Annotated in this window: 40 protein-coding genes and 1 pseudogene; 25 read left to right on the top strand and 16 right to left on the bottom strand. The window is 36.2% G+C overall.

Annotated elements, in window-relative coordinates; all coding sequences use genetic code 11:
- Nucleotides 1–441 precede the first annotated feature (441 nt).
- On the top strand, nt 442–1,563 hold the full coding sequence (locus tag GQR56_RS17210) for a DUF748 domain-containing protein (protein WP_166113764.1): 1,122 nt from the start codon (nt 442–444) through the stop codon (nt 1,561–1,563).
- Between the two features lie 95 nt (nt 1,564–1,658).
- On the opposite strand, the gene GQR56_RS17205 is transcribed toward GQR56_RS17210, so the two are convergent.
- Entirely contained in the window at nt 1,659–2,468 is an 810-nt protein-coding gene (locus GQR56_RS17205) for an ion transporter (protein WP_166113761.1), read from the bottom strand.
- A 99-nt stretch (nt 2,469–2,567) separates the two neighbouring features.
- On the opposite strand from GQR56_RS17205, the gene GQR56_RS17200 reads away from it, so the two are divergent.
- The 5 genes from GQR56_RS17200 to GQR56_RS17180 all read left to right on the top strand — a co-directional run bounded on the left by GQR56_RS17200 (nt 2,568) and on the right by GQR56_RS17180 (nt 4,514).
- The gene (locus GQR56_RS17200) at nt 2,568–2,780 is read left to right on the top strand and encodes a hypothetical protein (protein ID WP_024609918.1); all 213 of its coding nucleotides are present in this window, start codon (nt 2,568–2,570) and stop codon (nt 2,778–2,780) included.
- A 15-nt stretch (nt 2,781–2,795) separates the two neighbouring features.
- Complete coding sequence (locus tag GQR56_RS17195; RefSeq protein ID WP_166113758.1) at nt 2,796–3,077, top strand: hypothetical protein; 282 nt, start codon at nt 2,796–2,798, stop codon at nt 3,075–3,077.
- A 68-nt stretch (nt 3,078–3,145) separates the two neighbouring features.
- Nucleotides 3,146–3,337, top strand: a complete 192-nt coding sequence (locus GQR56_RS17190; RefSeq protein WP_007583223.1) for a YwbE family protein — start codon at nt 3,146–3,148, stop codon at nt 3,335–3,337.
- Entirely contained in the window at nt 3,337–3,855 is a 519-nt protein-coding gene (locus GQR56_RS17185; RefSeq protein WP_166113755.1) for a DUF4240 domain-containing protein, read from the top strand. The genes GQR56_RS17190 and GQR56_RS17185 overlap by 1 nt, the downstream gene beginning before the upstream one ends.
- Before the next feature lie 197 nt (nt 3,856–4,052).
- Entirely contained in the window at nt 4,053–4,514 is a 462-nt protein-coding gene (locus GQR56_RS17180; protein ID WP_166113752.1) for a hypothetical protein, read from the top strand.
- 75 nt (nt 4,515–4,589) lie between these two features.
- Here GQR56_RS17180 and GQR56_RS17175 read toward each other — a convergent pair whose 3' ends face one another.
- The 3 genes from GQR56_RS17175 to GQR56_RS17165 all read right to left on the bottom strand — a co-directional run bounded on the left by GQR56_RS17175 (nt 4,590) and on the right by GQR56_RS17165 (nt 6,752).
- Complete coding sequence (locus GQR56_RS17175; RefSeq protein WP_166113749.1) at nt 4,590–5,849, bottom strand: Y-family DNA polymerase; 1,260 nt, start codon at nt 5,847–5,849, stop codon at nt 4,590–4,592.
- Complete coding sequence (locus tag GQR56_RS17170; RefSeq protein WP_024609913.1) at nt 5,837–6,250, bottom strand: S24 family peptidase; 414 nt, start codon at nt 6,248–6,250, stop codon at nt 5,837–5,839. Before GQR56_RS17170 ends, GQR56_RS17175 begins: the two co-directional genes overlap by 13 nt.
- Nucleotides 6,251–6,332: 82 nt before the next feature.
- A complete protein-coding gene (locus GQR56_RS17165; protein ID WP_166113746.1) occupies nt 6,333–6,752 on the bottom strand; it encodes a MarR family winged helix-turn-helix transcriptional regulator in 420 nt (139 codons plus the stop codon).
- 131 nt (nt 6,753–6,883) lie between these two features.
- On the opposite strand from GQR56_RS17165, the gene GQR56_RS17160 reads away from it, so the two are divergent.
- The 5 genes and pseudogenes from GQR56_RS17160 to GQR56_RS17140 all read left to right on the top strand — a co-directional run bounded on the left by GQR56_RS17160 (nt 6,884) and on the right by GQR56_RS17140 (nt 13,029).
- Nucleotides 6,884–7,636, top strand: a complete 753-nt coding sequence (locus GQR56_RS17160; RefSeq protein WP_166113743.1) for a siderophore-interacting protein — start codon at nt 6,884–6,886, stop codon at nt 7,634–7,636.
- 126 nt (nt 7,637–7,762) lie between these two features.
- Nucleotides 7,763–8,752 (top strand): LLM class flavin-dependent oxidoreductase, encoded by a 990-nt coding sequence (locus tag GQR56_RS17155; RefSeq protein WP_166113740.1) that lies wholly within the window; start codon nt 7,763–7,765, stop codon nt 8,750–8,752.
- Between the two features lie 281 nt (nt 8,753–9,033).
- The gene (locus GQR56_RS17150; RefSeq protein ID WP_166113737.1) at nt 9,034–10,047 is read left to right on the top strand and encodes a patatin family protein; all 1,014 of its coding nucleotides are present in this window, start codon (nt 9,034–9,036) and stop codon (nt 10,045–10,047) included.
- Between the two features lie 415 nt (nt 10,048–10,462).
- Complete coding sequence (locus GQR56_RS17145; RefSeq protein WP_166113734.1) at nt 10,463–11,869, top strand: alanine/glycine:cation symporter family protein; 1,407 nt, start codon at nt 10,463–10,465, stop codon at nt 11,867–11,869.
- A 138-nt stretch (nt 11,870–12,007) separates the two neighbouring features.
- Nucleotides 12,008–13,029, top strand: a pseudogene (locus tag GQR56_RS17140) (patatin-like phospholipase family protein).
- A 1,396-nt stretch (nt 13,030–14,425) separates the two neighbouring features.
- Here GQR56_RS17140 and GQR56_RS17135 read toward each other — a convergent pair.
- Entirely contained in the window at nt 14,426–14,989 is a 564-nt protein-coding gene (locus tag GQR56_RS17135) for a YSC84-related protein (RefSeq protein ID WP_024612141.1), read from the bottom strand.
- A gap of 137 nt (nt 14,990–15,126) precedes the next feature.
- Between GQR56_RS17135 and GQR56_RS17130 the strand changes: the two genes are divergently transcribed.
- The gene (locus GQR56_RS17130; protein ID WP_166113731.1) at nt 15,127–16,338 is read left to right on the top strand and encodes a tyrosine-type recombinase/integrase; all 1,212 of its coding nucleotides are present in this window, start codon (nt 15,127–15,129) and stop codon (nt 16,336–16,338) included.
- Entirely contained in the window at nt 16,338–17,531 is a 1,194-nt protein-coding gene (locus GQR56_RS17125) for a cation:proton antiporter (RefSeq protein WP_166113728.1), read from the top strand. The genes GQR56_RS17130 and GQR56_RS17125 overlap by 1 nt, the downstream gene beginning before the upstream one ends.
- Before the next feature lie 215 nt (nt 17,532–17,746).
- On the opposite strand, the gene GQR56_RS17120 is transcribed toward GQR56_RS17125, so the two are convergent.
- The gene (locus GQR56_RS17120; protein WP_166113725.1) at nt 17,747–20,794 is read right to left on the bottom strand and encodes an FAD-binding and (Fe-S)-binding domain-containing protein; all 3,048 of its coding nucleotides are present in this window, start codon (nt 20,792–20,794) and stop codon (nt 17,747–17,749) included.
- Between the two features lie 145 nt (nt 20,795–20,939).
- Between GQR56_RS17120 and GQR56_RS17115 the strand changes: the two genes are divergently transcribed.
- Nucleotides 20,940–21,149: a hypothetical protein gene (locus tag GQR56_RS17115; protein WP_024612145.1), complete on the top strand. Its 210-nt coding sequence runs from the start codon at nt 20,940–20,942 to the stop codon at nt 21,147–21,149.
- A 70-nt stretch (nt 21,150–21,219) separates the two neighbouring features.
- Here GQR56_RS17115 and ppsA read toward each other — a convergent pair whose 3' ends face one another.
- Nucleotides 21,220–23,595, bottom strand: coding sequence for a phosphoenolpyruvate synthase (gene ppsA / locus GQR56_RS17110; RefSeq protein WP_166113722.1), 2,376 nt, complete (start codon nt 23,593–23,595; stop codon nt 21,220–21,222).
- A 157-nt stretch (nt 23,596–23,752) separates the two neighbouring features.
- Here ppsA and GQR56_RS17105 point away from each other — a divergent pair, with 157 nt between their 5' ends.
- Nucleotides 23,753–24,562, top strand: coding sequence for a pyruvate, water dikinase regulatory protein (locus GQR56_RS17105; protein WP_024612147.1), 810 nt, complete (start codon nt 23,753–23,755; stop codon nt 24,560–24,562).
- 247 nt (nt 24,563–24,809) lie between these two features.
- Here GQR56_RS17105 and GQR56_RS17100 read toward each other — a convergent pair whose 3' ends face one another.
- Nucleotides 24,810–26,159, bottom strand: coding sequence for a 3-deoxy-7-phosphoheptulonate synthase class II (locus tag GQR56_RS17100; RefSeq protein WP_024612148.1), 1,350 nt, complete (start codon nt 26,157–26,159; stop codon nt 24,810–24,812).
- A 1,176-nt stretch (nt 26,160–27,335) separates the two neighbouring features.
- Here GQR56_RS17100 and GQR56_RS17095 point away from each other — a divergent pair.
- The gene (locus tag GQR56_RS17095; RefSeq protein ID WP_166113719.1) at nt 27,336–28,211 is read left to right on the top strand and encodes a DNA replication terminus site-binding protein; all 876 of its coding nucleotides are present in this window, start codon (nt 27,336–27,338) and stop codon (nt 28,209–28,211) included.
- 71 nt (nt 28,212–28,282) lie between these two features.
- On the opposite strand, the gene GQR56_RS17090 is transcribed toward GQR56_RS17095, so the two are convergent.
- Nucleotides 28,283–29,497, bottom strand: a complete 1,215-nt coding sequence (locus GQR56_RS17090) for a hypothetical protein (protein WP_024612150.1) — start codon at nt 29,495–29,497, stop codon at nt 28,283–28,285.
- 774 nt (nt 29,498–30,271) lie between these two features.
- Here GQR56_RS17090 and GQR56_RS17085 point away from each other — a divergent pair.
- From GQR56_RS17085 to GQR56_RS17065, 5 genes are all read left to right on the top strand, one after another.
- Nucleotides 30,272–31,510 (top strand): AAA family ATPase, encoded by a 1,239-nt coding sequence (locus tag GQR56_RS17085; RefSeq protein WP_024612151.1) that lies wholly within the window; start codon nt 30,272–30,274, stop codon nt 31,508–31,510.
- Nucleotides 31,511–31,525: 15 nt separating this feature from the next.
- Nucleotides 31,526–32,488, top strand: coding sequence for a transcriptional regulator (locus tag GQR56_RS17080; protein ID WP_024612152.1), 963 nt, complete (start codon nt 31,526–31,528; stop codon nt 32,486–32,488).
- Nucleotides 32,489–32,912: 424 nt separating this feature from the next.
- Nucleotides 32,913–36,059 carry a DEAD/DEAH box helicase gene (locus tag GQR56_RS17075; protein WP_024612153.1) on the top strand — a complete coding sequence of 1,049 codons (3,147 nt, stop codon included), beginning with the start codon at nt 32,913–32,915 and terminating at the stop codon, nt 36,057–36,059.
- 1,261 nt (nt 36,060–37,320) lie between these two features.
- Entirely contained in the window at nt 37,321–38,787 is a 1,467-nt protein-coding gene (gene rmuC, locus GQR56_RS17070; protein WP_166113716.1) for a DNA recombination protein RmuC, read from the top strand.
- 50 nt (nt 38,788–38,837) lie between these two features.
- Nucleotides 38,838–39,029 (top strand): DUF3185 family protein, encoded by a 192-nt coding sequence (locus GQR56_RS17065; protein ID WP_166113713.1) that lies wholly within the window; start codon nt 38,838–38,840, stop codon nt 39,027–39,029.
- A gap of 6 nt (nt 39,030–39,035) precedes the next feature.
- Here the strand turns inward: GQR56_RS17065 and GQR56_RS17060 are convergent, their stop codons facing one another.
- Both GQR56_RS17060 and GQR56_RS17055 read right to left on the bottom strand, forming a co-directional pair.
- Complete coding sequence (locus GQR56_RS17060; protein ID WP_166113710.1) at nt 39,036–39,416, bottom strand: hypothetical protein; 381 nt, start codon at nt 39,414–39,416, stop codon at nt 39,036–39,038.
- Nucleotides 39,417–39,477: 61 nt separating this feature from the next.
- Nucleotides 39,478–39,882, bottom strand: coding sequence for a MerR family transcriptional regulator (locus GQR56_RS17055; RefSeq protein ID WP_024612157.1), 405 nt, complete (start codon nt 39,880–39,882; stop codon nt 39,478–39,480).
- 100 nt (nt 39,883–39,982) lie between these two features.
- On the opposite strand from GQR56_RS17055, the gene GQR56_RS17050 reads away from it, so the two are divergent.
- The 3 genes from GQR56_RS17050 (at nt 39,983) to GQR56_RS17040 (ending at nt 42,574) form a co-directional block, all read left to right on the top strand.
- Nucleotides 39,983–41,221, top strand: a complete 1,239-nt coding sequence (locus GQR56_RS17050) for an NADH:flavin oxidoreductase/NADH oxidase family protein (protein ID WP_166113707.1) — start codon at nt 39,983–39,985, stop codon at nt 41,219–41,221.
- A gap of 336 nt (nt 41,222–41,557) precedes the next feature.
- The gene (locus GQR56_RS17045) at nt 41,558–41,869 is read left to right on the top strand and encodes an EthD family reductase (RefSeq protein ID WP_166113704.1); all 312 of its coding nucleotides are present in this window, start codon (nt 41,558–41,560) and stop codon (nt 41,867–41,869) included.
- A gap of 27 nt (nt 41,870–41,896) precedes the next feature.
- The gene (locus GQR56_RS17040; RefSeq protein ID WP_166113701.1) at nt 41,897–42,574 is read left to right on the top strand and encodes a haloacid dehalogenase type II; all 678 of its coding nucleotides are present in this window, start codon (nt 41,897–41,899) and stop codon (nt 42,572–42,574) included.
- A 97-nt stretch (nt 42,575–42,671) separates the two neighbouring features.
- Here the strand turns inward: GQR56_RS17040 and GQR56_RS17035 are convergent, their stop codons facing one another.
- Nucleotides 42,672–43,547: a LysR family transcriptional regulator gene (locus GQR56_RS17035; RefSeq protein ID WP_166113698.1), complete on the bottom strand. Its 876-nt coding sequence runs from the start codon at nt 43,545–43,547 to the stop codon at nt 42,672–42,674.
- Between the two features lie 126 nt (nt 43,548–43,673).
- Here GQR56_RS17035 and GQR56_RS17030 point away from each other — a divergent pair, with 126 nt between their 5' ends.
- Entirely contained in the window at nt 43,674–44,174 is a 501-nt protein-coding gene (locus GQR56_RS17030; protein WP_024612161.1) for a lactoylglutathione lyase family protein, read from the top strand.
- Between the two features lie 94 nt (nt 44,175–44,268).
- Here the strand turns inward: GQR56_RS17030 and GQR56_RS21720 are convergent, their stop codons facing one another.
- The 4 genes from GQR56_RS21720 to GQR56_RS21545 form a co-directional block, all read right to left on the bottom strand.
- On the bottom strand, nt 44,269–45,333 hold the full coding sequence (locus tag GQR56_RS21720; RefSeq protein ID WP_346775775.1) for a DUF1566 domain-containing protein: 1,065 nt from the start codon (nt 45,331–45,333) through the stop codon (nt 44,269–44,271).
- A gap of 50 nt (nt 45,334–45,383) precedes the next feature.
- Nucleotides 45,384–46,568 carry an MBL fold metallo-hydrolase gene (locus tag GQR56_RS21375; RefSeq protein ID WP_206018195.1) on the bottom strand — a complete coding sequence of 395 codons (1,185 nt, stop codon included), beginning with the start codon at nt 46,566–46,568 and terminating at the stop codon, nt 45,384–45,386.
- Between the two features lie 175 nt (nt 46,569–46,743).
- On the bottom strand, nt 46,744–47,070 hold the full coding sequence (locus GQR56_RS17015; RefSeq protein ID WP_024612163.1) for a hypothetical protein: 327 nt from the start codon (nt 47,068–47,070) through the stop codon (nt 46,744–46,746).
- 437 nt (nt 47,071–47,507) lie between these two features.
- Complete coding sequence (locus GQR56_RS21545; protein ID WP_346775774.1) at nt 47,508–47,651, bottom strand: phage integrase N-terminal SAM-like domain-containing protein; 144 nt, start codon at nt 47,649–47,651, stop codon at nt 47,508–47,510.
- Nucleotides 47,652–48,061: the final 410 nt, after the last annotated feature.

Below are 48,061 nucleotides of genomic sequence, written 5' to 3'. Positions count from 1 at the left end.
CTCTGCTTTTGGGATAGATAGTGGTTTGGCGATTACTATCAGATCAAATTCAGAGCATGTTTTCAAGTTTTATTCCTTAAGATCCAACCTATGAAGCCTTGCTACATAGATTTGCTCTTGTAGTAAGGCTTTGTCGTTTAAGTCACTGTGCTTGTTAGAGTTGAATTGCCCGCCAGTGCTCATTATAAAAACGGTGCATTGTTTCGATTCGTATTATCCCACCAGCATAATCACACTGATATCAACTTTATCGTTTATTTATATTTACGTATTTATAAACTGGTACAGCCTTTGCTTTATTAGCTAAATTAGCCACTTTAATTACAACAGACTCAAATAACTGAGTATTTTAAACTCATGTACGCAGTTTAATTACAATTTTGCGTAGTTTTTACATGTTTAAAATACTCATTTGTAACGTCTCAGGTAAAGGAAATTACAATGAGCTCTTTTTCTAATGTATCACACAGTAAATGGTTTAATTCTATAGTGGTAATTATATTATTGCTTGTTATTGCCAGAATAGCGGCTCCTTACGGGGTACAACAGTATGTAAATTATCAGCTAAAACATACTCAAGGGATTACTGGGCATGTAGGTGACGTAGATTTATTTCTATATCGAGGGGCTTATGCCATTGATGATGTAGAAATTTATGCTGTTAATGCAACCTCATCCCCAAAACCATTACTTGCAGTACAAACACTCGATTTTTCACTTGCATGGTCGGCGCTTTTTAAAGGTAATTTAGTAACAAACATGGCGTTTACGCGTCCTGAAATAGTTATTTACGATAAAGACCCAAGTACAGTAGAGCAAAATAAACAAGTTAAAGACGAAACAACATGGGTAGGGCTTGCTAATAATTTAGTGTTGTTTTCTATCGATACACTAACTATAAAGCAAGGAAAGCTAACCTTAGTTAATTCAACTAACAGCGGTGAAAAACCAACTTTTATATCAAATATTAATGCCGAAATTAAAAATATTACCAATGCTCAAAACTTATCAAAAACACTTGTGACTACTTTAAATGTTGAGGGAGCATTAATGGGCGAGGCAGCCTTAAAACTTAATGGCAAACTTGATCCCTTTAGTAAACAGGCTAATTTTGACTTAAATGCAGAGGTGCAGCGTTTTTCAGTTAAAAACCTCGATACTGTATTTAAAGTGTATACACCGTTTGATATTGAAGCGGGTGGCATTGATGGCGCTATGGAATTGGTGGCTAAAAATAATAATTTAAATGGCTATGTAAAAGCGGGTGTTCAAAACTTGAGTGTTTTTTCTTGGCGAGAAGATATAGAAAAAGATGATGATGGGGTGTTTACAGCAATATTTGAAGGCAGCGTTGATTTGCTAAGTACCATACTAGAAAACGATGAATCTAAGCTTGTAGCTGCGCGCATCCCTATAAATGGGCAACTCGACAACGCAGATGTGTCGACTATTGAGGCTGTTACTTCAGTATTAAAAAATGCATTTTTTGATGCCTTTAAAATGAAAGTCGATAACGTCATATCTTTTGAAGATACGAATAACGAATCTACAAATGATGAGTGAAATGAAGGTGCTTTGTAATACTTATAAGTTAACGTTTAGCCCTAATTACACCCACTTTTAAATATAAGTGGGTGCTTTAATATTGGTTATGCACATTATTCTTTGCGGTTACTCAATAACTCTTTTAACTCTGCAATTTGAGCTTGTAGTTCGCTTACTTGGCCTTGTGTTGCAGGGAGTGACTCGTTATCTGCAAGTTCTTCTCGGGCATTACGATGCTCTTCGCTCATTACTTCAAGTATTGCGCCTACCATCATATTTAAAAATACAAATGCGGTTAAAAATATAAAGGTTAAATAGTAAATCCAACTTAAATCATATACCGCCATTGTTTCGTACATTATGTCGGTCCAATCTTCAAATGTGGCTATTCTAAATAATGTAAGCATTGATATAGATACATCTTGCCAAAGCACGGGGTTTATTTCAGCAAACATCATGCTACCCATTGCGGCGTAAATGTAAAAAATAACAAACATTAAAAGTGCTATATAACCCATTTGCGGAATTGCTTTAAACAATGAATTAACTAATAAGCGCAGCTCTGGGATCATAGACACCAATCGCAATACTCTAAATATGCGAAGTAATCGCGCAATTAACATGGTAGAGCCTGCCGCAGGGTATAAACTACCTAACACTATAATGGTGTCGAATATATTCCACCCTTTAGAAAAGAAATCTTTTATACCTTTACTTGCAACAAAGCGAATAGCTAATTCAATCAAAAAGAATGCCGTTATGCCTATATCCATCCAATTTAGAGCAAGTTCTACCGTTGGATGTAGTGAGTAGGTATGTGCGCCTACAGTCAAAGCAGAAACAATTATTACAGCTATAACAAATGATTGAAATATCTTGCTTTTGTCTATACGCTGAAACAACCTTTGCAACTGCGACATCATAATAGTGGGTCCTGTGAGGAATAAGATTTTATGGTGCTAATATACAATAACATTGTAATAATTTAACGTTTTTTCGATATAGAAAGTGTAAGGAAGTTAATGTTTATCAATAAACTAAAAAATAGTGCATTACTTATTGTTGGGTTGTGTGTTTTAGCCGCTTGTAGCTCTGAAACCCGCTTTCATGAAGTTCAATCGGCACGTCTTGATGAGTGCAATTATAAAGCAGACAAAGAATATTATGAATGTTTAGATAATCAAGATTCCAATTATGAAGAATTTAAAAAACAGCAACAAGCAGATACCAAATAAGTAGCATTATTATTTATGACTAAAACTCAAAAACTACGAGATAAACAAATTCGCTTAGCGCTAACTGTTGCGTGCGAAACAATAAAAGAAACAGTATTTGGCTTTGATTACCTAACGCATACGGTCGATTTAAATAATGAAGCCAGCACATTAAAAGTTATGTGCTACTTTAGCGACGAAATTGCGCTTGAAAATGCAAAACCACAACTCGGCGACTTAGCGGATATAATACTTAAGCAACTCGCAAGTATTAAATTGAATGTAAAACCAGCACACATCTCATTTTTAGCCAATTAACAGCGGTTTAGTTGGTATGACATCACATGGACGTTATAATTAGATAAATTATTTTTAGGGTTTAAATTATGGCTGTTCCTACGCGTTCGCAAATTTCACCAGGCACAACAGTAAATATTGTATTAAAAGAAGATCAACGCAGCGGTACATTGACCGAAGGTGTTGTTGAACGTCTTTTAACTAAATCGCCTAATCACCCACACGGTATTAAAGTTCGTTTAGAAGATGGTCAAGTTGGCCGAGTGAAAGAGATTTTATAATGGCAGCATTAACAGAGCATGCTTTTTGGGATTTAGTAACCGCTCCTGAGTTAGGACTCGATCCGCAAAGTGTAAGCGACAATTTAAAAAGTAAATTAACAGATTTAACCGACCAACAACTTATAGAGTTTGATAAGTATTTTGGTATAAGCATGCGTAAATGTTTTACGTGGGACTTATTTGGCGCAGCCTTTGTTATGGCTGGCTGTAACGATGATTATGGCTTTAGTGAATTTAGATGTTGGTTGATTTCGCGCGGTAAAACAGTGTTCGAAAACGCCTTACTCAATGCCGACTCAATTGCACAGTGTTCACCTGTTTATTTTTTAAATGAACAGCCTTATCCGTATATTGATGAATACGATTTAATCGCAGGCTTGTTATACGAAGAACGTAACGATGACGAACTGCCGTTTATTCCATCAGGAAGCGACGAGCCTCAAGGTAAGCGATTTAAAGACAAACCTAAGTTTTTAAAGTTAAGTTATCCTTTATTATTTGCAAAATATTGGCAGTAATTTGTATTTAATCGTTTTGTTGTTTAGGTACGTATTTAATAGCGCACTTAACAACAAAATGATTAGTTGTAGTATCTAATCGCTGTAGCACGACTTCTCTCCTTTTATAGTAAATCTCTGTTATAGTTGTAAAAAGTTAAGTAGCTAAGCATTTTTCGCTTGTCTAACACATTAACTCTCGAGGATACACACACGCAATGAAATATATAACATTTGCTTTGCTAGCAATTACATTTACAAGTGCCTACGCTTTTAGTGAGCCAAGTAATAAAACGCGTTTTATTCCTCTTTTAAAAACTAAATTAGGTGCTTATGAGGTTGTGTCGGCTAACTCGGCTTTGTGCGTTAATAGCCGTTTAAGCTTACAAGATGAAAAAAATGCTTCAGCGGGATTTAAATTAGGTAACGAAATTATTTTTGGACCTTTACATAACGGAACACAAACCACTAAAAAACCTAACTTTTGTTTTATTACGAGTTCATTAAAATATAAAAGTGATGGTCTTGAGAATAGTTTAAGAATGAGTCGTTGTGAAAATCTTGCCAACGAAAAAATAATAAATCAAAGTATTAAATTTTTACCTAATAATGTCATTACATACACGTTAAGTGAACCAAGTGTAGAGTGTACATTTAAGCAAACAGATATCGGTAAATAAACATTAGCCATTTAAGTTGCTCTATTAGCTAATTAAGCTAATAGACGTTACTAAGCTGGCTAATGGCTACTCACGTTACTCGCAGTGTATTTTGGGTATGTCGCGCCAGCGAGTTGTGTACTGAGGTGATAAAAAAGCTCTGTTCATATGCCAACGATCATTTAACTTACTGCTTGCTAAGCTAAGCATTCCTTTTCCATAACGTTTATTAACCGCATCTAGGCAGTTCATTAGTTGTGGATTGTCATTGCATTTATTAAACAAATCATCTTGTTGAAATTGCTGCGAAGTAAGCTCTAAAGCACCTACACCGCATTTGTAAAAGCGCACTGCCGGTTGGTATATTTGCCCAAACACTTCTGAAATTGCATTTGCCATAACGCAGGTATCGTTAGTAGGATTAGTAAATTTATACACAAACGATTTTTTATAAAAAATGTTCTCGTGAGAGGAGCTTGCAGCAAATATATAAAGCTGATTTGTTAAAGACTTTTGTGCCCTCAGTTTACTGCCTACAATTGTTACGTGATTAATAAGCGCTGTTTTGAGTGCCGTGAGCTCGCATATCCGTTCTCCAAAACTACGAGTCGAAAATATTTCACGTTTATCTTGTCTTACATCATCCCAGTTTAAGCATGTTTCGCCGTTAAGCTCTCTTACTGTACGCTCTACTACTACACTAAAAGTGCGGCGCATAGCACTAGGGTTTTGCTGTGCTAATTGCCATGCCGTATGTATGTTCATTATTTTAAGTTTTTTAGCTAAGCGTTTACCTATGCCCCATACATCTTGGCAACTCATTCTTTGTAAAATAGCTTGTCTAGATCCCTCTGTGTCTATAACAGCAACTCCATTAAAGCCAGACAACTTTTTAGCGGCATGATTAGCTGCTTTTGCAAGCGTTGGGGTAACCCCAAAACCCACGCCTACAGGTAGCTTGGTTTCTCGCCATACAGTACGCCTTATTGTATGACCGTAGTCGTACCAACTACTTATAAGTGGTGTATAACTATTAAAATGTAAAAACGATTCGTCAATACTATACACGTGTTGAGTATCGCAAAAGCGAGCAATTACGTTCATCATTCTATCGCTTAAATTGGCATATAGTTCGTAGTTACTAGAGCGAACAATTACGTTATTTTGCTCAAGCAAATGCTTCACTTTAAAGTAAGGACCAAATTTAGGAATATTTAAACGTTTTGCAATAGGGCATACCGCACATACACACCCATCGTTATTTGTAAGTACAACAACAGGTTTAGAACGAATAGCAGGATCAAAAACCTTTTCGGCGCTGGCATAAAAAGACACCGCATCAACTAAGGCATACATGAAAGTAACTCGGGGTTTTGTCTGTGTAATCTAATAGATAAACTAACCACGCCTTCAAGCTGAAACTCATCACTGGGTGTAAGTTGCACTGGTTTATATAAAGGGGATGCCGATAAAAGCCGTGCATTGGTTTTATCAAGTAACTTACATACAAATAAGCCATTTAAATTAGCAACAATTACATCACCATCTTTAGCTTGCTCTGCACGGTCTACTAATAATAAGTCACCCTGAAAAATCCCCACTTCTTGCATAGAGCTGCCAGAAGCAACCCCAATAAAGGTCGCATCAGGGTGCTTAATTAATAATTCATCAAGCGATACACCAAGCTCGCTATATTGTGCAGCGGGAGATTCAAATCCACATACACCGGCTTCTATATAAATAGGAATAACAAACATAAAGGTCAACCAAAACGCATATACTGTATAAGTGTACAGTATATGCGTTTTGTTTAACTTATGCCAAGTAATGCATTAAAGATCATTGCATGTTTTTGATCATTTTTTTTGCAGTGTCTAAAAAGTCATTGATTTGTTGAGGGTTTAAATTTTTACACATTTGCTCGTTAACACATTGCTCTGCATTTAGTAATTTATCAAAAAGTGCTGTGCCTTGAGAGGTGAACGATAAAATAAAACAGCGTTTGTCTTGCTCACTCGCGCATTTATTTATTAGATTTAAAGCTATTAACTCCTTAACCAAACGTGCTATTTGTGCTTTATCACGTTGAGTTTTGGTCACAATGTCGTTTGCTGTGCAGTTACTAGTAGCAGCAATAATATGCAAGCAACGTACATGCATTGCGTTTAGCTCAAGCTCACTGGCATTAATGGCTTCACGTATTGTTACACGGTAGTTTTGCATTAATACAAAAAGTGTATTGGCAAGAGAAGAGTTCATATTAAATCCATAATGGTTGACAATGTCAATTAAATTGCTATAGTTGATTTTATCAACCAATGGGGCGTTGTGCAATGTCTGCTTTTAGCAGCTTATTATTTAAATCCAAGTTTTGTAAAACGAGGTAATACATGAGCAAACAAATTCGCAAAGCTAACGTGTTAAGTACAAAGCAAATTACACCGCATTTACAGCGTATAGTGCTAGGCTCTGATGAGTTTAAAGGTTTATCAACAAGCTATATTGGAAACTACGTAAAAGTGTTGATCCCCAACGATCATAAAATAGATTTAGACATAAAAACGGCATGTATGCGTTCTTATACTATTAGAGACATAAACCTAAACAACGGCGCTATAACACTCGATTTTGTTATAAATATGCACCAAGGTCCTGCAACACAATGGGCGCAATCAGTAAAAGTAGGTGACGGGGTGGCTATAGCTGGTCCTGGACCTAAAAAACTTGATAACTATGACCACGGTCATTATGTACTATTGGGCGATTTAACCTCAGTAAATGCAATTAAAGCGTATTTACAACTACTGCCAAAAGCCGCCAACATTGATGCGTTTATACATGTACCCACAGCGAAAGATATTATAAGTTTAAACACAACGCGTAACGTAAATTGGTTAGTTACCAGCACTCCCGACAAAAGCATGCTAAATGCATTAAGTAACTTAGAAATAAGCGAACAACCTCCTATTGTATTTATGGCATTAGAAGCAGGGCTTGTACGTAAAGTTAAAACACAATTAGATGAACGCTTTTCTATACCGCGATGTAACATAGTTTCATCGGGATATTGGAAAAAAGGGCTTAACTCAGAACGCTACAAGCAACTACGCCAGCGCGATGCTGAACTGGCTCGAATATCTTAGAGCTAAATAACATATGCATATTTACTTTTATACACTCAAGTAACTTGAATTGATCTCATAGCAGTCCCATTTAAGTGTTTTATACTAATAACATATTATTAGTATGCATTTTTAGGAGCTGCTATTTTGTTAACTAATATTCCCTTTTCTTTATTAGAGCTTGCACCAATGCCTCAAGGGGCAACGGTATCCAATACCTTACATAAAACTACCAAATATGCACAAAGAGCCGACGAGTTAGGTTTTAATCGTTTTTGGCTTGCAGAACATCATAATATGCCAGGTATTATATGCGCCGCCACGTCTATCTTAGTTGGGCATATTGCCGGCAATACTGAAAAAATACGTGTTGGTTCGGGCGGTATTATGTTGCCAAACCATTCAACATTAGTTGTTGCTGAGCAATTTGGTACATTAGAGAGTTTATACCCAGGAAGAATTGATTTAGGACTTGGTCGTGCCCCTGGCAGTGACCAAGTAACAAGCCGTGCATTAAATAGTGACATGAGCCGCGCCGAACGCTTTCCTCAAGAAGTAAGCGAACTACAAACATTGTTAGGTCCTTATAATGGCACGCACCCAATACGCGCTATTCCTGGTGAGAACACAAACGTACCTATTTGGTTATTAGGTTCAAGTTTATTTAGCGCGCAACTTGCAGCGCAAAAAGGGTTACCGTATGTATTTGCAGGGCATTTTGCACCGCGCTTTGTACACGACGCAATAGCGCTGTATAAACGCGAGTTTAAAGCATCAAGCGTACTTGATAAGCCATACGTCATGCTTGCACTGCCTTTAGTGGCAGCAGACACTGACGATGAAGCGCAGCACTTATCTACAACGTCAAAGCAACGTGTTTTAGCTTTAATTAGAGGCAAAGAGCTGTGGTTAAAACCACCTGTAGATACAATGGATGGTTTATGGAGCGAGCAAGAACGCGCTCATGTAGAAAACTTTTTAAGCTTAAGTGTAACCGGCGGTCATGTAAGTATTAAACACAAGTTAGAAATGATCGTAAAACAACTCGAAGTTGATGAGTTTATATTTACTAACGACTTATTTGATGAAGAAAAACGCCATCGTGCCCTCGAAATATTAATGGAAATAAAGCATTAGCATATAGTTAGTTAAGCAAGCGTACACCTTGTCTTTGTTAAGGTTGCAGGCATCAATAAAGAACATTCATTTTATACATTGAATTGATTTATGTGATGTCTGTAAAATTGAAAAACCAGTCTTTTGAAAGAGTAATTAACTTATATTAAGTCAATTTATCGACCATATAGCGTTCTATTTTATCAATCGAACTGATTTAAACAATCAATTTTAAGATATTACTTTTATTTATTACACTGTATGTATTAAACCAAACATCATTAAATAAAGGTAGGTTCACCGTGAAGTCTCTAAACACCGCAACAGCTAATTCAGTTAATCAAACAGCGCAGCCAAAAGTTGCTCTGATTGCTGAAGGTGGCGGGCAACGAGGAATCTTCACGGCAGGCGTACTTGATGCTTGGTTAGAGCAAGAATACGACCCATTCGACTTATTTATTGGCACCTCTGCCGGTTCTCAAAATTTAACCAGCTATTTAGCGCGTCAAAAAGGCTATGCAAAGCGTCTAATTAGAGGGTTGTCTCGTAATAAACGATTTTTTCAATTAGGTCGTGGTTTGGTGGGTAAACACATAGTCGACTTAGATTGGTACTTTGACAAAACCACCGAAGTAAACAGAGCTATTGATTTCAAAACGGCTAAAACCAGTTTAGGTGATCGTGAATTACTTATTACGGCTACTAATGCACGAGACAGAAAAGCGTACTTTTTATCGCCAACAGGCGAAAGCCAGCAATGGCGTGAGCTGCTAAAAGCGTCAAGTGCACTGCCATTTTTGTATAAACAAGGCGTAAAATTAACACCTTGGTTAGATGCAAAAGCAGCTAACGAAACACACCTAGCTGAAGATCAAAATCAAAGCGATTTTTATCTCGATGGTGGTTTAGCTGCACCTTTACCCGTTCGTGAAGCGTACAACCGTGGCGCACGAAAAATTGTTGTAATAAGAACGGTAGATGCTAATTTTCAGGCGCAGTCTGCATGGGTTCAAAAGCTAAGAACCTTTGCTATTGCATCAGGTTATTGCCCAAAAACATTAGACTACCTAATACAACACGAACAAGCTTATTTAGACGAGCTTAACTTTATTGCTAATCCTCCTGATGATGTAGAAATAATACAAATATTTGCAGACGAAAAGCTGCACAGTAAATTATTAGGCAGTTCGAATGACGACTTACGTTTTGATCATAAACTAGGGTTAGATGCAGGGCGCTCATACTTAGCAATCCAAAATTTACAGGTTAACAGTAATAACCACTACGGTGCTACTACACAATACAGCTATAACTAAGCTGTAAATCAACAGCCAAATTTTAAATATAATTAATAAATAGCGCATACCCTTATGCGCTATTTTTTTGTTATTAATTACTCTTATTACGCCTAACCGCATTAAAATAAAAAGCGGTTACACCCCTCATACACAAAACAAAAATACTGAATCTTAAAAGATATTATTGATTTTTTAACTAATCAATATAAAGTGTAATTATGATTTATTATTCACATTTAAAGAAATAAAATTCATAGTTAAAGTGGGTTTTATCACTGATCAATAAACACCCAAGCACGCTTCACTATAAGGCAAAGTCAATTTTAAAAGCGATTATGGCTTAATGTTTATCGACTTGCTAAATAGCGCGATATGGCACAGTTTAAATGGGTGCTTATATAGAGAAAAAGTATAAAAATAAAAGGGATTAGTAATGTTCGATATCGTAGTGAAAAGTGTAAATGACCTCTTGTGGGGAAAGGGTCAGGTACTTATTTATATTTTACTCTTTACCGGTATTTGGTTTTCTGTGCGTTTAAAAGGCATCCAAATATTTAAATTTAAGCATATGTTTAGCTTACTTAAAGGCAGTAGCAAATGTAAAAAAGACGACATTTCATCATTCCAAGCCCTTTGCACAGGGTTATGCGCCCGTGTAGGTACCGGTAATTTAGCTGGTGTAGCGGTTGCAATTTCTCTTGGTGGTAGCGGCGCAATATTTTGGATGTGGGTTATTGCTATACTGGGAATGGCAACAGGCTTTGCCGAAAGCGTACTTGGGCAAGTATACAAAGTGCGCGATAGCAACGGCGATTTTAGAGGCGGCCCCGCGTATTATATTCAACAAGGTTTAGGTAGTCGCGCCTTTGCTATTGTATTTGCCGCGTGTTTGTTTTTAGGTTACGGCTTTACCTTTAGCGCCATGCAAACTAACACAATTACAGACGCGCTAAACTATGCGTTTAAAGTCCCTACACTTTACTCAGGGCTGGTTATTACCGTACTAGCGGGCTCAATTATACTCGGTGGCTTTAAAGCAATTGCCCGATTTGCAGAGCGCGTAGTGCCTATAATGGGCATTGTATTTGTACTCGCTGCTGTCATTATTACCCTTATAAATTACACGCAAGTACCTGCTATGCTTAAAGATATATTTTTATCAGCATTTGGGTTACAAGAAGCGGGTGCCGGTGCAATGGGCGCGGCTATTAAAAATGGTATTCAACGTGGTTTATATTCAAACGAGGCGGGTGCGGGTAGTGTGCCGCATGCATCAGCAAGTGCCAGCCCTATTCCTAATCACCCTGTAACGCAAGGCTACATACAAATGCTAGGCGTATTTTTCGATACGATTGTACTGTGTAGCTGTACAGCAGTTATTATTTTATTAGCCGATGTAGATATAAGCGGCGAAATGGAAGGCATCCGCTTAACGCAAAGCGCCATGACCGCTCACTTAGCACAAGGTGGTGTTTACTTTGTAGCAGCTGCAATTACCTTATTTGCGTTTACCTCGGTAGTGGCAAATTACGCCTATGCAGAGAGTAACTTGCACCTCTTTAAGCTCGACAACAAAGTAGGGCGCGGCATTTACACTTTGCTTTATTTATCAATGATGTTGTGGGGCGCATCAGCCACGTTAAAAGAAGTGTGGGATTTAGCCGATATTGCCTTAGGGTTAATGACAGTGGTTAACGTTATCGCTATTATACTGTTAACGCCGACTATTTTGTCTGTTACCAGCGATTACCACGCACAAAGAGACAAAGGTTTAGAGCCCGAATTTAAAGTAAAAGATGTAAAAGTACAGGGTAAATGCGAAGACGGCATTTGGGATTAATTAACGTACTTTAAGCACCTTTAATGATAAAAAGCGGTTTTATGGCAACATAAAATCGCTTTTTGTTTTGAATAATTATTCACTTTAAGTTTTAAATAAACAACTAAAATAACCAATAATAAAGGCACTATTTTTTAGATGATCGAGATCCACGCAGGTAAAACCGCAGCAAAAATAATAAACGAACAAGGCTTTAAACCAGAACTTTTCACCTCTTTTTTAGGCGCAAGTGGTGGCCCAAAATGGTTTACGTTATTTGGTTTAGATAAATACATTTTTGGTGAATTTTTTAAAACCGAACTCAGCCACTTAATTTAATTGGATCATCAGCTGGCGCTTTTCGCTCTGCGTGTTTTGCACAAAAAGATCCCGTTGCAGCTATTGAGCGCTTAGCAAAATCGTATTCGCAAACCCGATATTCGAGTAATAAACCAACGCCCGCTGAAATTACAATAAAAGCGCGCGCATTACTTGAAGATGTTTTTGGCGATAACGGCGTAACCGAAATTATAAATAACCCCGTATTTAAAGCGCACTTTATCGTGGCTAAATCGAATGGATTCATAGCCAGCGAAAATAAATTAGTACAGCTACTGGGTTTATCAAAAAGTTATATGCTCAATCGCGTTAACCGAAAATTATTGGGCTCGCAGTATGAGCGTTTTATATTTGGTCCAGCAACAAGCGACTTATCAATTACCGACAGCTACAATTTTAAAACACAAAACATAGCACTCACACAAACAAACTTAAAAGATGCATTACTTGCATCAGGCTCTATACCGCTTGTTATGCAAGGTATAAAAAACATTGCAGGCTCACCACCTGGAATATACCGGGACGGCGGAATTATTGACTATCACTTTGATTTAAAAATTAATAACCCAGGCTTAATTTTATATCCGCATTTTAATTCAGAGCCAAAAGCAGGGTGGTTCGATAAAAATTTAAAACGCAAAGTGTCACCTCTCAATTACGATAATGTAGTGATGATCACCCCATCAAAAGAATTTATAGCAAGCTTACCTTACGGAAAAATTCCAGACAGGAATGACTTTACCGATCTCGATGCCGATACACGCATAAAATATTGGAATACCGTTTTTAGTGAAACTGAAAAATTGGCGGAGGCGTTTGATAAAAAATTAAATCCAGGATAAATTTTTAAGCATATACTATTTAGGACGATATAAAATTATAAATCTCGGTATATAGTCAAAAAAGAAAAGGGCAGAAAAGCCCTTTTATTAATGCTTTATAATTGCTTTTAATAGTGACTGCTTGGCACTTAGTTACTATATTTTAAATTAATAATAGTAGCTCTTCAGTATTCGTTTTTTGATGCCCTTTCTCAAGCACCTTGCTTTATTTCTATCTGTACTGGGTAGCATGTAATCATTAGAGGAATAACTAAATTTTTTCTTGATATTGTCAGATCTCCCACCAAAAAAAAGACCACTTAGTTAAGCAAATCGGTATGTAAGGTGTTTTTGGTTAGTTCTAATTTGATAGAATATATACAAAGTCAAACAGGGGATTATAATTTTATCAAAAATTATTGACATGTTATTATTTGAAAAATGAAAATGAAAAGGATTAATGATTATAAGAAATATACTAAGAAAATAACCGTTTGCTAGGATAGGTAAACGGCACCTACAGATAAAAACAAGTTATCAAATTTGACTCTTTTGTGATAATTAGATGTTAACGCGATAAATTGACTTTGTCAATGATGCCCAGCTTCCTAGCTTATAAATTCATAATTTATTAGGAGCAGTAACATGCTATCAACTATAGTAAGCTATATTCTTGAAGTAATTCAAGATGCTACAATTCCATTATTAATGAGAATTTTAAATCCACTGAAACATTCAACCGATTACTATAAAATGAAAACAGCAAGGATTGAATTAAAGATAAAGGAAGAAGAACTTAAGAAACTTAGGTAGCTAATAGTTTAGAGCCGGGTAATCGGCTCTTATTTACTAAATTAGCTACCAGATCTTTGAGCTATTTCACTAATAATATTTAGCAATTTATCTTATCGATCTGATAAATATAAATCCTATGCTTTATATACAGATGCTAACGTCCATGCAAAATATTTATACCGCTGTACTAGCTGAATATCAGAGAGTTTAATCTTCCATCGAGATTTAAGATCAGTGTAAGTATTATTCGGATAAATCTTCCAATAAATTATAGCGAGCAGTTTTTCTGCAGATAGTCTTGCTTTTCCATAGCCGTAACCAAATAGAGATCAATATATTTTATCGCTAATGTAATAGGGACAGATTTAAGAGAATTACCTTTAAATCGGGCTATCGAAAAATAGTAAAACAAAGATGAGGATAAAATCGATCAGATATTATAAAAATTTATCTCTCAACGTGTGACGGTAACACTAGTTCCACGTTTAGCAAGTGACACAACAGAGGGCGCATTTGCTTAATAGTAACTGCCCATAAATTACGTTATGTTAAATAGGCTTGGTTTTAATAAAGCGAGCGTGATTATACAAACCAGCTCGCTTTTAGGAGAGTAATTTAGGGGCTAATTAAGCTCTGAATCGACCCAAAACTTAGTTCCTTTTAAAACGGCTTGCAATGCAAGTCCATTTTCGGTTAAAGAATATACAGTAACTTGATCTGCAATAGCTTCGGCAACTACAGCGCCACCTTTATCACCATATTTAGCAGCAGCATCTGCATTGCCACCAAATGTCCAACCGTTTTCAATAAATCTATTTAATGCTGCTTGGTTATGAAAAACCATTACAACATTAAAATCTTTTACGCCTAAACCAAGCCCTAAACCAGCTTCGCCCATATTCATGTATGTCGATTTACCCGTAAGGTTATTTCTAATAACACCATAGCCACCACCAAAACTAGCAAGCACTACATTTACATTCGCGTTATCGAATACAGCATAACCAGCCGAGTTAGCAATTTGTTTTTTAACATCAGGTTTTTCAGCGTATAATTTATCTAATGTGTTTGCTTTCATACTTTGTACAAGTGAACGTTTTTCGCTTGGTGAAGCACTGCCAGTTGTAGCGCAGCCCGACAATGTAACACTTAAAGCTAATACGCTTAAAATAATAAATTTTTTCATAATTTTTTCCTTAATAAAACATAGCAACTAATAGGCATAAATTTAAAATAATAAAGCTATACTATGTCCAATACTAGACAGTATCGGACTTTACAAGTAAACTGTAAGTCTATTATTTAATTGAATATTTATATATTATGCTTGTCGCTTTAGTTGATACGTTAAAACAATTAAGATATCAAATTGCTCATCTTGATGATGATACTCTAAATTCAGAATACCCAGAACTTGCGTCCTTTATACAGGAAATCGGCTTGACTGTAACTGAATCAAAAGCCGATCTGGTATTCTTGTATCAGTTTTTATATGTTTATGGTCGAAAATCTGAAGCAACCTATAGTCGTTTTCGAAATGAGCTTGAACGCTTTCATTTATGGTCTTGGTTAGTGGCAGAAAAATCAGTTTTTAATTTAAAACGCGAAGATATCGAAGCTTACGTAGATTTTATGGTTGAACCAGATAAAGCATGGACAGCAACTTCAGTGCAATGGCGCTATAAAGATGAGCAAGGAATTCGTCGACTTAATAAAAGTTGGCGCCCTTTTATGCTTAAAGAATCCATTGCAAGCCAACAAACATTATCGTCTATGTTTACAGCATTAAATGTTTTTTATAAGTTTGCCTTACTAGAAGAAAAAACGTTTGCTAACTTTGTCCCTGTTGTTAAAAAAAATAGTCCTTACTTAGTCGTACAATCACAAATTCAAATTCCAGACACATTAAGCGATATACAATGGGAATATGTTTTTGGTGTTACGCGTGATATGTGCGAACAAAAACCAGAGTTAGAGCGAAATTTATTTACGCTCGCATGTTTAAAAGGATTATATTTACGAATATCAGAATTATCTGAACGACCACAATGGTCTCCAGTTATGTCTCATTTTTGGCAAGATAATGATGGATTTTGGTTTTTACGTATTATGGGTAAAGGAAATAAATTACGTGATGTGACGTTAAGCGATGATTTTGTTGAATATTTAAAACGTTATAGATTATACCGTGGTTTACCCGCCCTTCCTCGCGTTGATGAATCAGATCCATTGGTTCATAAAATTCGAGGCCAAGGTGGTATGACCGTAAGACAAATTAGGCGTTTGGTTCAACAAAGTTTTGATTTTGCACAGCAATCATTACTCGATGACGGTTTTAAAGATGATGCTGAACAACTTGGTGCGGCAACTGCGCACTGGCTTCGTCATACGGGTGCTACACATGACGCACAAACCAGACCGCTTAAACATTTATCAGAAGATTTAGGTCATTCTAAAATTGCGACTACTGATCAAATTTATATTCAAACAAATATTAAAGAGCGAGCAAAGTCAGGGCTAAAAAGGAAAATTTAATGGAGTACTTAGTAATAGCATTTATTGGCGGACTATTTTTAATTTATTCTCTAACACTTCGCCAGCTAGAAAAAACAGAAGTAACAGGTCCAATGTTTTTTGTTGTTGGCGGAATATGTTTAGCAATGTTACTACCCAATGAAGAGCAAAAAATAAAAGAAGGTGTAGATCTTCTATTGCCGTTTATAGAACTAACGCTAAGTATATTTTTATTTTCTGATGCTGCTAAATCAAAATTAAGTGTATTAAGACATAGTTTTCAGTATCCAAGTTTATTATTGTTTGTAGCCCTGCCCTTAACTTTGTTACTTGGTATTGCTGTTGCGTTATTTTTATTTGCTGAACTTTCACTTATTCAAGCGGCGTTACTTGCTATTATATTAACACCTACCGATGCAGCATTGAGTAAAGGATTATTAGCTAGTACGCAAGTGCCCGAAAAAATACGCGAAGGAATAAATACTGAAAGTGGATTAAACGACGGTTTATGCGTGCCCGTATTTTTGATATTTATATTACTCGCAAAAAATCCTGAATCAGCTATTACTGCAACGCAAACATTAAGTGTATTTGGTCGAGAGCTTGGACTTGCTTTATTAGTAGCAATTACAAGTATTGTTATTTTTATACCGTGTTTAAATTTTGCAATGAAACGACATTACTTTGCACAAAATACAAGCCCATTTTTATTACTTGGTTTTGCTATGGCTGTGTTTTCTGTTACGCAATATTTTCATGGTAGTGGGTTTATTGCGGTATTTGTTGCAGGTTTATTATTTGATAAATTTTCGACTGAAGAAGTAAGAACAGAATTAATTGAAGACTCAGAGCATATTGCAGATTTTACATCTCTTATGATTTGGTGCTTGTTCGGGTTTGTTTGCGCTTACTTAGTCATTCCTAAATTAAATACTGAGATTATAATTTACGCTTTATTAAGTACAACATTAATTAGAATAATTCCAGTTATGTTGTCACTGCAGTTTACGGCACTGAGTGTTAAAGAGCGTTTTACATTTGCGTGGTTTGGACCAAGAGGATTAGCATCAATTGTTTTTACTTTGATGGTAATAGACACACAAATAGAAAATAAATATCAAATTGCGACGATAGCTATGACAACTATTTTATTTAGTGTATTTATACATGGTATTAGCACTAAGCCTATTGCAGATAGCTTTGCTAAAAAATAATTTTTAAAACAGTTATTTAAATTAGATAATTAAAAATAATTAATTTAAAAAAGGCGTAACGATTAACTTCATCAATGATGAAAATAACCGTTACGCCTTTTGTATTTTATAAATAATTTATTAAATTGTGATTTAGGTAAAGTAATTTAAGCACTTTTATTTAAGTTCACATATTTATTTAAGTGCACTTATCTAAGTACTCTTATTTTATAAAGTTATTTAAGAACCAGTGCTAGTAATTCAATTGGGTGTTTTGGTTTAAATTGTTCAAAACGTTTCACTTGGCTACGACAAGAAAATCCAGTCGATAAAAGTTGCTCTGGTTTATTTTTATCAACAATTGGTTTCCAACTCATTTCGTAAAGTGCACGTGAGTTATCTTGATTTTGTGCTTCGTGTCCATAAGTCCCCGCCATTCCACAGCAACCTGTATTTGTTGTTTTTAATGATAAACCAATATCATTAAAAATTGTTTGCCATACATTTGCCGCTTTTGGTAATGCAGTTGTTTCAGTACAGTGACTCAGTAATGTAAATTCGGTATCAGTATTTTTATTTGCACTTAACTTTTTAAACGATTGTGTTTCTAACCATTCATGCGCAAGTTGCACGTTAAATTCACCACGGTTACTTTCTAAAATTGTATTATATTCATCGCGATAACACATAACGAGTGAAGCATCTAAACCGACTAACGGCGCATTTATATCATTTAATTTATTTAAAAACTCAGCAGCATTTTTAGCTGTAACTTTAAATTCATGCAAAAAACCTTTTACGTGTTGCGGTTTACCATTTGGTTTAAAAGGTAACAGCATTGGTCTTTTACCAAGTTGTGTTATTAAAGTAATAAAGCTTTCTACTAATTCGGCTTCGTAAAAACTCGTAAATGGGTCTTGTACTATTAATACATAGTCACTTTGTTGTTCTGCGTTTAATTTATTTAGTAAATCAAAATCGAATTTTTGTGCTTTAGTAATACGTTTTGAAAGTGCAGGAATACTTAACTGTGGTGTATCAACATAACCAACTGTTTTTTTAATAACATTGCTTACTAATGATGTTTTAACAATTGGATTTATAACTTTAGCGAACTTTGCCATTAATGGCGCGCTGTTTTCTATATTGCCAACAAGGTAATCTTTTAGCGGGCGTGCATAGTAACTATGATAATAATTTAAAAAGCGCGAACGAAAAGTGGGTACATCAACTTTAATTGGGCATGCAGTTGTACATGCTTTACACGCTAAACATTCATCCATTGACGCTTTTACTTCGTGAGAAAAATCGTAAATACCTTTTCGTTTTTCGCGGCTATGAACAAAACGTTCCCACCAGGTAATTACTTCACCTTTGTTTAGTTGCTTTTCTACTTCGAGTAAATCTATATCTTTTGACTCTTGTAGTCGCAGCCATTCACGCATTAAACTTGCGCGACCTTTTGGTGAGTTTCGTCGGTCGCCGGTCACTTTATACGATGGGCACATTGGCGAGTTTTCATCGTAATTAAAGCATATGCCATTACCATTACAGGTCATTGCGTTGTTAAAACTGGTTTTAACTTCTATTGATATTTGCTTGTCGAAGTGCGCTCTCTTTTGTCCATCCACACTAACTAGTGAGTCTTCACTATCAATAGGAGTGCATATTTTACCGGGGTTAATACGATTATTAGGATCGAAAGCTGTTTTTATTTTTCGAAGTTGCGTATATAAATGCTCACCAAAAAACTCAGGGCTATATTCACTACGGTAACCTTTACCGTGTTCGCCCCACATTAAACCACCGTACTTAGCGGTTAGTTTTACGACCTGATCTGAAATAGTTCGCAGTAGTTTTTCTTGTTCTGGGTCGCACATATCAAGTGCCGGTCGCACATGTAAAACGCCCGCATCAACATGACCAAACATACCATACTGTAAATTATGGCTGTCGAGTAATGCTCTAAATTCGACAATATAATCTGCTAAGTTTTCAGGCGGTACAGCGGTGTCTTCTGCAAAGGCGAGTGGTTTTTGACTGCCTTTTACATTACCTAATAAACCCACTGACTTTTTACGCATTGCGTAAATTTTTAGTATATCGCTTTTATCACTGGTTAACTGATAACCAATAACGCCATTAGTTTGATTTGCTACGCATTCGTCTAGAAGCTTACAAAGCGTGTCTACTTTGTCTTTTATTTCATCGTTTGATACTGCATTAAACTCGACCATGTTAAGGCCTTGCATATCTTTATTTGGCACGTCGGTTATTAAGTCCGATACTAAATTCCAAATGATATCTTCACGCGCTAAGTTTAAAACTTTGCTATCAACGGTTTCTACCGATGTTGCGCGTGCATCGACTAAAAATGGTGAATGACGAAGTGCGGAATCAAAACTATCATACTTAATATTAATAAGTGTTTTAAATTCGGCAATAGGCGTTAGGTTTAATTTAGCTTCAGTTACTATACCTAATGACCCTTCTGAGCCAGTTATTAAGCGGCTCATATCAAAAGTAAGTAAGTCATCACTTAGCACGTGCTCTAGGTCGTAGCCGGTTAAAAAACGATTTAACCGAGGAAACTTAGCTAAAATAGCATCACGTTCATTAACTGAAATATCTAAAACTGTTTTATATAAACTACCAATTAATGAGTCTTGATTAGCTATAATTTGCGCTTTGTCGATGTCTATTGGGGAGGTACACATAGGTGTGCCATCAACTAAATAAGTTGTTAGCCCTAAAACATGATTGCTTGTTTTACCATAAACTAACGAGCCTTGCCCCGATGCGTCAGTACTTATCATGCCACCAATAGTTGCCCTGTTACTGGTAGATAAATCGGGTGAGAAGAAAAACCCATAAGGCTTTAAAAAATCATTAAGCTGATCTTTTATTACGCCGGTTTGAACACGTACCCAGCCTTCTTCTACATTTATTTCGAGGATTTCGCGCATATAGCGAGACAAATCTACAACAATACCAGGCGTTAACGATTGACCGTTAGTGCCTGTTCCACCGCCACGAGGACCAAAAGTTAATGATAAAAACGGGTCGCGAGATGCAGTTTGCAGTGCGAGCTGAATATCTTTTTCATTTTTTGGAAAAATAACACCTTGCGGTATTTGTTGGTACACACTGTTATCGGTTGAAGCAGTAATACGCGTCGCATAACTTGCGTCGGTATCTCCGGTAAAACCTTGGTTTGCAATGGTATTTAGGTAGTTAGCGACAAGTTCTGTCGCGGCATCTTGCTGTGTAATTGTTGCTATCATGACGGCGATATTTTAGGGCATTTGCCTAATTATATCATGGTGATGGCGAATAGAAATTGAAGATTTTACAGTTTGTAACACTCTTTTAGTCGATTTTAATGCAGCTTAAATTATACTCATACTAACGAGTAATGAGGTGTGTTATATGAAAAAATTACTATTACAGATCAGTGGCGTGTTATTTATTTTGCTAGGATTATTTTTTGCGATTGTACCTGGCCCTTCACTTATATTTTTTATGGCGGGTTTATTGTGTTTTTCGTTTTACTACCCTAAAGCGCGACTTTATTTATCACTTTGTCAAAAGGCGTTAACTAAATCATGTGCTTATTTAGATAAAAAATTAGCCCGTTAATTTACTTTTAATTGAGCATAAAAAAATGCCAGCAATAAATTGCTGGCATTTTTTATAGCTTACCTATTTATTACTTTGCTAATTTTTTAGCTAGGTATAACCATGTTTCTATTACAGTATCTGGGTTTAATGAAACAGAGTCAATGCCCTGCTCTACTAACCATGCTGCAAAGTCTTCGTGATCTGAAGGACCTTGACCACAAATGCCTACGTACTTTCCTTTTGCTTTAGCTGTTTTAATTGCCATAGAAAGTAGCTTTTTAATTGCAGGGTCACGCTCATCAAATAAATGTGCGATTAAACCAGAATCACGATCAAGACCAAGCGTTAACTGTGTTAAATCGTTAGAGCCGATAGAAAAACCATCAAACATTTCTAAAAATTCATCAGCAAGTAATGCATTTGAAGGTAGCTCACACATCATGATTACTTTAAGACCATTATCGCCGCGTTTAAGGCCATGCTCTTCTAGTAATTCAATTACGCGCTTACCTTCTTCAAGGGTACGTACGAATGGGATCATGATTTCGATATTAGCCATATCCATGTCGTTTCTTACGCGTTTTATAGCTTCACATTCTAGTGCAAAACAATCGCGGAAGTCTTCAGAGATATAACGGGCTGCACCACGAAAACCAATCATTGGGTTTTCTTCTTCTGGCTCGTATTGCTGACCGCCAACTAGGTTTGCGTATTCGTTTGATTTAAAATCAGACATACGAACAATTACACGCTCTGGTGCAAATGCACACCCTAGAGTAGAAATACCTTCAACCAGTTTTGTTATGTAAAACTCTACTGGTGATTCGTAACCGGCAATCATGTCAGTAATTTCTGCTTTTAATGCATCTGTTTGAGCATCAAAATTTAATAACGCTTTAGGATGAACGCCAATCATACGGTTGATTATAAATTCAACTCGCGCAAGGCCAACACCTGCATGCGGTAAGCGTGCAAAGTCAAAAGCACGATCGGGGTTACCCACGTTCATCATAACTTTCATTGGTAGTTCTGGCATTTTATCAACGCGTGACGTTAGTATTTCAAAATCTAAAATACCTTCGTAAATAAAGCCGGTATCGCCTTCGGCGCACGATACAGTTACTTCTTGTCCCGCTTTAATTAAATCAGTTGCGTTACCACAACCTACAACTGCCGGAATACCAAGTTCACGTGCAATGATTGCCGCGTGACACGTACGTCCACCACGATTTGTAACAATCGCTGCAGCACGTTTCATGATTGGTTCCCAATCAGGGTCGGTCATATCGGTTACTAAAATGTCGCCTACTTGTACCTGATCCATTTCTTTGATTGAATCAAGAACACGAACAACACCGCTACCAATTTTATGACCAATTGCACGGCCTTCAACAACAACGTTGCTTGTACCGTTTAATTGAAAGCGTTCCATTACGTTAGAGTCTTCGTTTGAGCGAACAGTTTCTGGACGTGCTTGAACTATATATAGTTTGCCGTCGTTACCGTCTTTTGCCCATTCGATGTCCATAGGACGACCGTAATGTTTTTCGATGATTACAGCTTGCTTGGCAAGTTCTTGCACTTCTTCATCTGTAATCGAAAACTTATTTGAAAGCTCAGGGGCAACATCAACGATGTCAACTTGCTTACCGTGCGCTTTATCTTCTGAGTAAATCATTTGAATGGCTTTAGAGCCAATGTTACGACGTACTACTGAAGGTTTATTTTTAAGGAGTGTTGGTTTATGAACATAAAACTCATCAGGGTTAACTGCGCCCTGTACAACCATTTCACCTAAGCCGTAGCTTGATGTAATAAATACAACGTCTTCAAAACCAGACTCTGTATCAATGCTAAACATTACGCCAGATGCTGATTTATCTGAACGTACCATGCGCTGAATACCAGCCGATAACGCCACACCACGGTGATCGTAACCTTGGTGAACACGATAAGAAATTGCACGGTCATTAAATAATGAAGCAAATACGTGTTTAATAGCGACCATTACTGAGTCAATACCAACTACGTTAAGGAAAGTTTCTTGCTGACCTGCAAATGATGCATCAGGCATGTCTTCAGCGGTAGCTGATGAACGCACTGCAAATGAAACATCTGCTGTTGTATCGCCGTGGAGTTGGCTATATGCGTCCCGAATGGCTTGGTCTAAGTTTGGTTGGAATGGTGTGTCGATTATCCATTGGCGGATATCGGCACCGACTTTAGCGAGTGTATTTACATCATCAACATCGAGTGTATCTAAAATGTTGTGAATTTTTGCTGTGAGTCCTGATTGATCTAAAAACTCATTAAAAGCATCTGCGGTAGTTGCGAAACCACCCGGTACTTGCACACCAGCGTTTGCTAGGTTTGAAATCATTTCGCCAAGTGAAGCGTTTTTGCCGCCAACTCGAGGAACATCTTGCATACCAAGCTCTTGATACCAGAGAACGTATTCTTGCACGGATCTTTCTCCAAAAAAAACAAATTGTAGGTCTAACTGTGAGAGTTAAGAAAGAAAACCTTTTATAAAGGTCACCATCATTCTACACTGGCAACAGTCCTCACGTAAACCGTGAGAAACCCATTTTAGGGATTTAAATAAAATAAAAAGGTTAATTATGAGAACTGCTTTTTATATATCAGATGGAACGGCTATTACTTCAGAGGTATTTGGTCATGCAACATTGTCGTTGTTCCCTATTGATTTTAATCATAAAACGATTCCTTTTGTAGAAACCGAAGAAAAAGCACAAGAAGTTAAAGCATTAATTAATGCTACTGCTGCGAGAACAGGAGAAAAGCCTTTTGTATTTTTTACTTTTGTTAATCACAATTTGAGTGAAATTATTAATTCGGCTGATGCGGTTACATATGATTTTTTAACAACATACAGCGAAAAAATTCAAAAAGAGTTAGATGTAGCACCTGTTCCAAAAATGCACCGTACGCATTCTATTCACGAAAAAAGCTATGACTTTAGAATTGATGCTGTTAACTATGCACTTATGAACGATGATGGCGGAAATATTAAAAACTTTTCCGAAGCTGATATTATTTTAATAGGTGTTAGCCGAAGTGGTAAAACACCAACAAGCTTATATTTAGCACTGCAGTACGGGATTAAAGCTGCTAACTACCCTATTACTGAAGACGATTTGGATAATGAAGGATTGCCAAAATGTTTAGTGCCTTATAAGCATAAATTATTTGGTTTAACAATTGACCCTGAAAGGTTAGCTGCCATTAGACACAGGCGTATGGCTAACTCTAAATATGCTTCTATAAAGCAATGTCGTATTGAGGTGCGTGAAGTTGAAATGCTTTATAAACGCCATAAAATTGCATGTTTTAACTCTACCCACCATTCGGTTGAAGAAATATCGGCAAAAATAATGATTGAAGCCGATTTAGAGCGTCGTAAGTATTGATTACAACTTTATTGAAACATGATTATTGAATTAAATAACTCATTAATAGTGTAAAAATTATTTATATACAACTCGATGTATGCAGAAGATAGAGCAATGCAGGGAGTAATTGCCGAGAACAGCCTTGTTAATGCGCTATTTTATTGTTGTTTTAATAACTCATTAATTTAATGTGATTTGTATAAACTGCTCATTTAATCTAAAACAAAAAAGCCGTAATTAAACGGCTTTTTTAATGTTTTAAATACTATTTACGTGCGTTTTTTAGTAAATCAGCAACTAAAAATCCTAGTTCTAATACTTGGTCTGCATTAAGACGTGGGTCACACTGCGTTTTGTAACGCTGTGCTAAGTCATCGTCAGATAATCCATAAGCACCACCAGTACATTCAGTTACGTGTTGACCTGTCATTTCAAGGTGAACACCACCGGCGTAAGAGCCTTCTGCTTTGTGTACTGCGAAAAACTGACTGATTTCGCGCATAATGTTATCGAAGTTACGCGTTTTGTAACCTGATGTCGCTTTTTCAGTATTGCCGTGCATTGGATCCGAGCTCCAAATTACCTTACGACCTTCTTGTTGAACTTTACGAACGAGTGCTGGAAGCTTTTCTGGCAGCACATCTGCACCCATACGTGTAATTAACGTTAAACGACCAGGAATGTTATCTGGGTTTAGCGCGTCAATTAAACGAATTAAATCGTCAGGTTCCATACCTGGACCCACTTTTACACCAATTGGGTTTTTAATACCTTTGAAAAACTCAATATGTGCATGGTCTAGCTGGCGCGTACGCTCACCAATCCATACAAAATGGGCAGAACAATCGTACCAATCACCAGATAAGTGATCACGACGAGTTAGTGCTTCTTCGTAGCCAAGTAATAAGGCTTCGTGAGAGGTATATAAATCGGTTTCTTTTAAGCTTGGTGCAATTGTAGAATTTATTCCACACACTTCCATAAATTCTAAGGCGTCTTGAATTTTATCAGCAAGTTGTTGGTATTTTTCTTTAAGTGGATTGGCTGCAACAAAGCCCATGTTCCAACGATTAACTTGGTGAAGATCGGCAAGACCACCTTGTGCAAATGCACGTAGTAAATTTAGCGTAGCTGCACTTTGATGATATGCGGTCATTAAACGTTGTGGATCTGGTATTCGCGCTTCTTCAGTAAACTCAATGTTATTGATGATGTCGCCACGGTATGATGGTAAAGAAACACCATTAATTGTTTCTAAGTCTGCCGAGCGAGGTTTAGCATACTGACCTGCCATACGTGCAATTTTAACTACTGGGCATTTGCCACCGTAGGTTAGTACAACAGCCATTTGCAAAATTGTTTTAAATGTATCGCGAATATTAGCGGCATTAAAATCACTAAATGATTCGGCACAGTCACCACCTTGAAGTAAGAATGCGCGACCCTCACATACATCTTCAAGTTGTTTAAATAAGCTTCTTGTTTCTTCAGCAAAAACTAAAGGCGGAGCTGTCTTTAATTGGCTTTCTACTGACTTTAGTATGTCTTGATCTGGGTATTGTGGTTGCTGCAGTATTGGCAGCTCTCTCCAGCTATTTGGGTTCCACGATTTCATGTTCTTTCCTCATTCCTACTTTACCTGATATAAAGAAATTAACGTATGGAGCCCCCTTTGTTCAAGGACTAAATTCACTATTTACTAATTATTTAGTTATGAGATAAGTATAAGTGTGAAACTATGAAAGTAAGATGTTCGTTTTACATACGATTAACTGCAACTAATAAAGTTACAAAGCATTTAAATACAGTGAGTTAGGGGTACTTACTTATAGTTTTGAAGCGTTAAAGACTATATATCTACAAGGCTAGATTATACATGGCTTACTTAAGAACACATCATACATTAATTAAGGCCAATGTAATCTTAACTTTACAGTGGTTTGTAAGTAAAAGTAAGCAAGGGCTATGTGCTATTAAAAATTTGTGCTATGGCGCATATAAATAGAAATATTGTGGACTACTGTCAGCGCCGATAAATTGTTTATAAACAGGGGTTACCTCCTATTTCAGTTTCAATATGCAAAATTGAATTTGGTAAATACTGTTAAAAATGATGGCATTATTTTAACAGTAGACCTTTCTGGAGTAAGTTAACTTAATTAGTTGCGGCGTTTGTACAAGAGGTATTTACACTTTATCTGACCTCGCTCTATAAATAGTTTCTATACATCACTCATAGTTTACCAGTTCCCTATGGTGAAAGAGGCTATGAGCATTAGTAGGATGTATTGGCTTGCTTTACATTAGCCAATTAAAGTTAGTATGACTGATGTAAAATAAGCTTTAGTTGTTAGTTATTTTAATCAATTTACTTTGTGTATATTTAAGCACATAACTTTAAAAACATTCATACTTTGATTAGGTAGGCATAAATATACGACATGATAACGAAGTTGCTCCCTCTTTACTTAAGACGTAACACCTATATTTTATATTAGTATTCCCTACTCTATTTTAATCGCAAATACTCTCCGATATGGTCATTCGTATATTCAATATGTTGTTTAGTAAAGGTAAACAATCTCCTTTAGCTACTAATTAATTATCGGACTTTTCTAGATCAGTATATTGATATTTCAGATTTTAGTTCATTTTACGCATACAAAGAACACATCATACTTAAACTGGTTATAGTACTAACTTAGCGCTGAGTAAATGTTCATATTAAAATAGCCAAAGCAAAGCGCGTGGATTATAATTGAATCTGTAAGATGTGTTCTTTAGGATTGTAATGGTAACCAAAGTACAAATTAGAAGTCAGTTTGATTTAATGAACGAATTAACCATAAGGTTAATTGAGGAACTAAAAGAATGTGAATTATCCAAAGCCGAATATTATCAGTTACCTGATGTAAGTAGCTTAGATGAAAAAAAAGTCCCTGAAACCATATCAGTTTCAAAAATATCTGGTGAGCTAGCTCAAAAATCTATACTTAATTCTTTCTCAGATATCTATACTAAATCAGGACTAAGTAGCCGTGTTTTAAAAAGACACCCTGGTATATTAGTTATTAAAAATGCAGATAAACAAGCTCTAAATAACCGCATAGCCCAAGTAAATAAAGCTAAAGCAGCATTTAAAGAGTGTATTTTAGCCATAGATAACAACGATGCCAGATTTGAAGCTGTTCATAATGCAATACCAAATTTAATAACCCTTGCCGCATATCGGAAAATCCATAGCGAGAGTGAATCTCCATTTTCAGTTAGATTCACATGGATGCATAAACATGCAACTAAAACACTGACAAAAAAAATGGCATTGGAAATGTTAGAAAAATCGGCAGGTTATCGAAATCCTAGAATGATAGATCAACAAAAGTGGCAAACACTTGTAGCACAAGAACAATTACGGGTATCGAGTTTAGCCGAAAAAGAAAAATTAAGAATTAGGCGCCCTACTCGCGTAAGTCCGCAAGTAAACGTCAGATACACAGCTCAAAATAGGTATCATGTTAGTGCAGCTTTACCATTTATTTTGATTAACCCAGAACCCGATGTAAAACTAGGTATATTGCCTAACTACGAAAAACCGTTAAGTCATCCACGAAAACGAGATTATGATTTTTTAGTTGATAGGCTTTACTTAGAACAAGTTGATAAGTAATTATGTTAAAAAGACCACAATATGTGGTCTTTTTGGTTTAGGTGCTTAATTAATTTAAAATAGAGTGTGTATTACTTCTTTACAATCTCATCTAATTTATCTTCATCAATTAATACTGCATTTTCTACAATGCGTTTACCACCTTGAATTTCAATACGCTTGTTATGCTTATTCAATGTGAGTATTTCATCGCAAAACTGATCAGATGGATGCATCTCATAGGTGTAATCAATAATATTACCGGTTTTATCATCTTTTACGTTTGTTATGCTGTATTCTGAGATAGCACCTTTCTCAATTAGATCTTTCATTGTCGTTGTCATATCACGACGTAAAGCTTTTAGCTTATTTTCTGTAATATTGTCGGTTGAATATATCGAACCATATTTTTCCATTATAGAAAGTAATCTAAAGTGATATGTTTTACCTGGTGCCGCATAACGCCAAAGATGATACAAACGTAGCATCATCCAACGCGACAATCCGCGTTTTAATTCTTGCGCACTATTAAAGTAATATCCTTTGTATTCAAGGTTGTCGATCATATTATGCACAAAAGCATTTAAACATGCTACGCACTTAACATTGCCACCTTGACCTTTTTTACCACTAAAATGTAATGATGATAGAAAATTCATATTTGACTCATAAAACGAGTCATCAATATCAGAATTTTTAGTGTCCGTTGCAGAATACTTGAAAGAAAGCTTAGAACCTTGAAGAGCTTCAAGCGATTCTTTAATTGCTGGGTAAGGCATTGACTGCCCTACTGCTTTTAGTTCTTGAGCTAATTCGTTCATCGAAAAAACCACGGCATATTGAATACCGGACTTAAAATTAATTTTTACTATTTTGCCTTTAGAGGCTAAACGAATAAGCGCGCGCTCTACTTTTTCTTCTCTATCTGATGGCCAAACTAAGTATTCAACGTCTTCACCATCTTTTCGGGTACTTACTACTGCAGGTGTTATTTTTATTTCACCATCATATAAAATACCATCTACTTTTTCTGATATTCTTCGCGTTATGATTGTTTTTTTAGGAGCTTCTTCCAAAGGCAATTTTTTATGACCTGAACGAACAAAGCGTCCCCATAAATCATAATGGTTAAACGTGTTTGAATAAGCACGTAGACCATGAGCTGCATTTTCGATTGAAATTCGCACATCTTTATTGTCTGTAAATAGCGCTAAACTTTCATTATCGATTGCACTTTCCACCCCGTGGATTTGGCCCCTAAGTGTATCGGGCAAGTTATCTACCGAGATGTTGACCTTTCGGCTCATTGTTCTTATTTCCATTTTTATTGCGACAGCTAATAACAACACATTAAACAACAAAAGTTAAATGTTTAAGTTAGTATAAAATTGATCTGACTTTAAATAAAATGCTCAGATCAATATTTTACTAAGTGTTGTCTGTTTATCGTTATTTCAGATCAATATTTTACTAACAAGCAGTGTATAAATCTAATTTTTACTAACTCATCAATTATTTTGTCCATTGTAATCGTTATTTTATAAAATTAAACACGACAATTATTAAATAAAAGCATATGCCCTGTGGATAAACACATATTGAGTTGGAATAGATCTGATCTGTACTTACTACAGATCAGATCTATACTAATTAAACGCGCTATCTTAGACAAACAACAGTGCATAACTTTATAATTTACTTAGTAAAAAACTGATCTACACGTGTGATTTTGTTTATAACTAACTGCGTAAGTTGTGCATAACTCTACATTTAAAATAGATGTTAGTAAAAAGGTGATCTGAGTGTTAATAAAGATCTGATCTTAACCAAGTATAAAGGTGATCTGCTTTTTTATATATTATTCATACTTATCATAATGTTATGAGCTAATTATACACCCTTAACCTTTATTACCTTATATATTTAACTAACTTTAAACTTCTTTATTTATACTAAGCAATCTTAAAGGTGTAAAAATATTATTAGATGTCTTCTTTTTAAAAAGCATGTCGTCTTAAATAGTTGTTTACAGCTAATTGAATGGACATTATACTAACTGCCTAACTTTGAGGAAGGAAAGTATGTCTATCAACAATAATGCGCTAAATACCTATCGGCTTTTAAAAGCTACTGCCGAGGTCGCTGAAAAATCATTAGAAGGACGTATTCAACACTATCGCGCTCATCTTAAATCAGAAGAAAAAGAATTACGAACTTACACCCAAAAAGCAGCAGCTGATTTATTAGGTTGTAATAATCGTACATTAAAAAGACGCCATGATAATGGTGATTTTGATGGTTTAAACATAAAACGTGGTGCAAATGGTCATTATGCTTACACATTGGTAAATATTTTTGCCATGGCTGATATCATGGATATCAAAGCAGATCACCGCTCTGATGACGATAAACTACAAGTTATTGTTATCAACTCCCTCAAAGGCGGTTGTGGCAAAACGACCAGTATGGTTAACATTGCTGCAGCCCTTGCTACAACAAATATTAAACGTTACCGCATTGGTATTATTGACTTAGATCCTCAAGGTTCTTCTTCAAGTTTTTTCCCTTCAAGTGAACACGATCCAATTACGGTCGGTGACTTAATGCGTGACTGTATAGATTTAGATGAAGGTGAAACCTGGTCTGAATTTGTATCTAATTCTTTTTTACCAACTCATATTCCTAATATTCGTGTTTTACCATCAGGCATGGATGATTTTTACTTTGAGCACGAAACAGCTACTTTACTCAAAGACACGTCAAATTATGAGCAAACTCGCCATTATCATAAGTTACTTGAAAAAGTTATAGAACCAGTAAAAGATCAATTTGATATTTTACTGATAGACACAGCTCCAACTCTTAACTTTATGTTTTACAATGCTTTAATGGCTTCAACAGCCATGTTAATTCCTGTTCATCCAGAAGCTGTTGATTTTGATGCAAACAATAAATACTTAAAACGTTTAGGTGAAATTTATCATACCGTTGCGGCTCTTGGTCATGAAGGCTGGGACTTTATGCAATTTTTAGTTACCAATTATGTAAAAGGTAATCATTCACAACGCGATATTGTTAAAGATGTTCGTAGTGCCTTTGGTCGTCAAGTAATGAGCTATCCAATCAATCACAGCTCAGCAATTACGGCTAGTTCTTCATCTTTTAATACCATATTTGATCAAAAAGCATCTGATAGCTTAGCAAGTCGAGAATCGCTTATGCGAGCACAAGAAAACATAAAAGATGTGGTCGATGAACTCGAAATGCTAATTAGATCAAACTGGAAATCTACACAATCAAAAATAAACACGCCTAAGTAAGGATGTTAAATAAAAATGGCTAAAAAACGTAAAAACGACACCCGCTTAGATCCCTTTGCTACAGCCGTAGGCAGTAGCAGCCTAGATGCCCTCTTAGAACAAGCCAATGCTGGCGATGTAATAAGAATGCCAGCACCAAGCGATCAATCTCGCGAAATAACACTTGTGTGTAAAGTTATATCGCATAAAGACATAGAATCAACTACCGGTGTTTATGGTAAAAACCGTCGTGTACAGGCACTTTTAAATGAGAAGTCTGTATCTGATATATTGCCCGCAATCGCCCATGATGGTCGTAATCAGCATCCCGCTCTACTTTGGGACCAAGGTGATACAAGCCTAGTTTTAGCTGGTTCTCGTCGTCGTATGGCATGTATTTTAGGTAACGCTGATTATTTGGTACTTAGCTCTAGTGATTTTACAGATCAAGACGCTAAAATTTTAGCAGTCTCGTCAGATCAATACATTGCTCCAAGCTTATGGGAGCTAGGACAAGCTTATCAGCAAACTAAAAATGATCTGATTGAACAAGGAAAAAAAGGTTCATACAGAGAAATTGCTTCAATAGAAGGGGTTTCACATACCGCAGTTGCCGACGCGATAAAAGCGTATGAGCAAATTCCTGCCAATGTAATAGCACTTTACCCAACCGCTAATCACGTAGGCAGAGAAGTCGCTAAAAAGCTTGTGAGTGCAAAGGAGCGCGATCCTAAGAGCTTTAATCAACTCGTAGCTGACCTAGCCAGTAATGTTGAGATAAATGCTATTGAAGCTGACGACAAGCGCGCAATGGCTATTACTAAATGTTTAACGGCTGAACCTCAAACAGCCTCAAAACGAGAAGCTGTACTAGAAAATAACTTTGTTTCAGTTCAACGTAACCTTAAAAGCGGTGATGTTTCGGTTAAAATAGACAATAAAGTTATGACAGACAAGCGCTTAGAGCAACTTACTAAGTTATTAAGTGCATTTAATTAGTTAGTATAATAATGATCTATTTAACTCCCTGTGTTAGTTAAATACTGATCTTATTAAGTTTTAAGTTAGTAAAAACTTGATCTTTAACGCCGTATATTTCGCTAAATTGGCCAAATTAATACCAAAGGATCATGTTTTTACTAACTGACCTCTCTTTTTTAATCATATATCTTCATTTTTAATATTTGTTAGTAAAAATCTGATCTGTAAAGTTTTTAGTAATGCTAATAACCCTTCTGTTAATTTACCTTTATTATTTTAGTCGAACTTAACTTAGTAAAATTTTGGTTTACATTGCCATAAACCGCTTTTTTACTAACCTATCAGCTCCAACCAGTTTATATAGTGTTAATATTGCTTTAGCTCAGAGCACATAAGGCATATACTGGCAGAATTATTTTTAAAAACTAATCCTTAGAGTGACATGTCTGCTAACTTATCAAAAAATGATTTACTCGCTATTTTTGAAGAAATTAAAAATGAGCAGGCTACCCAGTTTCCTCTTTCTGAACGTTTTATTAAAAAGCTATTTAGGCCCAATGTTCTTGCTAAAGCCAAAGAGTATTATAAAAACGGTAAAATCACTTGGTTAGAACATACTCCCAATTTTTCGGTGGTCGACTCAACGGTTTTAGGTGATAACGGCACCCCGTTTAACCAACGTATTGAGATCATAAAATTACCAACTGGTTATTCGGTTGATACACACTGTACGTGTAATATAAAAACTAAATGTCGCCACTTAGCTGCTATTTTATTAAAATTAAAAATAGAACACTCAGGTGAATACGGTGAAGACTACTTTATTAATGACTGGTTTAGTGAATTAAGCGCTCTTAAAAGCGCAGAAGAAAACGTACCATCTCAAGTATTATTGTTTGTATTAGATATTGAAAATAATAAAGTATTTTTATCTCCTAAATTAGCCAACCACGACAAAAATCAAAATTACACGTTAGGTCGCAACCTTACAGATCAACAACTCAACAGCTTTATAACGCCAAGCGATTTACTCGAAAGCGATTTTAGGCTGTACAGTTGGATCCGTTCTCAAAATGCTGTGGGTAGTCTCGAACTTAAAGGTCAGTGGGGCTTTAATGCTTTACAGCAATTAATAGCCACAGAGCGACTATTTTTGCAACGTTCTCGTGTCGCAATTAAACCACAAAGTGGTCAGGCTCTGAGTTTTAACTGGAAGCAAGAAAAAGACGTGACCCAGTTAGGTATTAATCTTGATCAAAGTAAAAATTGGGCGTTAATAAAAACAACCCCACCTACTTACCTAGACCTAGATCACTTAAAAATTGGTCGTATACGTACACCATTAAGTGCAGACGAAATATCGCATTTACAAACCATGCCTGCTTTACACGATACTAATTTTGATCGAATTTATAAACAGCTTGCTGATAACTTTGGTGCGGGAGTTATTCCTCACCCTACCAACTCTAAAACAACGTTACCAAAAGCAGCAAGTAATGCAGTTTTAAAAGTAACGATGGAAGAACGTGGTTTAACACTGTCGTTATTATTTAAGTATAAAAATAAAAATTATTTAGCTGGTTCTGCACCTGAAAATCTAATTAATAATGCGTTCGAGAATACCGTTACGAATGAGTTAGTAAATTTAGGTTTTGAGTTTTGTAAAGGGGGTTTACAAAGTGAGTTTATATTTACTAAGCAATCGCCTATTCATTTACATTGGTTAATTTACGAGTTATTCCCAAGCTTTAAAGAACGTGGCTGGAAAGTCAGTGTAACCAAAGTAAATGTTGCTAACCCACAAAGTGAAGTAACACTAAATGTTAACAGAGCTATTGGGCACCAAATGCACTGTAAAGTGCTACTGCATGATGCCAAAGCAGCGTTACTGTTTAACAATGACGACTTAGCTTATCAATCGTTAAACCGTCAAAGTGAGTTGTTTCACTATTACCCAGTTGGTCGCCAATTTGGTGTTATTAATAAATCGGCTATAAATTTACTTAACGAATTTAAGCAACGTTTTGAATTTGTAAAAACCCGAGATGAATTTAATATTCCACTCTCGTATTTACCTCAATTAGTTAAACATACTGAAATTAATGTAGAGTTGCATGACGACACACTAGAGAGTTATTTAGAAGAATTAAATAATTCAGATAGTACAATGCCCACTGTATCGCTACATGGCTTGAATGACTCAGTTGTACTGCGTGAATACCAACAACAAGGCGTAGATTGGTTAAGCTTTTTAAAGCGCCATAAATTAGGTGGTATTTTAGCGGACGACATGGGGTTAGGTAAAACACTGCAAGTTATTGCATTTTTAACTAGCACGTATAATCGCCCTCAAGCGGGTCCTACACTTATTGTATGCCCTACAAGTTTGGTTAGTAATTGGGAAAACGAAATTACTAAATTTGCGAAAGGTTTAAAAGTAACGACTATTTTTGGATCGAATCGTAACGAACCGCTGCAGCATTTAGCACAATCGCAATGTATATTAACAACCTATCCATTACTAAAACGTGATATTGCTTATTATTCGCCGCTGTATTTCGAAAATATAATTTTGGATGAAGCGCAATATATTAAAAACGATACAGCACAAGTATCGCGTTTAGTTAAACGCCTTAATGCCGACTTTAAATTATGCTTAAGTGGTACGCCAATCGAGAATAATTTATTTGAGCTTAAGTCGTTACTTGATTTTGCAATGCCATCGTTACTTGGTTCTCAGGCGCATTTTAAACAGCATTTTCAAACTCCTATTGAACGTGATGCAGACATGGAACGCGCTGAGCAACTAAAAGCGCTAATAATGCCGTTTATATTACGCCGTACTAAAGCACAAGTAGCGCAAGAACTGCCTGAAAAAACCGAGCTAACTAAAGAGTTTGAGTTTGAGCCTAAACAAAAAGAGATGTACGAAGGGATCACGCGCTCACTAGAAGAAAAATTGACTGATTTGTTTGCTGAACAAGGTGTGCAAAAAAGTAAGCTTGCTTTTCTTGAGGCGTTATTAAAGTTAAGGCAGATTTGTTGTCATCCAAAATTAATTGAACCAGATACGCATGCTGGATCTGCAAAGCTTGAATGGCTCGCAACTCATTTACCACTTATGTTAAGTCTGGGTCGTAAAGTTATTATATTCAGTCAGTTTACATCGGCGCTTGATTTAATAGCCCAACGCCTTGCTGAAATAAATATAGACTTTAGTTTGCTTACAGGGCAAACACGTCATCGCGATAAAGTAATTGACGAATTTACTAGCGGTAAAACATCGGTATTTTTAATTAGCTTAAAGGCGGGCGGCACTGGTCTTAACCTTACGCAAGCCGACACTGTTATACATTTTGATCCGTGGTGGAACCCTGCTGTAGAAAAACAAGCTACTGATAGAGCTTATCGTATCGGGCAAACAAACCCCGTATTTGTATATAAGCTAATCATGAGTAATTCAATAGAGCAAAAAGTGTTTAAAATGCAAGAGGACAAACAAGCACTCGTAGATGCATTATTTACCGATAAATCAATGAGCTTTACTAAATTTGACGAACAACAAATGCTTTCGCTCATTAAAAATTAAATTAGTTTAAAAAAGTTTTTATTTTTTTGAACTTAATTAAAAATAGGTCGTCTACTATTATGCTTGTTGATTAATTGCAGTTAATTCAAGCATCATGTTGATTTCCCCATTTAGTTACTAATTTTAGTAATGATTAAGCCAGTTTATTTTAAACTGGCTTTTTTTATGCCTAAAATTTAGCACTAAAATATTATTTAAATAGTTTCGAATTTATTATGAACTTAATTAGAAAGAGACCGTCTACTATTATGCTTGTTGATTAATTGCAGTTAATTCAAGCTTCATGTTGATTTCCCCATTTAGTTACTAATTTTAGTAATGATTAAGCCAGTTTATTTTAAACTGGCTTTTTTTATGCCTAAAATTTAGCACTAAAATATTATTTAAATAGTTTCGAATTTATTATGAACTTAATCAAAAATAGGTCGTCTACTATTATGCTTGTTGATTAATTGCAGTTAATTCAAGCTTCATGTTGATTTCCCCATTTAGTTACTAATTTTAGTAATGATTAAGCCAGTTTATTTTAAACTGGCTTTTTTTATGCCTAAAATTTAGCACTAAAATATTATTTAAATAGTTTCGAATTTATTATGAACTTAATTGAAAAGAGACCGTCTACTATTATGCTTGTTGATTAATTGCAGTTAATTCAAGTTTCATGTTGATTTCCCCCATTTGGTTACTAATTTTAGTAATGATTGAGCCAGTTTATTTTAAACTGGCTTTTTTTATGTCTAAAATTTACCGCTAAAATATTATTTAAATAATTTCGAATTTATTATGAACTTAATTGAAAAGAGACCGTCTACTATTATGCTTGTGATTAATTGCAGTTAATTCAAGTTTCATATTGATTTCCCCCCAATTTGATTACTATTTTTAGTAATAATTAAGCCAGTTTATTTTAAACTGGCTTTTTTTATGCACAAAATTTATATCCATATCAAACACAATCCAAGTAAATTTACTTTATTTAACGTTATAAAATTATTTTGAATTAATTATCTCGTTTGCCGGTCTACTGTAGTGCCTGTTGTATACAACTTCGCATAATAATTTAATTTATTTTGTGAACGGGTATTTAAGTTGCAGCTTACTCAGGCACATGTTGATTTTCCCTTTGATTACTTAATTTAGTAATATTTAACCAGCTTATTTTGAGCTGGTTTTTTTATGCCTGTAATTTCTGTGCTCCCCTACTTCTATTAGTTGTTATTGGTTATGATGTCATGTCTCTAAATTTTATAAGTTTATTTTTATGTTCACTCAAATACTCACTAATATAGATTGGTTAAGCGCAGGCTCTGGTATTGCTCTAGGCGTTGTATTTTATGGTGTTGTATCATCGCAGCTTCGCAAAAAATTAAATCAACAAATAAGCGATCAACAACAGCAGCTTTCACTATTAAAAAATCAGTTCGATAATAAACAATCGCAATACAACACGTTGCTTGAAGATCACGAATTACTTGAACATACCCATCAAGAGCAGCGCGATGAAGCGCAGCATTTTAAAACGCGTGTTAGTGAACAAGAAAAACAAAGTATTCAATACAATCAATTTTGGCGTAAGGCCGAAAGTGAACTTACTGCCCTGCGTGAGCAATACAATCAACGCGATGTTGAACTAAATAATATGCGCACCATGCTTGAGCAAAAACAGCAAAACTTTACTGAGCAACTTGCACAAATTGAGCAAAGTAAAAATATGCTCAAAAAAGAATTCGAAAACTTAGCCAACAAAATTTTAGAAGAAAAATCGCAAAGCTTTAAAACGTTAAATCAAGAAAGTATTGAGCAATTATTAAAACCAGTTCAAGGCGAGCTAAAAGGCTTTAGAGAAAAAATGGAGTCGATACACGTTGAAGATATAAAACAACGTACGGCACTTAAAACAGAGTTACTGCATTTACAGGCTAAAAGCCAAGCTATTACCGATCAAGCCGATAAGCTCAGTAATGCGCTACAAGGGCAAAAGAAAACCCAAGGCAATTGGGGAGAGCTAATGCTCGAAAACGTGTTAGATAGCGCAGGCTTACGTGCTGGCGTTGATTACAAACGCGAAGTGTCGTTTAACACCGAAGAGGGTCGTCTGCGCCCTGATGTAGTTGTGTACTTACCACAAGGTCGCCATTTAGTTATTGACGCTAAAACATCGCTAAACGCTTATACTCGCTACGTAAATGCGGAAAACGAGTTAGATGCTAACCAAGCAATCAAAGAGCATGTAAACGCTGTTACAGCTCGTATAAATGAGCTAGCAAGCAAATCGTACGACCGCTTACCTGGTCTTAACTCGCCAGAGGTTGTGGTTATGTTTGTACCAATAGAGTCGGCTTTTGTTGAGGCGCTTAAATATCAAAGTGATATTTATCAACAAGCAATTGAAAAAAATATACTCGTTGCTACTCCAACTACGCTGCTTACTAGTTTAAATATTGTTAAACAACTTTGGCGATTTGAAGAGCAAACCAAATACTCAAAAGAGTTGGCAAACCGTGCCGAGCGTTTTTATAACAAACTTAATGGCTTTTTATTAAGTATGGAAGGCGTAGGTAAGCAGCTTGATAAAGCAAAAGAAAGTTACGACAAAGCGTTTTCACAGTTATATCGTGGTAAAGGGAACTTGATTAAACAAGCGTCTGAGTTTAAAGAGTTAGGTGTATCGGTACAAAAAGAGTTACCCAGCGAAAGTGTTGAGCGTGCTCAATTAGAATTAGATTAATCCTGATTTATTTTTATTTCGTTTATACAAATTAAACCTTAAGGGTATTTATGAATAATAAGATTATAGGAATTGTTTTAATCGTTATAGGTATTGCACTCATAGTGTGGGGCTATGATGTTTATAGCGCAGCAACGTCGCAATTAAGCCGTGCGTTTAGTGGTGACACGCCAATAGAAGCATGGGCTGGTATTATTGGCGGCGCTATATGTGTACTAGTTGGTATTAAAAAGTTTAAGTGATCAACATTACATGCACATGGTTATTTTATTTGAACTCATTTTTTGACGCTCTTCTGAAATAGGAGAGCTGTTATAACAGTTGTATTGAACAATTATTTCGTTAGTTTCAATCTTAAAGTGCTTATTTAAATCAAGCGATGCTAAATAAGTTTGCCCTGCTTCAAGTTTTAGGTAATCGTCAGGGAATTTAGGTGCGCGCAGCCTTAAATGTTTTAATCTTGATATTTTTTTTCCCGCCAGATCATAAATATCGAGACATGCGACAGTGTACCTTTCATTTTTAAATATACGCATATGATCTATAAAACATACTTTGTTATATTTATTCGTAAAACTTATCAATAATTCATTTGTTTTAGCATCTTGATCAAGTATTACTTCAATCATTTTATTACCTCTATGTATTTATAAATCATTAGGTTTAATTTGCTCTATAATTTTATGATGATCAAGAATCTGATTGAGCTAATAATTGATGTAAAGTAGTGCTTGGCAGGCATTGTCCTTTTGACCAATGGCTATTAAGTAATGTAATTAAAGAGCTTAGGCGTTCTGATTTACGTTTAACTTGCACAATGAGCTCATCGGCTTCTTTTTGTTTTTGCTCTAAGCGTTTAATTATTACGGTGTGGTCTAACTCGTCGTTTTCGTTACGTAACATAGGAATTTCGTCTAGAGAAAACCCTAAGCTTTGTGAGAACTTAATTAGCTGAAGCTTTTCTAGGTTTTGTTGTGAGTATTGTCTATAGCCGTTTGCACTGCGAGTGCTCGGTTTTAATAAGCCCTTGCTTTCGTAAAAGCGAATTGTACTGGTGGGGGTGTTGGTAAGTTTAGCAAGTTCGCCTATTTTCATAACTAATAATTACTCCACTTTACATAAACTTAGTGTATTGACCTTAAAGCTAACTTTAAGGTTATAGTTACTTTAATGTCAATTTAATTAGCTAATAATTATGCATAACCCTGTGTTTACCTCGTTTACCCTACCTAGTGGTTTAGTATTGAAAAATCGTATTGCCAAAGCCGCCATGGAAGAAAACCTAGCACAAGAGGATCAAACGCCTTCTCAAACACTTAAAAATATTTATAGTGCGTGGGCTAAAGGTGGTACCGGACTTATTATTACGGGTAATGTAATGGTTGATCATTTAGCAATGACTGGTCCTGGTGGTCTTGTGCTTGAGAAAAATACTGATATTACTGCATTTGAAGAGCTTGCTCGCTTATCAAAACAAAACAACTGCAAAGTGGTTATGCAAATTAATCACCCTGGTAGGCAGGTATTTAAAAAAATGGGCGGAAAGGTTCTTTCAGCCTCAAGTGTTGCACTTAATATGGGTAAGCATTCGCACTTGTTTGGCGTACCAAAAGCAATGACGCAGAGCGAGATTGATGATGTTATTACCCGCTTTACACAAACAGCACAACAAGCCGAAAAAGCAGGTTTTAATGGAATACAAATACATGCTGCACATGGTTATTTACTAGCTCAGTTTTTATCGCCTCTTACCAATCTGCGTAACGATCAGTGGGGAGGAAGCTTGCAAAACAGAGCGCGTTTATTGCTGGAAATTACTCGTAATATAAAAGCACTTTGTTCGCCTACTTTTTCGGTATCGGTAAAGTTAAACTCTGCAGATTTTCAACGAGGCGGGTTCGAACCAAGTGATGCGCAAGTTGTAGTCGATTTACTTAATGAGCTCAATGTTGATTTTGTAGAGCTTTCAGGTGGCAGCTATGAAGCGCCGGCAATGCAAGGGAAAACCGGCGATGAGCGCACACTAGCCCGCGAGGCATATTTTTTAGAGTTTGCAAAAGTAATTAGCCAGCGTTCTTCAATACCCATAATGACAACTGGCGGCATCAGTCGTTTATCTATTGCAAATAATGTAATTGAAAGTGGAGTTGCTTTAGTCGGAGTCGCTACTGCGCTTGCATATCAGCCCAATTTACCAAATAAATGGCAAAATGAGCCATTGCAATTAGCCGTGTTACCCAATGTTACTTGGCGAGATAAAACCCTTGCTGGGCTTGCTATAATGGCATTGGTTAAAAGGCAAATACGCCGTGTTGGAGAAGGTAAATCGGTAAAAACAAACGCATCCCCTTTATTTACGTTAATAACGGATCAGCTCAGATCGTTAAAGCTAACTAAACGTTACCGCAAGCGTTTTTTGGCTGAGTTAAACTAAATGTGCATTCGGTTATAAAGTTCAAGAAACGATTGTCTAAATTTAATGTAAACCCCCATTACAGCTTATCTTTAGTTTTGCGGTTGAAATACTAATCGCTCGTTCCCATTATATTTTGTAGGTGCTAAGTTTTTAGGCACCTATCTCTATAGTTTTCACATTATTCGAATTTAATTCTTGTAGATTAATGATTCTAATTTTAGACAATTTTAATTGAGAGCTTGATAATTTTTGAGCGATCGTTCAAAGTGATGCGTAGTTATCTTGGTAACTTTTTTATTTACTATTACCTAAGCCTTAACGTGTAAGTATTCTTATTTATACTGGAGAGTCTCAATGATTAAAGTTTCAGTACTTTACCCAAACGCAGCCGATGCTCAATTCGATTTTGACTACTACTGCAATGCACATATTCCGCTTATTGCCGATTTACTAGGTGATGCATTAATTAGTGGCTCCGCAGATGCTGGGCTTGCTGGCGGTACACCAAATGAAGCACCAACTTATATTGCAATGGGGCATCTTGTTTTTGAATCGGTAGAAGTATTTCAAAATTCATTTGCACCGCACGCAGATAAAATTTTGGCAGACCTAGCTAATTTTACAAACACCCAGCCACAAATCCAAATTAGCGAAATTAAGCTATAAATTTAATTTAAAATAACGAGGGCAAACATGGCAACTACACTTGCATTTGACGTATACGGTACGCTAATTAATACTCACGGCGTACTGTCCTTACTCGACGACATGATTGGCGACAACGCCCAAGCATTTTCAAACACATGGCGCGAAAAGCAATTAGAATACTCATTTAGACGTGGGTTAATGCAAAATTATATTCCTTTCTCGCTATGTACCAAACACGCACTCGACTACGCCTGCTTAGCGCACAAAACCGAGCTGAGTGACGAGCAAAAAGCACAGCTGCTAGAGCTTTATAAAACACTTCCTGCGTTCGACGATGTAAAAGCCGGTCTTGAACAATTAAAAGCGAAAGATTACCGTTTGTTTGCATTTTCAAATGGGGCTGCCAATGCGGTTCATACCTTATTAAAAACGGCAGGTATTGATGAGCTTTTTGAAGGGGTAGTAAGTGCCGACGATGTTAAAACTTTTAAGCCAAACCCAGGGGTTTATAGTCACTTTTTACGGGAAACAAATTCAACAGGTGCAAACACATGGCTTGTATCAAGTAACCCGTTTGATGTAACCGGTGCTATATCGCATGGCATGCGCGCCGCTTGGATTCAGCGCTCAAAAGAATCTATTTTCGATCCGTGGGAAATACAACCAAACACAATCGCAACCGACTTACTCGATTTAAAAGCAAAATTAGAAAGCGTTAACTAATTTTATATCCCCTTTTGCCTATGGTGTAACGTGCCATAGGTGTAAAGGGGGTTTACGCTTTAACTACTTACACCGCGTTTTGTTTATAAACGTACACCTAATTACTAATTCCCGCCTTAATTAACTCAATCACAGTATTCATGCGTTTTGCCAGCGGTCGATTTCGATGATGGCACACATAAATAGATTCACTAACTGGATTTACTAAATGATGCGTTTTAATAAGCTCAGGCTTATTAAATGCTCCTACAGCATGAGCAGGTAATACCGTAAAGCCTAACCCTAAACTTACAGGCTCTAGTATTAAACTAATTTGGTTAGAAAACCCTGCCCGCTTTATTTGGTCAATATGTTCAAACTCACTGTAGTTTTCGCTAAGTAATAATTGTGCGTGGTGTTTTGCGTCGGGATGACCTATAAATCCTAAGTTACATAATGTTTGCCACGTTGGCGTTTTAATTGTTGCAGGTGTTACAAGTAATAGCGCCTCTTTACCTATTTTGTGGCTTGTTACTTCGCCAAGCACAGGCGGATGAGTTAAAAAGCCAATGTCGGCGCTATGATTTGCTATTGCTTGTTCCACACTTTCATTTGGCGCAAAACGGTAATCAATAGTCAGCCCTTCATGCTCAGATTGCAGTGCTAGTAACTGGCTATAAAATTTTAAACCACAACTGCCCGGTGATTGAATTTTTATAGAACCCCTATAGGGTGAATCATCTTTTAACTGTTGCTCTAAAAACTGCCAATCTTTAAGAAGTTGACTGCCCTGCTGATATAAATTTTGGCCCTGTGGCGTAAGCGAAAACTGCTTACCGTGGCGCTCAAGCAAGGCGCAGTTAACTTGCTGCTCTAGCTTTTTAATATGCTGACTCACGCCCGATTGCGTCATGTAAAGGCGCTGGGCAGTTTGGGTAAAATGATTTACCTCAACCAAAGTGCAAAATGTGTTTAACCATGTAGGATTTATCATTACAAAGCATACTCAAAATGATGATTAATGATAATTTTACTTAATACTTCCCTGTTCGTAAACTAACTCCATCAACTAGTCATAAGATTAGTCACAAGCTAAGTCACAAGTTAAAGAGGAAGTATTATGAGTCATACATATCCACGTAGTTTTTCGCACATAGGTATTTCGGTTCCCGACGTTGAAAAAGCCGTTGAGTTTTACACTAAGGTTATGGGATGGTACACAATAATGGAACCTACCTTAATTACCGAAGACAAAAGCCCAATTGGCGAAATGTGCACAGAAGTATTTGGCGAAAAATGGGAAAAATTTAAAATAGCGCACCTATCTACAGGCGATCGTATTGGTGTAGAAATCTTTGAATTTAAAAACCAAGAAAACCCAAAAAACAACTTTGAATACTGGAAAACAGGCATCTTTCACTTTTGTGTTCAAGACCCAGATGTAGAAGGCTTAGCGGAGCGTATAGTAGAAGCCGGCGGTAAAAAACGTATGGAAGCACCACGTTATTACTACCCTGGAGAAAAGCCATACCGCATGATCTACATGGAAGACCCGTTTGGTAATATTTTAGAGATTTACAGCCACAGCTACGAGCTTATTTACAGCGCTGGCGCTTACTAAGTTTAGGTGAGTTAAATATTAAGTCTAAAAGGTCGCAGTATATTTACTGCGACCTTTTTCGATTAGCTTCACTTTTATATTTAATAAAATAAGTTTAACGATCTTTTTTTGGAGGACCTGTTGGCGCTTCATTTGCGCTTATGTATCCATCTTGGTTTTTGTCGAGATGTTTAAAGCGTTGATCTGAAGCCTTAAACTCTGAACGTTCTACTTTCCCATCGTTATTTTTATCAAATCGTTTAATAAAATTACTGTTTTTATTCGCTGGTGTTGCTTGAGATTTTTGAGAGTTGTTTGTTTGGGTTAAGCTAATATCAGCGTATTCACTTTTACTCTCTAACAAGGTTCCTGTTGCTACATCAACTACGCCGCCTCTTACCATACGAACATAATTATTCACTCGAATTAAATCGCCTTGCGGACCTCTCGATGTAGGTTCTCCTACTTTAGGATCGCTGCGTTGAGAGCCCGCGCCGTGCACATCAAGTGTTATACCGCGCATTTCACCCAAAGCTTTACCAAAGGCAATATATACCGCGCCCTCTTCTGGCACCGGACCATCAAGGTGAGTTGTAGAGCTCCAATAGTATGAGTAATCTTTTTCACCGGCCTCATTTATAATTGATGATGTTTCAAAAATAGGATCTATCGCAGCAGAATCAGATGTAGCTGGCGAGCGAGTATAATCAACAATACTTTGCAGCTCTTTGGCATTGGGTAAGCGCCAATCGTTATAACCGCCTAAAGTTGACTGCTCAGCGTATTGGAGTGCTTGTTGCCAATTTAGCCCCTTGTTACTGTCGGCCTTTTGCCACGTTAATCCTGTAGCGGTATCTAAAATAGTGCCGTTACTCTTATCAACAAAATCGTTTTTTCCGTAATCAGTGTTTCCTCTAACAAACCTAAAGTACATTTTGTTAGGCTCTTGAGTGCGCGGATTATATTTTGGGTAGCCTTTAATGCGGCCATCAACAAAATTTACGCCAAAAACAGTGTCATCGCTTTTCATGGTTTTAGCAACGTATTCGGTGCTTGACCACGTTTGCGCGTCTATTTCTCGCTCCCCTGCACTTGTGTTACCAATAGGCTGATTAAAGTAATTGGTGTCTATAAAAGGATAAAGCGCTTTATCTCCTTTCACGCTGCCAGAAAATTCAATTAAAGAATAAAGTTCTTTAATAGTCGGTATTCGCCAGTCGCTAAAGCCACCTAATTTACACTATTAACTTTTTTTAGTGCTTCTTCAAAAGACAGTTTACTACCCATCTCTTGTTGCCAGGTTAATCCCGTTACATTATCGGTAACTGTGCCGTTATGATTATCAGTGTACGAAGGCGGATTAATAATGTAATTCGCATCTTGACCAAAAAAAGCATCGTCGCTTTGCGGTAATTCAATAACGTCATTGTTGCTATAAGCAACTCTTTGGTTAGTATCAACAATTGTATAGTTGTTTGCTACTTTAGGAGAAGTAGTTTGAGGCGTATTTTTTAGCTCCATTAAATCTTCACCAAAAATTACATTACCGCTGTAATTTTTTTGAATTTCTTTCATGCTTGCTACGGTATCAACAACCGTTGAATTAAAATGGGTGTATACCAAATTTTTAACGTTCGCTTTATTAGCCATAGAGCTTGAGTCAGCTAGGTTTAGATGCGCATTTCCTTTGGGCTTTTTATTTTCTCGACTTTGAGACGACTTATTGCCGCTTTTATTTTTACGGCGTCCGTCTTTCATTATCATACCGCCCGAATCAATGATCATATAATCGGCATTTTTAGCAAATGTAGGTAGTTTGTCAGAATAAGTAAGGTCACCAGTAATAACGATAGACTGCCCTTTATAATCAAATCGGTAGGCAATAGTATAAATTGTATGGGGTACTTTGAGTGTAGTCACAACAATATCGTCTATTTTAAACGACTCACCACCCTTTAAATCTTTTACTTCAAACGCATTTTTACGCTCATCAAGTGTGCGGTTTGTTTTGCTTAAACGATATGAAATGTCTTCGTTGTATAGCTCTAAATTTAACTCTGTGAGCTTAACGGTATTAGGCGGACCCATAATAGTGAAGTTATCCTGACCTAAAAGAGAGCCAATAAACATAGGAACAAATTCTTCGTTATGATCAAGATGATGATGGGTTAAAAATAGTGCTGATATATTTTTAGCATTAAAGCCTAATTTATTTAAGTTGGCTTGCGTGCCGTTTCCCATATCAACCAAAATATGTGTGTCACCTAGCGAAATTAACGTGCTTGCACTCGCTCGGTTCTCATTATAAATGGGTGAACCTGACCCAATAATAGTAGCCGTTAATTGCTCTGCAGCATTGGCTACAGTCAATAACTCGCAACCTAATATTATTAGCGCAACGATAAGTTTTTTCATAGTAAACATGACCTTTTATCGAGATATAATGACCTTGTATATTGCGCACTATACAAATCTATTTGAGTATATTCATAGAATTTACAATACTTTACCCATGTTATGAGGAGCTATCGAAACACTTAATTAGAGTGCTTAATAAACAATGTCGCAAAGGTTAGGATGGATTTTAGGGTTATTTACCTTGATAAATATAAGCTAAATAAACAGTGGCTGTAAGATAGCCTAAAGATAAGCAACTATTTAAACCCCAAACGCAGTACCAAAACTTACCTGAGAAATAACTACTGGTACGCAATTTTTTATTTATTAATGCTAATGAAGATGGGATTTGTAATAAGGCGGAAAATCCAAGCAGCGGTGCAAAAAAAAACATTAAAACTAAGCCTGATGCACTCGTAGCTGGTCCGCTACTTTGTGATGTTATTGGCGCTAACGTCCAATATAACAAAGTAAATGCGGCAAGTGAGCAGATTAAACCTAAAAGTTGAATTGAACGCATATTATCCTGTGCATATTAAGAGATCTGCTTGCTTAAATTTATACCTTTTTTAACAAATTACTTAAGCGATTACTATCACTAAGTTATTTAAAATTTTAGAACAGTGACAGGTTTATTTTTTATGCGTGCAATAGGGGTTTAGTAGTAATAGAGACTTACTTTAATGGGTGGTGTGCGAGTGACGGCATAAAAATAGATGAACGCTTAACCAAAAAGTAAATTTAGTGGCATCGTTTTATTTGTTAAATTAAAGTGGCTGTCTAATTTGATTTTTAATCACATACCACGACCATAAAAAAACCACAGGGTAAATAATATTTTGTAATACAGTGTTTAAATAGTGCTGAAATTTCTGTTTGTGTAAGAACAATAGGTAATTTTCTCGATCGTTCATTTTTTACAAAATCGAATGATAATGAGAGGGGTTTCTTGATGATTTATTTATATAGAAAACTTAGCGCATTCAATGCGTTGGCTTGTGTACCTTGCGCTATATTTTGCGAGTTCACTAAATGGTTTAAATATAACTCCGCTTTAGTATCTCCCATAGAACTAGGGTGTTGCATATTATTAAAGCGGATATAGGCAGCTATTTAAAATAGATAAGCTTCAATAGTGCTTTTTGTACAGCGCTTGTTATACATATAATATTTAATCATGGTTAGAAACAGAGATTTCATAAATGATATTCAACCTCAAATACGCACTGTGTATAGACAGTTTTTGTGTTTTGTCCAATAACATTATTAAAAGTCGTTTTGATGTGTTTTAACAGCGATCATTTTATAGCATACGTAATTGCTTGTTTACATTGGCGTTATTTAGTGGAATTATTGAGCCATGTAATATACGCCGTTTTGGGGTGTTATAATCCCCCAAAGTGGTGTTCAATAAGCTGTTGAACAAAGCCGCTACGCGGAGCTAGCAACCTCTAGCATAATTGCCACACTTGTCATTGGGACTTCCCCCTATTCACCGGAGAAAACCAATG

The organism is Pseudoalteromonas sp. Z9A5, assembly GCF_011378875.1.
Classification (GTDB): Bacteria; Pseudomonadota; Gammaproteobacteria; order Enterobacterales; family Alteromonadaceae; genus Pseudoalteromonas.
Note: the sequence above shows the minus strand (reverse complement) of the source record. Positions and strands in the feature narration are given on the sequence as shown.

Bases quoted from the DNA above. Each gene is read 5' to 3' on its own strand.
- GQR56_RS17185 (WP_166113755.1), top strand. From the start codon at position 3,337: ATGGCAGCATTAACAGAGCATGCTTTTTGGGATTTAGTAACCGCTCCT.
- GQR56_RS17095 (WP_166113719.1), top strand. From the start codon at position 27,336: ATGGTAACCAAAGTACAAATTAGAAGTCAGTTTGATTTAATGAACGAA.
- GQR56_RS17205 (WP_166113761.1), bottom strand. From the start codon at position 2,468: ATGATGTCGCAGTTGCAAAGGTTGTTTCAGCGTATAGACAAAAGCAAG.
- GQR56_RS17210 (WP_166113764.1), top strand. From the start codon at position 442: ATGAGCTCTTTTTCTAATGTATCACACAGTAAATGGTTTAATTCTATA.
- GQR56_RS17125 (WP_166113728.1), top strand. From the start codon at position 16,338: ATGGAGTACTTAGTAATAGCATTTATTGGCGGACTATTTTTAATTTAT.
- GQR56_RS17065 (WP_166113713.1), top strand. From the start codon at position 38,838: ATGAATAATAAGATTATAGGAATTGTTTTAATCGTTATAGGTATTGCA.
- GQR56_RS17045 (WP_166113704.1), top strand. From the start codon at position 41,558: ATGATTAAAGTTTCAGTACTTTACCCAAACGCAGCCGATGCTCAATTC.
- GQR56_RS17015 (WP_024612163.1), bottom strand. From the start codon at position 47,070: ATGCGTTCAATTCAACTTTTAGGTTTAATCTGCTCACTTGCCGCATTT.
- GQR56_RS17075 (WP_024612153.1), top strand. From the start codon at position 32,913: ATGTCTGCTAACTTATCAAAAAATGATTTACTCGCTATTTTTGAAGAA.
- GQR56_RS17100 (WP_024612148.1), bottom strand. From the start codon at position 26,159: ATGAAATCGTGGAACCCAAATAGCTGGAGAGAGCTGCCAATACTGCAG.
- GQR56_RS17165 (WP_166113746.1), bottom strand. From the start codon at position 6,752: ATGAACTCTTCTCTTGCCAATACACTTTTTGTATTAATGCAAAACTAC.
- GQR56_RS17115 (WP_024612145.1), top strand. From the start codon at position 20,940: ATGAAAAAATTACTATTACAGATCAGTGGCGTGTTATTTATTTTGCTA.
- GQR56_RS17120 (WP_166113725.1), bottom strand. From the start codon at position 20,794: ATGATAGCAACAATTACACAGCAAGATGCCGCGACAGAACTTGTCGCT.
- GQR56_RS17180 (WP_166113752.1), top strand. From the start codon at position 4,053: ATGAAATATATAACATTTGCTTTGCTAGCAATTACATTTACAAGTGCC.
- GQR56_RS17090 (WP_024612150.1), bottom strand. From the start codon at position 29,497: ATGAGCCGAAAGGTCAACATCTCGGTAGATAACTTGCCCGATACACTT.
- GQR56_RS17085 (WP_024612151.1), top strand. From the start codon at position 30,272: ATGTCTATCAACAATAATGCGCTAAATACCTATCGGCTTTTAAAAGCT.
- GQR56_RS17200 (WP_024609918.1), top strand. From the start codon at position 2,568: ATGTTTATCAATAAACTAAAAAATAGTGCATTACTTATTGTTGGGTTG.
- GQR56_RS17050 (WP_166113707.1), top strand. From the start codon at position 39,983: ATGCATAACCCTGTGTTTACCTCGTTTACCCTACCTAGTGGTTTAGTA.
- GQR56_RS17190 (WP_007583223.1), top strand. From the start codon at position 3,146: ATGGCTGTTCCTACGCGTTCGCAAATTTCACCAGGCACAACAGTAAAT.
- GQR56_RS17040 (WP_166113701.1), top strand. From the start codon at position 41,897: ATGGCAACTACACTTGCATTTGACGTATACGGTACGCTAATTAATACT.
- GQR56_RS17135 (WP_024612141.1), bottom strand. From the start codon at position 14,989: ATGAAAAAATTTATTATTTTAAGCGTATTAGCTTTAAGTGTTACATTG.
- GQR56_RS17170 (WP_024609913.1), bottom strand. From the start codon at position 6,250: ATGTTTGTTATTCCTATTTATATAGAAGCCGGTGTATGTGGATTTGAA.
- GQR56_RS21375 (WP_206018195.1), bottom strand. From the start codon at position 46,568: ATGAAAAAACTTATCGTTGCGCTAATAATATTAGGTTGCGAGTTATTG.
- GQR56_RS17105 (WP_024612147.1), top strand. From the start codon at position 23,753: ATGAGAACTGCTTTTTATATATCAGATGGAACGGCTATTACTTCAGAG.
- GQR56_RS17175 (WP_166113749.1), bottom strand. From the start codon at position 5,849: ATGTATGCCTTAGTTGATGCGGTGTCTTTTTATGCCAGCGCCGAAAAG.
- GQR56_RS17030 (WP_024612161.1), top strand. From the start codon at position 43,674: ATGAGTCATACATATCCACGTAGTTTTTCGCACATAGGTATTTCGGTT.
- GQR56_RS17080 (WP_024612152.1), top strand. From the start codon at position 31,526: ATGGCTAAAAAACGTAAAAACGACACCCGCTTAGATCCCTTTGCTACA.
- GQR56_RS17160 (WP_166113743.1), top strand. From the start codon at position 6,884: ATGAGCAAACAAATTCGCAAAGCTAACGTGTTAAGTACAAAGCAAATT.
- GQR56_RS17145 (WP_166113734.1), top strand. From the start codon at position 10,463: ATGTTCGATATCGTAGTGAAAAGTGTAAATGACCTCTTGTGGGGAAAG.
- GQR56_RS17130 (WP_166113731.1), top strand. From the start codon at position 15,127: ATGCTTGTCGCTTTAGTTGATACGTTAAAACAATTAAGATATCAAATT.
- GQR56_RS17035 (WP_166113698.1), bottom strand. From the start codon at position 43,547: ATGATAAATCCTACATGGTTAAACACATTTTGCACTTTGGTTGAGGTA.
- GQR56_RS17195 (WP_166113758.1), top strand. From the start codon at position 2,796: ATGACTAAAACTCAAAAACTACGAGATAAACAAATTCGCTTAGCGCTA.
- rmuC (WP_166113716.1), top strand. From the start codon at position 37,321: ATGTTCACTCAAATACTCACTAATATAGATTGGTTAAGCGCAGGCTCT.
- GQR56_RS17060 (WP_166113710.1), bottom strand. From the start codon at position 39,416: ATGATTGAAGTAATACTTGATCAAGATGCTAAAACAAATGAATTATTG.
- GQR56_RS17055 (WP_024612157.1), bottom strand. From the start codon at position 39,882: ATGAAAATAGGCGAACTTGCTAAACTTACCAACACCCCCACCAGTACA.